The following is a 57,671-nucleotide window of genomic DNA, read 5'->3' on the forward strand; positions in this document are numbered from 1 at the left end:
GATCGCTGCATGGAGAGTTATGAAGCCGCGTTTCAAGGTTTTGCAGTTACAGCCGGACTACAACGTCAAGACCCATGACTTCGCCGACCTGGGTGAGCAAATCGTCAAATCCCTGCCGCCTGAACGTTTCGAGGTGACCTCCGGATTTCTAAGCGGTCGTCCGCTGCCCGGCCAGCCCCTGAGCGTGGCTGAGCATTCCCACTATTTCGAGCTGCCGGAGAAGTCTCTCAAGGGCATTCGTTTTGGCGCCATGTGGCAGATCTACAAGTATTGCCGCGAGCAGAAGTTCGATGTGGTCATTTGTAACCGCTTCAAATCGGTGAACATGATGCTGTCGCTCAATCGCTGGTTGAAAATCCCTCTGTGCATCGGTATCTCCCACGGTTTTGGCGAATATGCCCGTGGTTACCGTCGGCGTCAGACCCAGCGCTGGGTCAGCCCGGCCTGGCGTTTTGTCGGCGTGTCGGAAGCGGTGAAGGACTACCTGGTGGACCTCAACTGTGGGTTCACCCGTGAAAACACCAGCTACGTCACCAACGCCATCGACATTCCCCAGGCAGAAGCCTTGCAACTGTCCCGTGAGGACGCACGCAAGGCCCTGGGCCTGCCAATGGAAGCACGGATGATCGGCGCTCTGGGCCGCCTGGTGCCGATCAAGGGCCATACTCATCTGCTGCAGGCCTTCGCCACGCTCAAGGATAAATACCCTGAGGCGCAGGTGGGCATCATCGGTTCCGGGCGCGCCGAAGCCGATTTGCGTGCCGATATCGAACGCCTGGGCCTGAACGGTCGTGCGCACTTGCTGGGCTTTCGTGAAGACGGCATGAAGTATGTGCGCGGCTTCGACATCTGGACCATGCCGTCACTGTTCGAGGGCCTGGGCCTGGCGCTGCTGGAAGGCATGAGCGGCCATCTGCCGGTGATTGCCTCCAACGGACCGGCAATGCTGCCCCTGGTGCAGGGCGCGGGTGGGCTGTCCCATGACCCTGGCAACGTCGAGCAGTTGGCTGCAGCCCTGGATACTTATCTGGCACTGAGCGATGAACAGCTGCGCGAAAAGGGTGAAGAGGTGTTCCGCTATCTGGAGGCCAACCACACCCTTGACGAGTTCAAGCACAAGTACCTGACCCTGATTGAAACCGGTTTGCGTGAAGTAGGTAGAGCATGAATCAGCAACAGCCCCTGGTCTCGGTGATCATCGCCTCCTATAACCATGGCCAGTACATCGAACAGAGCATCCTCAGCGTGCTGGGGCAGACCTACCCCAATATCGAACTGTTGGTGGTGGATGACGGTTCCAAGGATGACAGCGTCGAACGCATCCAGCGCTTGCAGGCCGAGCACGGCTTTGATTTCCAGGTGCAGCAGAACCAAGGCCTCAGCGCCACCTTGAACGGTGCGATCGCTCGTGCCAAGGGTAGCCTGATCGCGCCGTTCGGTTCGGATGACATCATGTTGCCGGACCGTCTCGCCACTCAGGTTGCGTACATGGAGGGCAAGCCGAAGGTGGGCATGTGCGCCGGCAATATCGAGCTGATCGACGGTGACGGCAACCTGCACCCGGAGAAGAAGCAACGTCGCGACGTGCCGTTTCGCAGCCTCGACTTCGACGACATATTCCTGGACCGCAAGCCCTTTCCGCCGGCGCCGACCATGCTGATTCGTCGCGACGTACTGAAGGAGGTCGGCGGGTTCGACCCGCAGATTCCCCTGGAGGACTTGCTGATCCAGCTGAAGATCACGGCGGCGGGCTATACCATCGACGCTTTGGGTGTGGTGATGGCCAAATATCGCCAGCACGCTACCAACACGTACAAGAACCACCGTTACATGATCCAGAACATTCTCAAGACTTACGCATTGTTCAGCGATCACCCGGCCTATGATCAGGTGCGCTACAACTTCCTGAACTCAATGTTCCTCAAGACCGCCGACCGCGACCGCCCGTTGGCGCGCGAGATTCTCAAGCAGATCCCGTTGAAGTTCTGGGGGCGCAAGACCTTGCGTGGGTTGGTGAGGTTGTATCTGGCGCCGCTCAGGAACTGAAACGGCGCCATCCCTCCTGCTACAGGCCCTGTACCTGCTCGCGGATTTTCGCAGTGGCGGCCGGGCTTGCCACCGAGGCATACCCTTTGACCAGTTGTTCGAAATGCGTTTCGAACAGCCAGTTGTGGTCTTGTGGGTAGCGCTGCATGTGACGCAGGTTACGTTGGCGCAGCGCGTAACGAAGTGAAGAGGGGTAGATGCGCAGGTCAGCGATGTCGATCAGGCCGAACTCGCCATCGTCCATCAACAACACATTGCCCAGGTGCAACGAGCGAAAGTACACCCCTCGCTCGTGCAACTGCGCCATGAACCGGCCAAAACGCTCCACCAGTGATTCGCGCAGGCTGCTGTCCAGGCTTTGCAACGCCTGGCGTAAAGTCAGGCCGGGCAGGGGGGTGTAGGTGACGGCACTGCTGGCATCGGGCAAACGATACAGCCCGAGGATTTGCGGAGCGGGGATCCCCAGGGTACGCAGTTGCTCGCTGTTGCTGGCAAAGCGCTCGGAATAGGGGTTGAAACTGCCGGAGGTGTACCAGCGGCGGGGGCGGAACAGCTTGAGGAAATTACCGTCTTGCAGGCGCAGTACTTTGGGGCCCAGGCCATCGGCTTCAATGACATGGGCGTTGCTGCACAGCTGCTCGAAAGCCGGGGCCTTGATGTTCTGTACCGGCATGCGCAGCAGGCTGCGGTGGCGCTGGGCGAGGCTCAGACCTGTGATAATTGCCAACGGAATCCAGAGTACGAACCAATGTTCCTTGGGCCGCGACAGAATGCCGCCGCCTTCGGTCAGGCCAGCGCCGATGCCATAGGCCAGCAGCGACGATGCCAGGATGAACAACGGCTGCGCGCGCTCCTTCAGGCCCTTGTACAGGCCCCACCCGAGCATGAAGATCCACGGAATAAAGCCGATGATACCGACGTAGTAGAGCACCCCGAGCGCAAAGCTGTGGGGTTCGCGCAGTTGGTCGCCATCTGCCAGGGTCAGAAACAGTTCGGAGTCGTAACTGTGACCGATCCACGGGTGTTCCGCGATAAGCCGCAACGACATGCTCCACAGTTCAAGGCGGAATGAGCTGCCTCGTTCAGTGATCGATTCGGGGTAGAGCACCAGGAGCGCGACGGCACCCAGGACCATACCGCCGAGAAGCAATGCCGAGCGGCGGTTGCGGCTGACAAAGCTCATCCACAGGATCGCCAGCGTCAACGCCACCAGCGGCGTGCGTGAGCCGGTCGCCAGCACCGCCGCCGTCATGATCGCCAGGGCCGGTACGCTGAACCACAATACCTTCAAGCGCTGGGTGGTCATGCAGGCGTACAGCCAATACACAGTGAAAAAACCAAAAAGGTGCGAACTGAGCAACGGGTTGTCGAGGGCGCCAAGGCCGCCGATCATGCGCATGCCGGGCTGGAATGATTTGACGAACACCACCAGGTTGCACAGGCTTACCACCAGCGCAATGACGGCGGCACCAAAGAAGATCGGCTTGAACAGTTCATTACGGTAATGCAGCAGGAGCCCGCAGCCGCCAAACAGCATGAAGGTATTGAGCGGCCGCTTGAAAAGGTCGGTATCGGAACTGGGCTCAGGGCTCCAGAGCAGGCTGGCCAAGGCCCAGGCGGAAAAGGCTAGAAAGGCGATAGCCAGGGGCTCTCGTAGCAGATCCCTGAGCTCCCGGGGGCGCATGCACAGTAAAAACAAGGTCGGTACGCTGAACAGGATGTAGACGATCCGGTGCAGGACATTACGATTGCCGACGAAGAAAAGTGCACTCAGGAGCAGCAGCAAGCCAACAGGTAAAATCCAAAGGACCAGGAAGTCGAAAACGCGGTTTGAGCCATAGATAAGGCGCTTGGAGTGCATACAGTAGAGCCATTCCACAAATAGAAAGCCAACCATCTTAAGCTAGTGGCTATGTAATGTCGCCGGTCAGATCCAACCGGGCCGCGGGTATACCGGGTGCAAGTACAACAGAGAAGCTGTGCTAAAGTCAGCCTCCTTTTTCAAAACGCCGCGTGATATGACCGACTCCAGTCCGAGCGCAAGCCCTTCGAGCTTGAAAATATACTTCCGCCTGCTCAGTTACGTTAAGCCCTACATGGGCTTGTTCGCGTTGAGTATCCTTGGGTTTCTGATTTTCGCGTCGACCCAACCGATGCTGGGTTACATCCTCAAGTACTTTGTAGACGGCCTTTCCAATCCGGAAGCCGTGTTGTTCCCCACCGTACCCTTCCTGCGCGATCTGCAACTGCTGCAGGCGGTGCCGCTGCTGATCATCCTGATCGCGGCCTGGCAGGGCCTGGGTTCGTTCCTGGGCAACTATCTGTTGGCCAAGGTCTCCCTGGGGCTGGTCCATGACCTGCGGGTGCAGTTGTTCAACAACTTGCTGACGCTGCCCAACCGTTACTTCGATAACCACAACTCCGGGCACCTGATTTCCCGCATCACCTTCAACGTGACCATGGTCACGGGTGCGGCAACCGATGCCATCAAGGTGGTAATTCGCGAAGGCATGACGGTGATCTTCCTGTTCGCCTCCCTGCTGTACATGAACTGGCGCCTGACGCTGGTCATGATCGCGATCCTGCCGTTGATTGCGGTAATGGTCAGCACCGCCAGCAAGAAATTCCGCAAGCAGAGCAAGAAGATCCAGGTGGCCATGGGCGACGTGACCCACGTGGCCTCGGAAACCATCCAGGGCTACCGCGTAGTGCGAAGCTTTGGTGGCGAAGTCTACGAAGAGAAGCGCTTTTTCAAGGCCAGCCAGAGCAACACCAACAAGCAACTGCGCATGACTCGCACCGGGGCGATCTACACCCCGGCGCTGCAGTTGGTGATCTACTCCGCCATGGCTGTGCTGATGTTCCTGGTCCTGTATCTGCGTGGCGATGCCTCGGCGGGTGACATGGTGGCCTACATCACCCTGGCTGGCTTGTTGCCCAAGCCGATCCGTCAGCTCTCGGAGGTCAGTTCGACCATCCAGAAAGGTGTTGCGGGCGCCGAGAGCATCTTTGAACAGCTGGACGAAGACGTTGAGGTCGACCACGGCACCATCGAGCGCGACAAGGTCAATGGCCGCCTGGAAGTGCGCAATCTGAACTTCACCTACCCAGGCACCGAACGCCATGTGCTCAAGGACATCAGCTTCACCGCCGAGCCTGGGCAGATGATCGCTCTGGTGGGCCGTTCAGGCAGCGGCAAGTCGACCCTGGCCAGCCTGATCCCGCGTTTCTACCACCATGAAAGCGGTGAGATCCTGCTCGATGGCGTAGAGATCGAAGACTACAAGCTGCTCAACCTGCGCAAGCATATTGCTCAGGTCACCCAGCACGTGACCCTGTTCAGCGACACCGTAACCAACAACATCGCCTACGGCGACCTGGCCGGTGCGCCTCGCGCCGACGTTGAAGCGGCGGCGGCGGATGCCAATGCCAAGGACTTCATCGACCAGTTACCCAAAGGCTTCGATACCCAGGTCGGTGAGAACGGCGTGCTGTTGTCCGGCGGCCAGCGTCAGCGCCTGGCGATTGCGCGCGCCTTGCTCAAGAATGCGCCGCTGCTGATTCTCGACGAGGCCACTTCGGCCCTTGATACCGAGTCCGAGCGGCATATCCAGGCGGCACTGGACAAAGTCATGCAAGGCCGTACGACCTTGGTGATCGCGCACCGATTGTCGACTATCGAGAAAGCCGACCTGATTCTGGTGATGGATGACGGGCGGATTGTCGAGCGCGGCACCCACGGCGAGTTGCTGGCGCAGAACGGCTATTACGCTCGCCTGCATGCCATGGGGCTGGATGCGCCAGTAGCGGCTGACATCACCTGATCCAGCAGCGACACAGAGCTAATGTAGGGGGCTTGCCTCCGATAGCGGTGGATCAGCCGGCATTTGTGCAAGCTGATACACCGCCATCGGGGGCAAGCCCCCTTCCACATTTGGCCTGCAGTGCGCGCAAGCGACCGCAAACCCTGTGCTAATATCGCGCCCCTGTTCATTTTGTATGTGGGTTGCTCCATGAAGTTGTCCATGCCGCGATTCAATCAAGCCGCTGTCTTGGTGGTCGGCGATGTCATGCTCGACCGTTACTGGCATGGTGGTACCTCACGGATTTCCCCTGAGGCTCCGGTGCCGGTCGTCAAGGTCGAGCAAATCGAAGACCGCCCGGGTGGCGCAGCCAACGTCGCGCTCAATATTGCCGCCCTCGGCGCCCCGGCCTCCCTGGTGGGTGTGACCGGCGACGACGAAGCTGCCGAAAGCCTGGCCAACAGTCTGCAGGGGGCCGGTGTGCGTGCACTGTTCCAGCGCATCGCTCATCAGCCGACGATCGTCAAGCTGCGGGTCATGAGCCGTCACCAGCAATTGCTGCGTATCGATTTTGAAGAGCCCTTCGCCACCGACGCCCTGGCCCTCGGCGACCAGGTCGAGGCGCTGCTCGAAGGTATCAAGGTGCTGGTATTGTCCGACTACGGCAAAGGCGCCTTGCAGAATCACCAGGTGCTGATCCAGGCCGCCAAGGCTCGCAACATTCCGGTACTCGCCGATCCCAAGGGCAAGGATTTCTCGGTGTATCGAGGCGCCAGCCTGCTCACGCCTAACCTCAGTGAGTTCGAAACCATCGTCGGCGGTTGTGCCGATGAGCACGAACTGGTGAGCAAGGGCGCGGCGCTGATGGCCGAGCTTGATCTGGGCGCCTTGCTGGTGACCCGTGGCGAGCACGGCATGACCCTGCTGCGACCTGACCATCCGGCCATGCACCTGCCGGCGCGGGCCCGTGAAGTGTTCGACGTTACCGGTGCCGGTGACACCGTGATTTCCACCCTGGCGGCGTCTATCGCGGCCGGTGAGGAACTGCCCCACGCCGTGGCCCTGGCCAACCTGGCGGCGGGCATTGTGGTGGGCAAGCTGGGTACCGCGGCCATCAGCGCACCGGAGTTGCGCCGTGCGATTCAGCGCTCCGAAGGCTCGGAGCGCGGCGTGCTGGGCCTGGAGCAGTTGCTGCTGGCGATTGACGATGCACGTGCCCATAACGAAAGCATTGTGTTCACCAACGGTTGCTTTGACATCCTGCACGCCGGGCATGTGACGTACCTGGAGCAGGCGAGTGCCCAAGGCGATCGCTTGATTGTCGCGGTCAACGATGATGCTTCGGTTAGCCGCCTGAAGGGGCCGGGCCGTCCGATCAACAGTGTTGACCGGCGCATGGCGGTGCTGGCGGGCCTGGGCGCGGTGGACTGGGTGATCAGCTTCTCCGAGGATACTCCGCAAAATCTGCTGGCCCAGGTCAAGCCTGACGTGCTGGTAAAGGGTGGTGACTATACCGTCGACCAGGTCGTGGGGGCGGATATCGTCAGCGCCTACGGCGGTAAGGTCAAAGTGCTGGGCCTAGTTGAAAACAGCTCAACCACCGCTATCGTCGAGAAGATCCGTAATAATGATTGATACTAAAAAGTGGGTTCTGATCACTGGCGGCGCTGGCTTCATCGGCTCACATTTGGTTGATGCGCTGCTTGCTGGAGGCTATTGGGTCCGCGTGCTGGATAACCTGTCCACTGGCAAGCGAAGCAATTTGCCGCTCGATAACGAGCGAGTCGAACTGCTTGAAGGTGACGTCGCCAATGCCGAAGAGGTGGCGCGGGCCCTTGTTGGTGTGACGGCGGTGGTGCACTTGGCGGCTGTAGCTTCGGTGCAAGCATCGGTGGATGATCCCGTCAGCACCCATCAGAGCAATTTCGTCGGCACCTTGAATGTCTGCGAAGGTATGCGCAAGGCCGGTGTGAAGCGTGTGGTATTTGCCTCCAGCGCAGCTGTGTATGGCAACAATGGTGAAGGTGCTTCGATTGACGAGCAGACAGCTAAAGCCCCATTGACGCCCTATGCTTCGGACAAGTTGGCTGGCGAGTACTATTTTGATTTTTACCGCCGCCAGCATGGGCTGGAGCCGGTGATTTTTCGTTTCTTCAATATTTTCGGACCCCGCCAGGATCCGTCATCGCCGTACTCCGGCGTGATCAGCATCTTTAGCGAGCGTGCCCAGCGTGGCTTGCCTATCACCGTGTACGGCGATGGTGAGCAGACCCGCGATTTCATGTATGTGGAAGATCTAGTCAATGTGCTGGTGCAGGCCGTTGAAGTGCCAGACGCTCCCTTGGGGGCCATTAACGTCGGCTGGAGCCGCACCACCACCCTCAGGCAGGTTCTGCAGGCGCTGGAAGAGGCCTTGGGCTCGTTGCCTGCTGTGACATATGAAGCGGCGCGCTCGGGCGATATTCGGCATTCAAAGGCGAATAACCAACGGTTGTTGGCCAGTTTCACGCCGCCCGAGCCTACCCCGTTGAAAGTGGGGCTGGAGCGCCTGTTGAACAGCTGACGGTTTTACCTGCATGAGCCGAGGTGGACAGAACCGTCCTCCTCGCGCCTCAATTAAAGGTTAGCGCATCAGCTCCTGATGTTTTTCTTAGGTACGATCTTGCGCAGCATCTGCCGCGCCTTGCCGGTCAGGCGCTTGAGTTTCGAGTCCTTTTCCGGCTCTGCCAGGCCTTGCTGGCGCAGCCAATCCTTCCAGCGAATCCGCTCATCGCGCACCAGCCAGCCCTCTTGCTGGGCAAAGCTTTCTGCCAGGTACAAACCGCGTGTGCTGGCCGGGTACAGCTGATCTTTCTTGACGGTATACAGTTCGGCCAACGGCTCGCCGTCTTTCAATGGCATCAGGTACAGATCCGGACGCTGACGATCCAGGCGCGCCACCAGTTGGTCACCTTCCAGGCGTTCATCCACATGGAACAAGCTGAGGGACTTGGCTTCCTTTGGCACTTCCAGGCGCAGGTCATAAATCAATTGCAGCGATGCCGTCGGCAGGTGCACATAGGCCCGTGGGCGCTCGATCAGTTGCGTGGTGGCGCAGCGTACCGGGCGTGCGGCGCCGGACAGGGGGCTCAGGCGAAACGGTAGGGCTTCGCGGTAATGCAGGGCGGCGGAGTAGGGCGCCGGTAGCCAGGTGTCATTGAAGCGCCCGCCAAGCCAGCCTTCAGGCGTCTCCAGCAGGCACTCTTCGGCAATTTCCTGGATCGCGGTATGCAGCGGCAGGTTCAGTTCATGGGCCGGTACGTAGCCGGAGATCAGCTTGAGCACCACATCGCCGCGGTCCTGACGACGCTGGCGCACCAGCACCCAGTAATCCTTGTTTTGCCAGTGCAGTGTCAGGCGCACCGAGACGCCGAGGTTCGCCAGTTCCAGGGCGAAGCGTTCGGCATCCGGCACCTCCACCGGCTTGCGCCGTTGCAGGGTCTGGGCAAAGTTGAGCGGCATGCCGACGCTCTGGTAGCTCAGGCCTTCGGGGGTGGCCTCTACGTGCAGCGGCAGTGTCTTGAAGTTACTGGGGTTCTTTCTTATGAGCGTACGCGGCATGTCGGCTCCTTTGTGCGACGGGGTCGGCCGCGTGGGCGGCATCAGAGTTGACGGATGACTCGGGCAGCGGTTGCCACGTTATGGGCCAGGTGCAGCGGATTAATGGTCCCGACAATAGCACTGGCGACGCCCGTTTGCGCAAACAACAGCTGGAAACTGGCATGAATTGGATCCATTCCTGGCTCCAGGCACACGTGACCGCTGGCCAGGGCTTTTTTTACCAGGATGCCCTTGCCATGGGTGGTCGCGTAATCGATCACGGCTTTCTCGGCCTGTTCATTGAGGTTGTAGGTGACCATCGCGCAATCGCCCTGTTCCAGGGCCTTTATGCCGCCTTCGACGGTTTTGCCGGAGAAGCCGAAACCGCCGATCTTGCCGTCCTTCTTCAGTTGGGCCAGGGTCTGGTAAACCTCGCAGTCGTTGAGGATGTGCAAGTCGTTACCGTCGGAGTGCACCAGCACCAAATCGATAAAATCCGTTTCAAGGCGTTTCAGGCTGCGTTCGATCGACATTCGCGTATGGGCCGCGCTGAAGTCGTGACGGGACACGCCATCGGCAAACTCTTCGCCGACCTTGCTGACAATCACCCAGTCGTTGCGCTGGCCACGCAGCAACGGGCCCAGGCGTTCCTCACTCATGCCGTAGGCGGGGGCGGTGTCGATCAGGTTGATGCCCAGCTCGCGAGCCTGGCGCAGCAGCATTCGCGCCTCGTCGTCGCCGGGAATCTGAAAGCCGCTGGGGTATTTGACCCCCTGGTCGCGGCCCAGCTTGACGGTGCCCAGTCCCAATGGCGACACCAGCAGGCCGGTGCTGCCCAACGGGCGATGCAGGTCGTGCAGGGTTGGCAGGCTCATGGCAACAGTTGCTCCCAGGCGGGTTGGCCGATAGCCGGTTTTGGCAGTTCGGGCAGTGGGGTGCTGGCGCCGGGGCGAATGCCGTCTCGCTCCAGAGCGTGGAGGACGCGGTCGGCGAAGTCCGGTGCCAGGGCCAGTTTGGTCGGCCAACCGACCAGCAGGCGGCCGTCTTCGGCCAGAAAGGCGTTGTCGGGCCGGCTCAGCCCCGATTGCAGCGGCTCGGCGCGCTCCACCCGCAGGGTCGCCCACCGGGTCTGGCTCATGTCGATCCAGGGCAGCAGGTGCGCCAGCTCTTTCTGGGCGGTGGCAATTTGTTCGTCAGGCGTACGCGCCACGCCATCGGCCTCGGCGATATCCCCGCCCAGGTACCACACCCAGTTGCCATCGGCGGCCGGGTGGGTGGTTACGGTGATGCGTGGCTTGGTACCGCCGCCCAGGCAATGGGCATACAGCGGCTTCAGGCCCGGGCCTTTGGCGATGATCATATGCAACGGGCGTTTTTGCATGGCCGGCTGGCTCAGGCCCAGGGCCGCGAGCAGGTCAGCGGTACCGGCGCCGGCGCTCAGCACGATGCGCTGGGCACGGATCTCGCGGCCATCGACCTTCAAGCCCACCAGCGTATTACCGTCCAGCAACGGCTCGATGTGCTGGCCTGCGAGCAAGCCGTCACCCGCCAGTTGCGCCAGGCGTTCGATCAGGCTCGGTACGTCAACCACCAACTCCGCCAGACGATAGACCTTGCCCTTGAAGCGGCGGTCTTGCAGGGCAGCAGGCAGCTCTTCGCCCTTGACCTGATCAACGCGGCCGCGCACGGCCTTGCTGGCAAAAAAGCTGGTGAGGTTGCCGGCGAGGGTGCCCGGGGACCACAAATAATGCGCTTGGGACAACACGCGCACACCAGACAGATCCAGCTCACCGTCACCCGCAAGGGCTTCACGCCAGCGCCGCGGCATGTCGGCAATGGCTTCGGAGGCGCCGGTGAGGGCGCCATGCAGGGCGTATTTCGCACCGCCGTGAATGATCCCCTGGGACTTCACGCTTTGCCCGCCGCCCAGGCTGGCGCTTTCTACCAGTACCGTGGAAAACCCCTGGCGGCGCAGGCGCGCATTGAGCCAGAGCCCGGCAACCCCGGCGCCGACAATCAGAACGTCGGTGGAAATAACGGATGGCATCGGCGACCTCAGTGTTCAAGACAAGAGGCGCAGTATACAGGCTGTTGAGTGACGGTCAGTGCCCGGCGGTTTTCGAGAACAGCTGAATCACCACCACGCCCAGCACGATCAGGCCCATGCCCAGCATCGCCGGCACATCCAGCTTCTGCCCGTAGATGAACAGCGCCGCGACACTGACCATCACAATCCCCAGCCCTGCCCAGACCGCGTAAGCCACGCCCACGGGCACGGTGCGCACCACCAGGGTGAGCATCCAGAACGCTACGCCATAACCCGCGATCATCAGCAGCAGCGGGATCGGTGTGCTCAAGCCTTTGACCGCTTTCATGGAGACGGTGGCGATCACTTCCGAGCAAATGGCAATGGCCAGGTAGCAGTAGGCGGCGTTCATGGGGCAATCCTCAAGGTGAAGCTGGTTTGATAAGGTCGGCATTCTAGAGGTTCAACAGATGCGGTAAAGTCATTACCTATCCGAATTCAAGATAGGTTCAACCATGAGCGTGCAGTGGGATCTGGAACAGATGCGCCTGTTTGTCAGCGTTGCCGAGCAGCGTTCGTTCTCTGCCGTAGCGCGCGGGCAACGCAAGGCGCAATCGGCGGTCAGCAATGGCATCGCCCTGCTGGAGGCGGACCTGGGCGTCAGCCTGTTTGAACGTAGTAGCGGCCGCCAGCCACGCCTGACCGAAGCCGGCAGCGTGTTGCTGGAAGAAGCACGTGAAGTGCTGCGCCAATGCGAGCGGCTTAACGGCCGGGCGCTGTCCCTCACCCGCGGCGAGGAAGCCTGCCTGCGGCTGGCCCAGGATGAGGCGATGTTGTTTCAGCCGGTGCTCGACAGCCTGGAGGCGCTGGCGGTGCAATACCCGCTCCTGGAAGTGCAGCTGTCCAGCGCCGCCCAGGGCGATGTGGCGCGCAAGCTGGTGGAGCGCCAGGCGGACCTTGGATTGTTGTTCTATCACGACCAAATCCCGGAGGCCCTTGAGCGGCGGGTAGTGGGCAGTGTGGAAATGGTCACGGTATGCGGGGTGAATCATGCGCTGGCCAAGGAAACTTACGTGACTTGCCAGCATTTGGCCCAGCATCGGCAGTTGCTGATGTCGACCCAGACCAGCGTCTATCCCGGCAGCGAAGCGGCCAGCCCTCTGGTGTGGCGCGCCGACAGCTTCTACGTATTGGCCGAATGGCTGATGAGCGGCCTGGGCTGGGCCTGGCTGCCTCGGCACATCGTGCAATACCCGACCTACCAACAACAGATGGTCGAGTTAGCCAGCGAATGGACACCGCCGGCGCTGGTCGTGGAACTGGTATGGAGGCGCGATGAGCATCTGGGGCCCGCCGCTCGCTTCCTGGCCAAACGATTTGCCGAGTGCTTGCAGGCGATCGACTGAAAAAGCCGATAAACTCCGCCGCCATGAATAGAACTCTCTACAGCTGTCTGTTTTACCTGGCGCTGCCGTTGGTGGCCTTACGTTTATGGCTGCGCGCGCGCAAGGCACCGGCCTATGCCAAGCGTGTGGGCGAACGGTTTTCCTATGGCTTGCCGGTGATGCGCCCCGGCGGCATCTGGGTGCACGCCGTTTCGGTGGGCGAAAGCATTGCCGCCGCGCCGATGATTCGCGCTTTGCTGGCGCGGTATCCGCAACTGCCGATCACTGTCACCTGCATGACGCCTACCGGTTCCGAGCGTATCCAGGCGTTGTTCGCCAATGAGCCGCGCATCCAGCATTGCTACTTGCCCTACGACTTGCCTTGCGCCGCCAAGCGTTTTCTCGACCGTGTGCAGCCCAAGCTGGCGGTGATCATGGAAACCGAGCTATGGCCCAACCATATCCATGCCTGCGCTCAACGCGGTATCCCGGTCGCGCTGGCCAATGCACGGTTGTCGGCGCGTTCGGCCAAGGGCTACGCCCGGTTCGCCAAGCTGACGGCGCCGATGCTGGCGCAAATGAGCCTGTTCGCCGTGCAGACGCAAACCGAGGCGGAGCGCTTTCTCAGTCTGGGCGCACGGCCTGAAACGGTGGAGGTGACTGGCTCGATCAAATTCGACCTGACCATCGACCCCCAATTGACGGCCCGCGCCGCTGACCTGCGTGAACAGTGGGGCGCCAGCGACCGGCCAGTGTGGATCGCCGCCAGTACCCATGAAGGTGAAGACGAAGTGGTGTTGGCTGCCCATCGCCAATTGCTGGCGAGCTATCCCAGCGCGTTGCTGATTCTGGTGCCGCGTCACCAGGAGCGCTTCGACCCGATGTTCGAGCTGAGTGTGCAACAAGGGTTTGCCACGGTGCGTCGCTCCAGCGGTGAGCCGGTCACCGAGCAAACCTCGGTGCTGCTCGGCGATACCATGGGTGAGCTGCTGTTTCTCTACGCCCTGGCCGACAGTGCCTTTGTGGGCGGCAGCCTGGTGCCGACCGGCGGGCACAACCCGCTGGAGCCGGCGGCTTTGGGTAAGCCTGTGATCATGGGGCCGCACCTGTTCAACTTCCTCGAAATCAGCACGATGATGCGCGACGCCGGGGCGTTGCGAGAGGTGGATGATGCAGACGGTTTGGCCGAAGCGGTGCGCCAATTGTTCGAACTGCCGCAGGATGCGCGCAGGATGGCGCAGGCGGGGTTGAAAGTGATGCAGGCCAACCAGGGTGCGTTAAAACGCCTTTTGGACGGTTTGGAAAGATTGATCGCTCACTGACCCAGCGCCCATCAAATGTGGGAGGGGGTTTGCTCCCGATGGCAGTGGGTCAGCCAACCTATTGGGCGACTGACACAGCGCTATCGGGAGCAAGCCCCCTCCCACATTGGTTATGCGGTGAGCTTAATAGCCCGGGCGGGCCTTGAGCTGTTCGGCAGCAGCCTTGGCCAGGTCCGGCGGCAGGAAGTCCTTGTCCGGGTTGTAGTCGGCCTTGAGGTAGCGCGCCAGGTCTTGCAGGTCCCCTGGGTTCAGGGTGCCCGCCGCCTGTTTCAAGCGCAGGTTGTCGAGGATATAGTCGTAGCGGCTGTTGTTGTAGTTACGCACTGACGCATACAACTGGCGCTGTGAGTCCAGCACATCGACGATGTTGCGCGTGCCCACCTGATAACCGATTTCCGTGGCTTCTACCGCGCTCTGGTTGGAAATGATCGACTGGCGGCGTGCCTGCACCTGCTCCACGTCGGTGTTCACTGCACGGTGCAGGTTGCGGGTGTTTTCCACCACCTGGCGGCGCAGGCCCTCGCGTTGTTGCTCGGACTGGTCGAGGCGTGAATAGGACTCGCGCACTTGCGAACTGGTGAGGCCGCCGCTGTAGATCGGGATGTTCAAACGCAGGCCGATGGTGCGTTGCGACACATCGCCACCGTACGGGATAGGCAACTGATTCGGGTTGCTGAACCCCAGGGCGTCGTTGTCGCCTTTTTCGTATTGCGCGACCGCATCGAGTGTCGGCAGGTGGCCGGCCTTGCGCTGCCTGAGGGTTTCTTCGGCGGCGGTCACGGCGTAATTGCTGGCCAGCAGGTTGAGGTTCTGACGCCCGGCGGTTTCGACCCAGGCCTTGGCGTCGTTCGGCGCCGGCGGCAGCACCGGCAGGGTATGGACGATGCCCTGGATCGAGTTGTATTGGCGGTTGGTCAGGGTAATCAGCGCTTCGAAAGCGTCGTCTACCTGGCGCTGGGCCACGATGCGGTTGGCCCGGGCGGTGTCGTAGCTGGCCTGGGATTGCAGCACGTCGGTCTTGTCCGACAGGCCCACATCGAAGCGCTCATTGGACTGGTCGAGCTGACGCTTGAAGGCATTTTCTTCGGCCTTGGTCGATGCCAGGTTGTCCTGGGCGCGCAGCACGGCGAAGTAGCTCTCGGCACTTTGCAAAATCAGGTTCTGCTCACTGGCCGACAGTTGCAGCGAGGCTTGCTCGTTGACGGCTTCGGCAGCTTGCAGCTGGAACCAGCGATCGGCGCGGAACAGCGGCTGGCTCAGGGTAGCGCGCCAGGAGTGGGCGTCACGGTTGGCCGTGGCGGCGGGCTGGTCGATCTGGGTGCGCACATTGTTACTGTCGGCGCCGGCCGACAGGTTCGGCAGCAAGCCTGCGCGCGCCTGGGGCACCACCTCTTTTTGCGCGCCATATTGAGCGCGGGCAGCGGCCAGGTCGGCGTTGTTGCTCGCCGCTTCCTGATAGACGCTGACCAGATCGGTGTTGGTGGACAAGGGCGCTTCAGCTGCCCAGACCAGTCCGTTGGTCGCACAAGACACGGCAAGAGCCAGTGAAAGTTTGCGCAGCATGAGGCGATCCCTAATTTAAATATTACGGCAATAATTTAGCGCTCAAGGCTAAGGCTGGCCATTCCTGGCGTCAAGCCTTGAAGCAGTGCCCGAGTGTAGTTGCCGGACCTGCGCACAACAATCCCACGATCACGCCATTCATCACGCTGAATGCACCGCTATTGGCAATTTGCCCACGCCATGGTCTAGACTGGCCGCGTTCTTGTCGGGGTGCCTTGTTGGAAGGCTGAGATCGGTAAATACCGGATCCCGTTGAACCTGATCAGGTTAGCGCCTGCGTAGGGAACAAGATTTCTCGTCACCCGGCGAGTCCTCTTGTGCTTCGTCCGGGATGTTGTTCGACAATCGAACAGCCCTCGTGCGCCAAGCACAGCACTGATTCCAGTGCGTCCGTCACAGGTTCGCTCCGACAAAAATCCACCGCCTGGATCAGTTGGAGAGCCCGTGATGAGCACTGAGATAAAAAGTACAAAACCAAAAAATACTGTGCACCTGAGTGAATCGGCCAAGGTCGACTCCGGCTCCGTGCAGCCGTTTACCCGCTCGCAGAAAATCTACGTGCAGGGCTCGCGCCCCGACATCCGCGTACCGATGCGGGAAATCAGCCTGGATGTGACCCCCACCGAGTTTGGCGGCGAAATCAATGCCCCTGTGGTGGTTTACGACACCTCCGGCCCCTATACCGACCCCAACGTCATCATCGATGTGCGCAAAGGCCTGGCTGATGTGCGCTCGCCGTGGATCGAAGAGCGGGGCGATACCGAGCGGTTGTCCTGCCTGAGCTCCAAATACGGCCAGGAACGCCTGGATAACCCGGACCTGGCCTACCTGCGCTTTGCCCACCTGCAAAACCCGCGTCGGGCGAAGGCCGGTGCCAACGTCAGCCAGATGCACTACGCACGAAAAGGCATCATTACGCCCGAGATGGAATACGTGGCCATCCGCGAAAACATGAAACTCGAAGAAGCCCGTGCAGCCGGCCTGCTCAAGCAACAACATGCCGGGCACAGCTTTGGTGCCAGCATTCCGAAAATCATCACGCCTGAATTCGTGCGCGAAGAAATCGCCCGCGGCCGCGCAATTATCCCGGCCAACATCAACCACACCGAGCTGGAACCGATGATCATCGGCCGTAACTTCCTGGTGAAGATCAACGGCAATATCGGCAACAGCGCCTTGGGTTCGTCCATTGAAGAAGAAGTGGCGAAAATGACCTGGGGGATCCGCTGGGGTTCGGACAACATCATGGACTTGTCCACCGGCAAACATATTCACGAAACCCGCGAATGGATCATCCGTAACTCGCCCGTACCAATTGGCACCGTGCCGATCTACCAGGCCCTGGAAAAAGTCGACGGCGTGGCCGAGGATCTGACCTGGGAGTTGTTCCGCGACACCCTGATCGAGCAAGCCGAGCAGGGTGTGGACTATTTCACCATCCACGCCGGCGTGTTGCTGCGTTACGTACCGCTGACTGCCAACCGCGTGACCGGCATTGTCAGCCGTGGCGGCGCGATCATGGCCAAGTGGTGCCTGGCCCACCACAAGGAAAACTTCGCCTACACGCATTTCGAAGAAATCTGCGAAATCATGAAGGCCTATGACGTCAGCTTCTCCCTGGGGGACGGCCTGCGCCCGGGTTCGGTGGCCGATGCCAACGACGCTGCGCAATTCGGCGAGCTGGAAACCCTGGGCGAGTTGACCAAGATCGCCTGGAAGCACGACGTGCAAACCATGATCGAAGGCCCCGGCCATGTGCCGATGCAGTTGATCAAGGAGAACATGGACAAGCAACTGGAGTGCTGCGACGAGGCGCCGTTCTACACCCTCGGCCCGCTGACCACCGACATCGCGCCGGGCTACGATCACATCACTTCAGGTATCGGCGCGGCGATGATCGGCTGGTTCGGATGCGCCATGCTCTGCTACGTCACGCCCAAGGAACACCTGGGTTTGCCGAACAAGGATGATGTGAAGACCGGGATCATCACCTACAAGATCGCCGCACACGCCGCAGACCTTGCCAAGGGCCATCCGGGTGCGCAGATTCGCGATAACGCCTTGAGCAAGGCACGCTTCGAATTCCGTTGGGAAGACCAGTTCAATCTCGGCCTGGACCCAGACACCGCACGGGCGTTTCACGACGAAACGCTGCCGAAGGAGTCGGCCAAGGTGGCGCATTTCTGCTCCATGTGCGGGCCGAAATTCTGTTCGATGAAGGTGACTCACGAAGTGCGTGAGTATGCGGCCAACCAGCGTATTGAAGCGGTGGATGTGGACGTGGCCAAGGGGTTGGCCGAGCAGGCGGAGCGGTTCAAGCGCGAAGGCAGTCAGCTCTACAAGAAGGTCTGATCCCGAGTCGGCGGTGCCTGCACGGCCGTCATCGCGGGCAAGCCCGGCTCCCACAGTTGATCGAGTTGTAGACAATTTTTGTGTCCACAGCCGGTCCCCTGTGGGAGCGGGCTTGCCCGCGATAGCGATCTCCCAAACAACAAGTGCCCCTTAGAGATCACACCCTTGGGCGGTCAGTGGCCCGCTGACGTTTGTACGGCAAATCCTGCGCAAATGGGGGATTTGGCTGCTGGCACTGGCGGGCGTCGGGCTCGGCATTCCGCTGCTGTTGATTCTGCTCGATGAGTCGGAAAACGCCTTTGCCGATATTCACTCGGCGGCGGTGTCCAGTGGGATGCTGTTGCGTATGAAAGTCGAGCACCTGGCGTTGGCCATTGGCCTGATCTGTACCTTGATCGCCTGTTTTGCATCCTTGGCGCAGTACCAGAACGTCCTGCTGCTGATCGGCTCAGTGTTTGCGCCGCTGTTCGGCGTGGTCGGTGCGACCCTGCCGGCATTGCTGCTGGCAGGGCTGTTGCAGTTGATTCTGGGCCGGGTTAGTGGCGTGCAGGCATCAGTTCAGGCTTGATCACACCCGTGAGGCGCGTATAGGGGATGGTAATTTCGATCAGCCCCTGTGCGTAAGGGGCGATGGTGGCGACGTTGTACTTGAGTACTACGCCACCACTGGTCAGGGCTACGTTCGGGGTTTTCTGGAAAGGCCAGCTCTTCAGGAACTCCGGATCGCGGTCCATCTTGGTGTTGATCAACCAACTGTTATGCGCAACTTTCGCGGTGTTCCAGAATGCCTGCTCCTGGCCCGGCAGCAACATGTCAGCCAGGCTCAGCTCCTTGTGCAGCAGGCGCGAATAGTTGATGAAACCACGGCCCGGCTCACCATGAGCGACGCCGGTGTCGAGGTAGCTGGACACTTCAACGATCACCAGGGCGTCATGTTGCTCACGTACCTTGGCTTGCAGATACATGCTGTGGCGGTCCGCGGATTCGCGCAGGAACTTGTCTCGATAGGCATTGAGCGTGGCAGGCACACTGGCGCCAGGCGTAGTGCGGGTCATCTGCAGCAGGCGCTGTTCCACCAGGCTGTCGAGTTGCGGGTCGGTAGGGAAGTGCACGGTATCGATGTTCACCAGTGGGCAGTCCGGGCTATCACAGCCAGGCTTGATCTGTTCCGACTTGTCGGTCGTGACGTCCAGCGGCTTGAGCTGGCCGGGTTGGAACAGGCTCTGGCAAGCACCCAGGGTCAAGGCAATACAGGCCATGGAGGCGATTTTTAAAAGCGACATGTGTGTCCTTCGTAAATCGATGGAAAGCGAAAAGAGTAGCGCTTGGACTGCCAACAAGGCAGTCAGTTCGCCACTAGACTGATGGGGGAGAGTTTGACGTCCGCCGCCGGTCCCGGCAACCGCAAAGGGGCTGCATCAACGGGCATCGGCGCGTTAGGATGGCGCCAATAGCACAAGCACACTCCGTGTCAAAGAGAGGAAGCACATGACGGACACCGCGAAGTCCACGCCGAACAAGATCGAGATCGTTCAGCGCGACAATAGCTACCAGGGCTTCTACAAGCTCGATCGCGTGCAGCTGCGCCACGAGAAATTCGACGGGGGCATGAGCCGCGTGATCAGCCGCGAAGTCTTCGTCCGCCATGACGCCGTTTGCGTACTGCCCTACGACCCGCAACGTGACGAGGTGGTGCTGATCGAACAGTTCCGCGTCGGCGCCATGGGCCGCGCCGACAATCCGTGGTTGGTGGAGATGGTCGCCGGCCTGATTGACAAGGATGAGCAACCGGAGGAGGTTGCACACCGCGAGGCCGAGGAGGAAGCTGGGTTGACGTTCTCCGCGCTGTGGCCGATCACCAAGTACTTCCCGTCGCCCGGCGGCAGTACCGAATTTGTCCACCTGTACCTGGGCCGTTGCGACAGCGCGGGCGCTGGCGGCATCCATGGATTGGAAGAAGAGGCAGAAGATATTCGCGTCACCGTCTGGGCATTCGAAGACGCCCTGCAAGCGGTGCGCGACGGCAAAATTTCCAATGCAGCCAGCATCATCGCCCTGCAATGGCTTGCGCTTAACCGCGCGGAAGTGAGGGGGCTATGGCAGTAAAGGCACGGGAACGTTATCGAGTTGACCTGATCGGGCTGCAAGCCGCCTGCGAGGCCAATTATGCGCGGCTGATGCGCCTGCTTCCCGACATGCGCCACACTCCTGAGGCGCGGCGTATCGCCGTGACCCATGGCGACCAGATGCTTGGTGTGCTGACCCTGGAAGTCATCGTCAATTGCCCGTACACCACCACCCTGCGCGTACGCCAGGAACACAGCCTGCCCTGGCTGCCGGTGCCGCAACTTGAAGTGCAGGTGTACCACGACGCGCGTATGGCCGAAGTGATCAGCGCCGAACATGCGCGACGCTTTCGCAGCATCTATCCTTACCCGAATGTGTTCATGCACCAACCCGATGAGAAAGCACAGCTCAATGTGTTCCTCGGTGAATGGCTGAGCCACTGCCTGGCCCTGGGCCATGAGTTCGAAGTGGTGCGCTAGATGTGAATTGAGCCTGTTTCTCAGGTTTCCTCTTTGAGTCCTGCCCTAGCATAATCGTCAAATTATCCATGCCTGTGATTGCCAGGGAGAGCGCCTTGCCTCGCGTACCGACCATGAACCCTGATGCTGCGTTGTTGGTGCAATTGTCCGACAGCCATCTGTTTGCCGAAGCGGGCGGTACGCTGCTGGGCATGAACACCCGTGCAAGCTTGCAAAGCGTGATCGACTTGGTGCACGAGCAACAGCCGCGTATTGACCTGGTGCTGGCGACGGGCGACTTGTCCCAGGACGGCACACTGGCGTCGTACCAGCTATTTCGGAACATGACCGCGCCCATCGGTGCGCCGGCGCGCTGGATCCCGGGTAATCATGACGAGCCGCAGGTCATGGCCGAGGTCGCTGTGCAAAGCGATTTGCTCGAGCCCGTGGTGGACGTGGGCAACTGGCGCATAACCCTGCTGGACTCCGCAGTACCCGGTTCGGTGCCCGGTTACCTGCAGGATTCGCAACTGCAATTGCTCGCCCAGGCCCTGAGCGAGGCGCCCAGCCGCCATCATCTTGTGTGCTTGCACCATCATCCAGTGTCCATCGGCTGTGCGTGGATGGAGCCGATCGGCCTGCGCAATCCCGAGGCGCTGTTTGCCGTGCTTGACCGCTTCCCGCAGGTCAAGGCGCTGCTCTGGGGGCATGTGCATCAGGAAATCGACCGCGAGCGCAACGGCGTGCGGTTGCTGGCCTCACCGTCTACCTGCATCCAGTTCGCGCCGGGCAGCGAGGATTTCCAGGTCAGCGAGCAAGCGCCGGGGTATCGCTGGCTGCGCCTGTATGCCGACGGGCGGTTGGAGACGGGGGTAGAGCGGCTTCGGGACTTCGCGTTTACCGTCGACTACGGCAGCAACGGCTATTAAGACCTGCAAACACTGATCAAATGTGGGAGGGAGCAAGCCCCCTCCCACATGGGTTCTGCGGTGTCTGGAAGATCGGGTGCTCACACCTCACTCCGATCCCTGTAAACTGCGCCTCTTTGGCCCAAGCACGGAGAGCCCGGCATGTCCGCTTCGATCCTGTATATCCACGGCTTCAACAGTGCGCCAGCCTCCAACAAGGCCAGCCAGTTGATCACCGTAATGGGCAAGCTTGGCCTGTCCGACCGTTTGCGGGTGCCGGCCCTGCATCACCACCCGCGTCAGGCGATTCTGCAATTGGAGCAGGCCATTGACCAACTGGGGCGGCCGCTGCTGGTCGGCAGCTCACTCGGCGGCTACTATGCAACCCATCTTGCCGAACGCCATGGCCTGAAGGCGCTGCTGGTCAACCCGGCGGTCAGCCCCCATCGGATGTTCGACGGTTACCTGGGTACCCAGAAGAACCTCTACACCGATGAGACCTGGGAGTTGACCCATGATCACGTCGCAGCGCTGGCCGAGCTGGAAGTACCGGCGCCGCAGGATGCGGGGCGGTATCAGGTGTGGTTGCAGACCGGGGACGAAACCCTGGATTATCGCCTCGCCCAAGCGTATTACCGAGCCTGTGCCTTGCGCATCCAGGCCGGTGGCGATCATGGTTACCAAGGGTTCGCCGAGCAACTGCCGGCCTTGTTGAGTTTTGCCGGCATTGGCGCAGATCAGTATCAATCCTTCGATTTTTCGTCACTGTAAAAAATCGCAGGTCACTTTTTAATCGAACGACTCACGACGAGACCCCATGGCCACTCCCAGCGCTAGCTCTTATAACGCCGACGCCATCGAAGTCCTCTCGGGCCTCGACCCGGTGCGCAAACGCCCCGGCATGTACACCGACACCAGCCGGCCGAACCACCTTGCCCAGGAAGTCATCGACAACAGCGTCGACGAAGCCTTGGCCGGGCACGCGAAGTCGGTACAAGTCATCCTCCATGCCGATCACTCCCTTGAAGTGTCCGACGATGGTCGCGGCATGCCGGTGGACATTCACCCGGAAGAGGGCGTGTCGGGCGTCGAGCTGATCCTCACCAAACTGCACGCCGGCGGCAAGTTCTCCAACAAGAACTACCAGTTCTCCGGTGGTTTGCACGGCGTGGGTATTTCGGTGGTCAACGCCCTGTCGACGCAAGTGCGGGTCAAGGTCAAGCGCGACGGCAACGAGTACCAGATGACCTTCGCCGATGGCTATAAAGCCACCGACCTGGAAGTGGTTGGCACCGTTGGCAAGCGCAACACCGGTACCAGCGTGTACTTCGCCCCGGACCCGAAATACTTCGATTCGCCGAAATTCTCCATCAGCCGGCTCAAGCATGTGCTCAAGGCCAAGGCCGTATTGTGCCCCGGCCTGCTGGTCAGCTTTGAAGACAAAGGCACCGGCGAGAAGGTCGAATGGCATTACGAAGATGGCCTGCGCTCCTACCTGGAAGACTCCGTCAGCGACTTCGAACGCCTGCCCAACGAGCCGTTCTGCGGCAGCCTGGCCGGTAATAAGGAAGCCGTCGACTGGGCGTTGCTGTGGTTGCCCGAAGGTGGCGACAGTGTGCAGGAAAGCTACGTCAACCTGATCCCCACCGCCCAGGGCGGCACCCATGTCAACGGTTTGCGCCAGGGCTTGCTGGATGCCATGCGCGAATTCTGCGAATACCGCAGCCTGTTGCCGCGCGGCGTGAAGCTGGCGCCGGAAGACGTGTGGGAGCGCATCGCGTTCGTGCTGTCGATGAAGATGCAGGAGCCGCAATTCTCCGGCCAGACCAAAGAGCGCCTGTCGTCCCGTGAGGCGGCGGCATTTGTCTCCGGTGTGGTCAAGGATGCCTTCAGCCTGTGGCTCAACGAGCACCCGGAACTGGGCCTGGCCCTGGCGGAGCTGGCGATCAACAACGCCGGTCGTCGCCTGAAGGCCAGCAAGAAAGTCGAGCGCAAGCGCATCACCCAGGGCCCGGCATTGCCCGGCAAACTGGCCGACTGCGCCGGGCAGGACCCGATGCGTTCCGAGCTGTTCCTGGTGGAAGGTGACTCTGCCGGCGGTTCCGCCAAACAAGCGCGGGACAAAGAGTTCCAGGCGATCCTGCCGTTGCGCGGCAAGATCCTCAACACCTGGGAAGTCGACGGCAGTGAAGTGCTCGCCAGCCAGGAAGTGCACAATATCGCTGTCGCTATCGGTGTCGACCCTGGCGCGGCGGACATGAGCCAGCTGCGCTACGGCAAGATCTGCATCCTCGCCGACGCCGACTCCGACGGCCTGCACATTGCTACGTTGTTGTGCGCGTTGTTCGTGCAGCATTTCCGCCCATTGGTGGATGCCGGTCACGTCTACGTCGCCATGCCGCCGCTGTACCGCATCGATTTGGGCAAGGAGATTTTCTACGCCCTGGACGAAGCCGAGCGCGATGGCATCCTCGATCGCCTGGTGGCCGAGAAAAAACGCGGCAAGCCACAGGTCACGCGATTCAAGGGCCTGGGTGAAATGAACCCACCGCAGTTGCGCGAAACCACTATGGACCCCAATACCCGGCGCCTGGTGCAACTGACCCTGGAAGACTTCGCCGGCACCTCGGAAATGATGGACATGCTGCTGGCGAAGAAGCGTGCGCCGGATCGCAAAGCCTGGCTGGAATCCAAGGGCAACCTGGCCGAGGTTCTGGGCTGATGCGCACAGGCTTCGCCCTGGCGATGCTGATGTTGAGCGCACTGGCAACTCCCCACGTGTTTGCCGCCGGCGTGGCAGAGCTGCAGCTGGTATCCGAGCACCCGGTGGACGGCATCCGCGGCGGTAACCTGTCGGGCCTGGCGTTGTGTGGCGCAGAACTGTGGACGGTTTCCGACCGCGATGATGATCAGATCTACCGCCTGGATACCCGCGCACCGACCTGGAACGCCGAAGCTCTGAAGATTGACGTGCCGCCCGTGCCCGAGTCGGGTTTGCCCTGGGGACTGCGTTCACGCACCAAGGCCGCGTCGTTCATTCGCGGTGGTGACCTGGATTTCGAGGGCATCAGCTGTGATGCCGCAGGTGACCGCTACATTGTCAGCGAAGCCCATGCTGCAGTGCTGCAGGTACCTGCGACGGGCGCGCCCGAGTGGTTGAAAATCGCCCCGGGCATGGTGCGTGAGGCGCGGGCCAGTGGCATGTTGCTGCACTTCAATGCCTTGTTCGAGGGCCTGGCGGTGAACCCCGAAGGCAACCAGATCTGGCTGGCCGCCGAGCGTGAGCGTCGCGGCCTGATCTCGATCAAGCGCGGGCAGAGCGTATGGGATTGCGATGGCCGGTGCGTGTTGTTGAGCGAGGCCGGGCAGGAAGTGCAACCGGCGCAGTTTACCAACGCCAAGGCAGTGTCCAATGACTTTGCCGACCTGGCGCTGTTCAATGGCAAGCTGTTTACCCTGGAGCGCAATGCGTTCCAGATTTGCCGACGCGACACAGTCACGGCCAAGGTTGAGCTGTGTTGGTCGTTTGCTGAAGAGACCCTGACGCCGCAGCGGCGTTATCCACAGCCTTACGGCCTGGCCGAAGCCCTGCTGTTGGACGCCGACGGTGCATGGATCGGTATAGACAACAATTTCGGCCCCCGCGCCGATGGTGAAAAACGCCCCGTGGTCTATCGTTTCGCCGCCCCTGCAGGTGGCTGGAGCGCCCAGCGATGAGCCAGCCGTTTTTTCAATTGACCCGGCGCAGCGGCAGTTCCGCTGCGCGTTACCCAACAATGATGAGGCCCGCATGAGTGACATCCTCGCAGACAGCTTAGATGGCGTAGAGCGCCGGTCGCTGGCTGACTTCACCGAAAATGCCTACCTCAACTACTCCATGTACGTGATCATGGACCGTGCCCTGCCGCATATCGGCGACGGCCTCAAGCCCGTGCAACGGCGCATCATCTACGCCATGAGTGAGCTGGGCCTGGACGCTGATTCCAAGCACAAGAAGTCGGCGCGTACCGTCGGTGACGTACTCGGTAAGTTCCATCCCCACGGCGATTCGGCGTGTTATGAAGCCATGGTGCTGATGGCCCAGCCATTCAGCTATCGCTATACGCTGGTGGACGGGCAGGGCAACTGGGGTGCGCCGGATGATCCCAAGTCCTTCGCCGCCATGCGTTACACCGAAGCGCGGCTGTCGCGTTATTCCGAAGTGCTGCTCAGCGAGCTGGGCCAGGGCACGGCGAACTGGGGGCCGAACTTTGACGGCACCCTCGACGAACCCCTGGTATTGCCAGCGCGTTTGCCGAATATCCTGCTCAATGGCACCACCGGTATCGCCGTTGGCATGGCCACCGACGTGCCGCCGCATAACCTGCGCGAAGTCGCCACTGCCTGCGTGCGTCTGCTGGACGAGCCCAAGGCCACGGTCGAGCAGTTGTGTGAACATATCCAGGGACCGGATTACCCGACCGAAGCGGAAATCATCACGCCGCGCGCCGACCTGCTGAAGATGTACGAAACCGGCAAGGGCTCGGTGCGTATGCGCGCCGTTTACCATATCGAAGACGGCGACATTATTGTCACCGCGCTGCCGCACCAGGTGTCCGGTGCCAAGGTGCTGGAGCAGATTGCCGCGTTGATGCAGGCCAAACCGTCGAAACTGCCACAGGTTGCCGACCTGCGTGACGAGTCCGACCACGAGAACCCGTGCCGTATCGTGATCATCCCGACCAACAGCCGGGTCGATCATGAAGTGCTGATGCAGCATCTGTTCGCCAGCACCGACCTGGAGTCCAGCTACCGGGTCAACGTCAATATCATCGGCCTGGATGGCAAGCCGCAGTTGAAAAACCTGCGCAACCTGCTGGTGGAGTGGCTGGAATTTCGCGTACAGACCGTGCGCCGCCGCCTGCAGTTTCGCCTCGACAAGGTCGAGCGCCGCCTGCACCTGTTGGACGGCTTGCTGATTGCCTACCTCAACCTGGATGAAGTGATCCATATCATCCGTACCGCCGAGCACCCGAAAGCCGAGTTGATCGCGCGTTTCGAGCTGAGCGAAATCCAGGCTGACTACATCCTCGACACGCGCTTGCGCCAATTGGCACGCCTGGAAGAAATGAAGCTGCGTGACGAGCAAGACGCGTTGCTCAAGGAACAAGCCAAGCTGCAAGCGCTGCTGGGCAGCGAAGCCAAGCTCAAGAAGCTGGTACGCAGTGAGCTGATCAAAGACGCCGAAACCTATGGCGACGACCGTCGTTCGCCGATCGTCGAGCGTGCTGAAGCCAAGGCTCTGACAGAAACCGAGTTGTTGCCTAACGAGAAAATTACCGTCGTTTTGTCGGAAAAGGGTTGGGTTCGTTCCGCCAAAGGGCATGATATTGACGCCACCGGCCTTTCGTACAAAGCCGGTGATGGCTTCAAGACCGCCGCCGCCGGGCGCTCCAATCAGTTTGCGGTGTTTATCGACTCGACCGGGCGCAGTTATTCGGTGCCGGCCCATACCCTGCCGTCCGCACGGGGGCAGGGCGAGCCGTTGACCGGACGCCTCACGCCGCCACCTGGGGCGAATTTCGAGTGCGTGCTGCTGCCGGACGATGATTCGCTGTACGTCATCGCCTCCGACGCCGGTTACGGTTTCGTGGTCAAGGGTGAAGACCTGCAAGCCAAGAACAAGGCGGGCAAGGCCCTGCTGAGCCTGCCAAACAACGCCAAGGTGATCCTGCCAAGGCCGGTGGATGATCGTGAAAGCAACTGGTTGGCTTCGGTGACCACCGAAGGGCGTCTGCTGGTATTCAAAATCAGCGATTTGCCGCAACTGGGCAAAGGCAAGGGCAACAAGATTATCGGGATTCCCGGTGATCGGGTGGCCAGTCGCGAAGAGTACGTGACAGACATCGCCGTGGTCCCGGAAGGCTCTACCCTGGTGCTCCAGGCCGGCAAGCGCACGTTGTCATTGCGCCCAGACGACCTTGAACACTACAAGGGCGAGCGTGGTCGACGCGGTAACAAACTGCCTAGAGGTTTCCAGCGAGTGGATGCCTTGTTGGTAGAAACGCCGGTTTAAGGCGTACTAGAGCACTCGATCTACGATTTAACCTGTAGATCGATGCTTTCGCGCTGGAGTCATGGCGCATATTCACGGATGATATGGCCTTTCCAGCGCCGGCGTGGCCGAGCGTGTTCAGGTTATTTTTAGTATTACATTGTGGTTCGCCTTGTGGCAGCCACTTGGATGGGATGATGACTGCTCCACGCCTTCCTCTATTTTTGATGCTCGCTGGCCTTTTGGGGCTGGCGGGTTGCAGCACGCACCAACCGGTGTCGCTGTACCAGCTGGACAGCGGTAGCCCGGCTCAGCCAGCCCAAACGGCTGGCATGGCGGTATTGCTCGGTCCGGTAGTCGTTGCCGATTACCTGCAACGCGAAACCCTGCTGCAACGTCAGAACGACGGCAGCCTGCAAGGTTCCACTGATGGTCGTTGGGCGGGCAGCTTGTCGTCCGATATCAATCAACTGATGTTGCGTCAGGTTGCAGGGCAGTTGGATAGCCAGCGTGTGGTCCTGGCACCAGGGCCATCGGGATTCACTCCGGATGTGCAGGTGCTGCTGACGATTACGCGGCTCGACTCCGGCAAATCGCAACCGGCGATTCTAGATGCACAGTGGCGCCTGATCGACCGTCGCGGGCAAGTACGGGATAACCGCATCGTGCACCTGCAGGAAGAACATACCGGCACCACCGCTTCTCAGGTCCAGGCCCAGGGTGTGCTGTTGCAGCACTTGGCGCAGCAGTTGTCGGTGGCGCTCAAGCCATTGGCGAACCAGCCGCCGATTGCCGAGGTGCAGCCGCGTAAACAGGCCCCAGCCCAGGCCAAACCGGCAACCCCGGAAAAGCCGAAGATGCCGATGGCTACGCCGATTCGTACCGATCTGGAAGTGTTCAGGTTCTGATCTGAATCGCAGCCAAACAAAAGGCCCGCTGAATAAGCGGGCCTTTTGTTTGCGCAGGATTTGAGTCATGTTGAAAATCAACTGTGGGAGCGGGACCCACTCCACAGTAGGTATTTCAGGGCTTGCGGGTCTCATGCATCCGCGCCAGCTGGCGTTCGAGCATCGAGGGGTACGGTTCCATCAACCGCTCTACGCAACTGGCCCCTTCAGGGCTGGCAATCGGACGGATACGTGCGCGTTGGCGGATCAGCGTGTCTTCACTGATCTTGCGTTCCACCAGCAGCAGGTTGCGGCTGTGTTGGGACAGGGCCAGGGCATCCTGGGCGATTTCGGTGAGCAGCAGGTCGATCTGGCTCATGCCGAACAGGTCATCACCCACGGTCAAGCCAAGCTGCAATTGCAGGGTAATGCCGCTGTCGGCCACTTCGATCTGCAGGGCATGGCCCAGAGCGCGCAGCAATTCGCCGCAGCAAATTGCATTGGTCAGGTAGTCTTCGCCGCTGTCTTCGCTGTGGAAAAGCATCAGGGTGCTGCCATCGTTCAACGTGTGCAGCTCGCTCTGGTACAGCGAGGCGGCCTGGTCGAGACAATCACGGTAGCGTTCGAGCAGTTCGGTCAGCCGGGCACGAGGCAGGCGGCGCAGCTGCTCCTGGGAGCCCAGTTGCACGGCGAGTACTGCACTGTGCTGCGGCTCGGTGTTTCTGACCACCGCAACGGGTTTTGTCGCAGCGGCCGGGGCCACGGCCGAGGTATCGCGCAGGTCGGCGAAGGGGTCTTCCTCGTCGAGTTCGTCTTCATCGGCCTTGACCACATGGCGCGGTGCAGGCTTGAGGCCGGCCACCGGAGCGCTTTCGTCAAAGCCCGGGTCGCGCAGGTCGCGTACTTCAAACTCAGGCTCATCGCTGTAGTCGTCGGTATCGTCGTATTCGGGTTCCGGTTCGATTTCAGGCGCTTTCGGCTCCGGAGCGAAGCTGGTATGGAGCTGGCGCGCGAGGTCGCCGATTTCATCCTGGCGATCAGTGGCCGGGGTGTGTTCGTCGATATCCCGCAGCCAGATACGCAGTTGCATCAGCGGTGTGGAGATATGCCGCCCCAGACGCAGGCTCAAGGCCAGGGCCAGAGCCAGCAGGATCGCGCTCAAGATACCCATGCTTTGCAGGCTGATGGTCATCGGCTGCTGGAACTGCTGCATGTCGAGGCTGATACGCAGTTGGCCGGCTTTCACATCCTGAAAGGTGATATTGCTCTGGTAGAGGCCCTCGGCTTCACCCAGCAAGCCGTTCTTCGGGCGCTGCCCGGCTTCGGCCATGATCCGGTTGTCCACGCTATAAATGGCGGCGTGAGCCACCAGCGGGTTCTTGGTCAGGTTGTTGAGCAGCACGTTGAGGCTGAGGATGTCGTTGGACACCAGCAACTCAGTCGCCGAGGTGGCCGTCTGGGTCGTCAGGCTCGCACCCAGGGCGTCGGCTTGCTCATGCATGGCCTGCTTGAACTGCAAACCCATCACGCAGGCGTAGATCACCAAGGCCAAGGCGACCAGGATCACGTTATGGCTGGCGATGCGTAATGCGATCGGTACACGGCGGTGGCGCAGTGCCCGGAAGATCAGCAGGAAGAAGTTATCGGTTTTTACTGGCGTGGGCCGGTTCACTTGCGCTCGGCTCTTGGTCCGTGAAGTTGACGCGCAGTATAGCGACAGGCCCATGACCGGCAAAGCACTGGCTGTGCCCGATGGTCACTGAAAGTGGGTAGAATGCGGTTTTTTTCCAGCCTGGGGGTGCGCTTTGCGCGAAATTGTCCTGATCAACATCACGGGTGAAGACCGACCGGGTCTCACCGCGGCCATTACCGGCGTCCTGGCCCAGGGTGGTGTGAACATCCTCGACATCGGTCAGGCGGTGATCCACGACACCCTGTCGTTCGGCATTCTGGTGGAGATCCCCAGCACCGAACAGGCTTCGTCGGTACTCAAGGACATCCTGTTTACGGCCTATAAGCTGGATCAACAGGTGCGTTTCACCCCCGTGTCCGAAGCCGATTACCAGCACTGGGTGGAAGGCCAGGGCAAAAAACGCCATATCGTGACGTTGCTTACTCGTAAGGTAACGGCTGAACAATTGCAGCGTGTCAGCTCGATCACGGCCCACTACGGGTTGAATATCGACCATATCGACCGTCTGTCGGGTCGTATGCCCTTGGACACACCGGCCGACAAAGGCAAGGGCTGCATCGAGTTTTCTGTACGCGGTGAACCGGCTGACGCGCAAGCGCTGCGGGCCGAATTCCTGAGCGTGGCCCAGGAGTTGAATGTCGATATCGCCTTCCAGGAAGATTCGCTGTTCCGTCGCAACCGTCGTTTGGCGGTGTTCGACATGGACTCCACCCTGATCGAAGCCGAAGTCATCGACGAACTGGCCAAGGCAGCGGGAGTCGGCGAGCAAGTCAGCGAGATTACCGAGCGGGCGATGGCCGGTGAGCTGGATTTCCGTGCCAGCTTCAAGGAGCGCCTGGCGTTGCTCAAGGGCCTGGACGTGAGCGTGCTGGACTCCATCGGCGCATCCCTGCGCCTGACGGAAGGCGCCGAAACCCTGTTCGCCGAACTCAAGCGCCTGGGCTACAAGACCGCCATCCTGTCGGGCGGCTTCACCTACTTCGCCAAGCAGTTGCAGGCGAAGTTGGGCATTGACTATGTATTTGCCAACGAGCTGGAAGTAGTGGATGGCAAGGTGACCGGCGTGGCCGTCGAGCCGATTGTCGATGCGCAGCGCAAGGCCGACCTGCTCAAGGAATTGGCGCACAAGGAAGGCTTGCGCCTGGAGCAGACCATTGCGGTCGGCGACGGCGCCAATGACTTGCCGATGCTGGCGATTGCAGGATTGGGTGTGGCGTTTCGCGCCAAGCCGTTGGTCAAGCAGTCGGCCAAACAGGCGATTTCAACGCTGGGGCTCGATGGCGTGTTGTATCTGCTGGGCTTGCGCGACCGCGACGGTCAGTTATAAGCCGATCTCACTGTAGAAATACAGTCAAAAATGTGGGAGCCGGGCTTGCCCGCGATAGCGGCAGTTCAGTCAATGATGTGTTGACTGACACTCCGCTATCGCGGGCAAGCCCGGCTCCCACATAGGATGTCACCAGCAATATCAGGCTTTCGGCAATGCGATACCCTGGCCCATCTGCACTGGCGTACCCGCTGCCAGTTCTTCAGCCCACTTCACCTGATCCGGCCCGAACAGCACGATGGCGGTCGAGCCCAGCTTGAAACGGCCCAGCTCCGCACCTTTTTCCAAATGAATCGGCGCACGTGCGGCTTCGTCGTAGCGGAAGGTTTTCAGCTCGCGCTTGGGCGGCGTTACCAGCCCGGCCCACACCGTCTCAATCGACGCGACGATCATCGCACCCACCAACACCACGGCCATCGGGCCGCGCTCGGTGTCAAACAGGCATACAACCCGCTCGTTGCGCGCAAACAGCTCCGGCACGTTTTCGGCGGTGGTCTGGTTGACCGAGAAAATCCGACCTGGCACATAGACCATCTCACGCAAGGTGCCGGCCAGTGGCATGTGCACCCGGTGGTAGTCTTTGGGTGACAGGTAAATAGTCGCAAAATCGCCTCCCATGAACGGTGCAGCCAGCGCCGCGTCGCCACCGAGCAATTCCAGCACGCTGAAGCTGTGGCCCTTGGCCTGGAACACACGGCCATGTTCGATAGGGCCTAGCTGGCTGACGGCGCCATCGGCCGGGCTCAGCACGGCACCGGGAGTCTGGTCGAGCGGGCGGGCGCCGTCTTTCAAGGCGCGGGTGAAGAACGCGTTGAAATGCTCATAGGCGCTCAGGTCTTCAACCAGGGCCTGGGACATGTCCACTTGATAGCGCTTGGCGAACCAGGCGGTGAAGGCGTTCTTGAACCAGCGCACGCGGCACTCGGCAATGCAACCGGCCAGGCGCGAGAGCAAGTGGTGTGGCAGCAAGTACTGGCTGAGGATAAACAACTGCTTTTTCATAACTGTCCTTAAACCTTACATCTCAACGGGGGTGTCGGGGTGGTTGCCCCATTCGCCCCAGGAACCGGCATAGCCTTTGACTCGTGGATAACCGAGCGCCTTGGCCACCAGGTAGGTGAAGCCAGAGCGGTGGTGAGTCTGGCAGTGGGTAATGATTTCTTTATCGCGGGTCAGCCCGAGCTCTTCGAGGACCTGTGGCATGTCGCGACGGATGCGCAGGTTGCGCGCCTTGTCCATGCCGGCGGTCCATTCGAAGTTCACCGCGCCGGGAATATGGCCCCCCTTGGCGGCGAGCACTTTTTCGCCGGAATATTCCAGCGGGCCGCGGGCATCCCAGATGCCCAGGTCGGCCGCGCCGAGACGGCTTTGCAGGTACTCACGGGTAGCCGTGGGGCCATCGTGCAACGTGAGGCTGACGGGGCCGCCTGCCGGCGCGGGCACTTCGATGGAGAGTGGGTACTTTTCCTCCAGCCATGCCAGCAGGCCGCCGTCGAGGTAGTGATATTTCTGGTGACCGATCACGTCGAGCATCCAGATAAAGCGTCCGGCCCAGCCGCCGCCTTCGTCGTCATAGACCACGTAGGTCGCGTCCGGGGTGTGGCCCAGTTCGCCGAACAGTTTTTCCAGGTCGGCCTTGCTCGGCAGCAAGCCGGGTGCCGGTGGCTGGCCCAGTTGGGTGCGCTTGGGGTCAACAAAATGCGCGCCGGGGATATGCCCTTCGGCGTAGCGGGCGGCACTGGTGAGGTCCACCAGAATCAAGTGCTCGGCATCCAGTTGAGCGAGCAGGTCACTGGATTCGATCACCAGCGGCAAGCCAGAGAAGTCAGGCATGTGAGGTCTCCTGGGCACAAATGTTGGTGATAAAGGCCGCTGATTGTAGCGCAAGCATCAGGCGCTGCGGTTGGTAAAGCTGTGCAGGGCTTTTTCGATGCATTGGGCGGTTTTGCCGAACGCCTGCACGGTGGTTTCCGAGAATGGTCCGCCGCCTTGGTCCGCCACTACCAGCATCACCACGCGGCCATTGCAGCTCAGCGAACGCAGCAGCAAGTGCTCGCCCGTAAACAGGCGACGCAGGATAGGCGGCAGCAGGGCGGAAAACTGCGCATGGTTGTCGGGGGTCAGACGCACCTGAGCGGACTTTTCCAGCAGGCGTTGCAGCAATGTGCTGTTGACCACATCCAGGCTCAGGTGCGCGGCGTCCCTGGGCAAACCGTCGGCCTGATGCACGCGCAAGGTGCTCAGGGCGCGATCGGCCATGAACAACAACACCCGCTGCATGCCACTGGCAACCAAGGCGTGCTTGGCGCAGGTGGTCAGGTGCATGGCGTTGGCAAAGCGGCTCGGCTCGACCAGCAACTCGGTGCAATGAGTGCGCCATACGGCCAGGGCTTCAGCCGTGGGCGGCGGCGCGGGCAACAAGCCGCGATGGACTTTTTGCACATGCCACGGCCAGATCAGCGACAGCGCCGGGTGCCAGAGGTCGGGCATCAAGGTGGTGCGGGCGCTCGTGACTGCCTGCTGGTGCGCCTGTTGTTGCACATCACTCAAGGGCACTTGCAGGTATAGCGCGGTGAGGTATTGCCAGCGTTCGGTGTGCGGGCAGGTCCAGGATTCCTGGGCGGACATCGCCAGGCCGTTGGCCAGCAACACGGTATTGGCTGGCTGGTTCAGCCAGCGGCGCAGGTTGGGGTCGGCGTCGAGCAATTGCTGGTGGCGCAAGGCGTCGTCTTCGCGGGCAATGTGCAGCGCCTTGACCAGCAGGCGTTGCTCGGCCAGCAGCAGCTTGTAGCCCTGCGAAACCCAGATCGGCAGGTGCCAGGCTTCGGTCAGGCCCAGGCACAGGTCCAGCAAGCGCACACCGAACAGTTCCTGCTCGACCTGGCGCGCCGACTGGCCCTTGTGAATCACCCGCAGCTCCCATTCCTCCAAAAGCTTGGGGTAGGCGACGGCCATCGGCCACAGTGGCGACAGAAACAGCAGGCTGCCCCAGTGGATGTCCTGCCATAGCCGCGCCAAGCGACTGCCGAACAAGCCGTTGGCTTGCTGGGACGCGTGCTGGCTGACCAGCAGCAGTTGGCGCAATGCGGCTGGGATTTCTCCAGCCGGCACCGAAGGTAGGCGTGCCAGCAACTCCTCGGCACGTTTGAGGCCGAGACGGTTAAGCGCTACTTCGAGGTTTTCGGCGGGCTCGGCCAGGCTCCCATGGGCCTGGCTGTTGGCCTCGCGCATCGCGCTCAGCACCAGGGCCGGGCTGTTTTGCATCAGCTCGGCAATATCTCGCAATGAACTGCGACTGTCGCGGATGGCTTTGCACACGCGCTCATGGTTGGCCTGGGGAACGGGCAGCAGCACGTCGTCCAGGCGCTTGATCCAAGCGGCGAGGGTGGTGGGGCGGTTCGTTGGGACTGTCGTTTCGATTGCCATGATTGGGGCGCGATCATCACTTGTGTTCAACACACCCGGAACGGGCCGAATTGGCTTTTCGCCTTAACGGGCTATAGTCTGGCGCAGTTTTGCCGATAAGTAGAACAAGAGTTTTCTGCTGCACCCACTATGTCCATGAACCCGACGGCGCAAGTACCCATCTCCTATGGCTAAAATTATCGGCATCATTGTCGTCATCGCAAGTGTGCTCGGAGGGTACGTCCTCTCCCACGGTAAAATCGCCGCATTGATCCAACCTTTCGAAGTGCTGATCATCGGCGGCGCCGCGTTTGGCGCATTCTTGCAGGCCAACCCCGGCTACATGACCATGCACGTGATCAAGAAATCGCTGGGCATGTTCAGTTCGCGTTTTTCCCACACCTTCTATCTGGAAGTGCTGGGGCTGATCTACGAGATCCTCAACAAGAGCCGCCGCGAAGGCATGATGGCGATCGAAGGCGACATCGAAGACGCCGCCGCCAGCCCGATTTTCGCCAAGTACCCGGCCGTGCTCAAAGATGAGCGCATGACCGCGTATATCTGTGACTACCTGCGCATCATGTCCTCCGGCAACATGGCTCCCCATGAGCTGGAAGGCCTGTTCGACATGGAGTTGTTCAGCCTCAAGGAAGAGCTGGAGCATCCTTCCCATGCCGTGACCGGCATCGCCGACGGCATGCCCGGTTTCGGTATTGTCGCGGCGGTGCTGGGTATCGTGGTGACCATGGCGTCCTTGGGCGAGGGCGATCAAGCGGCCATCGGCATGCACGTGGGTGCGGCGCTGGTGGGTACCTTCTTCGGTATTCTCGCGGCCTATGGCTTCTTCGGCCCGCTCGCTACTTCCCTGGCCCACGATGCCAAGGAAGAGGTCAACCTCTACGAAGCGATCAAGGCGTGCCTGGTGGCTTCGGCATCGGGGATGCCGCCATCGCTGGCCGTGGAGTTCGGGCGCAAGGTGCTGTACCCCAAGCATCGCCCAAGTTTCTCCGAGCTGGAACAAGCGGTTCGCGGTCGCTAAGCCATGGAAAACAACCAGCCGATCATCATCAAGCGCGTCAAGCGCTTCGCTGCGGGGCACCATGGTGGTGCCTGGAAAATCGCGTTTGCCGACTTTGCCACGGCGATGATGGCGTTCTTCCTGGTGCTGTGGCTGATGTCCACCGCCACACCGGAACAGAAGATCGCCATCGCCGGTTACTTCAAAGACCCGATTGGCTTTTCGGAAAGCGGTACGCCATTTGTCATCGATCTGGGCGGTTCACCGCAACTGGCGCCAGAGCGCACCATCAACCCGGAAGTGCAAACTGAGTCGCCCCAGGAAAAAATCCCGATTGAGCGCGATACCGTCGAAACCATGGCCGAGCAGGTCGAGCAGGAACGCCTGGAACTGTTGCTGCAGGAGTTGCAGACCAAGGTTGAGGAAAACCCGCAACTGCTGAAGTTCAAGGACCAGATTTCGTTCGAGATCACGCCCGAAGGGCTGCGCATCCAGATCACGGACGCCGCCAACCGGCCGATGTTCGATTCCGGCAGTGCGCGCTTGAAGCCGTACTTTGAAGACATCCTGCTGGCCATGGCCGACACCATCAAGGCGGTACCGAACAAGATCAGCATCAGCGGCCATACCGACGCCAAGCCCTACGCGGGCCAGGGCGACTTCGGCAACTGGGAACTCTCGGCCAACCGCGCCAACGCCGCCCGCCGTGCGCTGGTGGCCGGCAGCTATCCGGACCCACAAGTGGCACGGGTGGTGGGCTTTGCCTCATCGCAGTTATTTGATCCCAAAGACCCGTTCAACCCGGTCAACCGCCGTATCGATATCGTGGTGCTGACCAAAAAAGCCCAGCGTGCGATTGAAGGCGATCAACCACCGCCACCGGTACCGACTCAGGGCGATGGTGCCCCTGGCGAAGTGCCGGCCGACCCCAACGCACTGCCGCCTGAGCAGGAACCACTGCCGGCCCATGAGTTGCGGCAGAAGCTGAACCTGTTTGATGACGGTGGGATGAAGGATCCTACGGTGCCTGCGCCGGCCTCGTAACTTATCTCTCTACAGCAGAAACCAAAACGCCCCGAATCATTCGGGGCGTTTTCATTGGCGGTCAGAGTGGCAGGTAGGCTTTGACACCATTAACTACGCCTCGCATGTCGTCGGCGCGCAGGCGTGGGACAAAGTACTCTCGGCCTTTTGTGCGAGTCTTTCTATGCAGCTTGTCGAGGCGCTCGAAGCTGACGGTATAAATCATGTCGCACTTCACCCAAAGCTCTTTATAGCCATCGGACTGAAGTGGATTGGTGCGTAGCAAGTGGTGCCAGTCGTGCTGGGTTTCTGGCGCAGTAGAGGATATGGGCACCACGGTGCAGAGCTTGCGATTGTGGGTCGCGGTAGGCGATATCACGACAACCTTGCGGATTTTCAGCATTTCCGGTGCAACAAAACCTCGTGTGAAGTCACACAGCAGCACGTCGCCTTGTTTGGGGTGATAGTAGAGAGCCAATGTTAATTCCCCACAAAAAGCAAAGCCGCCCGAAGGCGGCTTCATTCGACACGCAGCGGAGCTTGCTTCGCCCCTTCTGCGCCGCTGGATCAACCCCGAAAAGGATCCAGACTCCTGCCAGCTTTCGCTGGTGACGGAGCAATTATGGGCATCAGGAAATCTGAATACAAGCTGGCTTGTGTGTATGAGCCACCCAGTTGATCCGGATTCTTGATTCCCGCTCCTGTTAAATCAATGGGCTAGGGCGTTCAGCGCCGTGGTTTATGTGTATCAAGAAATTGACCGTCAATAACTGCTCTCAGGCAAGCTCGCAATAATCGACCGATAGCTGTTCATCCGCTGCTGTTGCACGCGGCCATCTTCCAGGGCCTTGAGCAATGCACAGCCCGGCTCGCGGTCGTGTTTGCAGTCGCGGAAGCGGCAGGTGCCGATCAGGTCGTTGAACTCGATAAAGCCCGCTTCCACATCGCTGCGGCTGACGTGGCCCAAGCCGAATTCACGAATACCCGGGGAGTCGATCAGCTCGCCGCCACCGGGGAAGTGGAACAGCCTCGCAGTGGTGGTGGTGTGAGTGCCCTGGCCGGACAGTTCCGACAGTGGCCCCACGCGGGTGTCGACTTCCGGCAACAGGCTGTTGACCAGCGATGACTTGCCCACGCCAGACTGGCCGACAAACACGCTGATGCGCCCGTCCAGCTGCTGTTGCAGCTGTTCCATGCCGTTGCCGTGGTGGGCCGACACTTCCAGCACCGGGTAGCCCAGGGTGCGATAGACCGCCAGCAACGCATTGAGCGCCGGGGCGTTCTGCTCGTCGATCAGGTCGAATTTGTTCAACAGCAACAGCGGGCGGATGCCGGCGTGTTCGGCCGCGACCAGGTAGCGGTCGATCAGGTTGGCATGGGGCTCGGGCAACGGTGCGAACACGATCACAATCATGTCGACGTTGGCTGCCACCGGCTTGAGCTGGCCACGGCTGTCGGGGCGACGCAGTTCGGTGCTTCGCGGCAACTGGGCGACGATCACGCCGATGCCCTGGTTGCCGGCGCGCCACACGACTTTGTCGCCGGTCACCAGCGCAGGCAGGTTGGCGCGCAGGTGGCAACGGGACACCGAGCCTGCGAGTTCGCCTTCCAGCGCCTCGACTTCGACTTGCACACCAAAGTGCGCGATCACCAGGCCCGTTTGTTCGGGGCCCAAGTCGCCGCCCTCGAGCGCTTCCACGGCGGAGGATTCACGTTTGGCGGCACGCGCTGCGCGTTCACCTTGAATCTTTTCGATGCGCCAGTTTTGGCGACGGTTGAGCTGGCGTTTGGCCATTGGTGTTCCGTGTCGATAATGCAAAAGTTGGGTAAAACGGTCGCGAGTCTAGCACGGCCCCGCCTGCTAAACTGCGCAGCTACGCCAAGGTGCCAAGAGAATCAAGCCATGCAAAACCCACAGAACCTGATTTGGATCGATCTGGAAATGACCGGTCTGAACCCCGACAGCGACGTCATCATCGAGATGGCGACGATTGTCACCGACAGCAACCTCAACACCTTGGCCGAAGGTCCGGTGATCGCCATCCACCACAGCGACGCCGTGCTCGCCACCATGGATGAGTGGAACACCCGCACCCACGGTAACTCCGGGCTGACCCAGCGTGTGCGCGACAGCCGCATCAGCATGGCCGAAGCCGAAGCCGAAACCATCGCATTCCTGGAAAAATGGGTGCCCAAGGGCAAGTCGCCGATCTGCGGCAACAGCATCTGCCAGGACCGTCGCTTCCTTTATACGCATATGAAGGCGCTGGAGAGCTACTTCCACTATCGCAACCTGGACGTATCGACGCTTAAAGAGCTGGCTGCGCGTTGGGCGCCGGAAGTCAAAGACAGCTTCCATAAAGGCAGCACGCACCTGGCGTTGGATGATATTCGTGAGTCGATCGCCGAGTTGCAGCATTACCGCAAGCATTTCATCAAGGCTTGAAACGGGGCGACTGCTGAACATGTGGGAGGGGGCTTGCTCCCGATGGCGTTGTGTCAGCCCCAGATGCATTGACTGACACTCCCTCATCGGGAGCAAGCCCCCTCCCACACTTGAATGGGTTTGCAAATCCAAGTGTTGGAGAGCGTTTGCCCCCTTTTGGTGCCATCAGCAAATGATTAGACTGCCGGCCTCCCTGCAAGGATCGCCATCATGCTGTTGATGCTCTACCTCATCGCCATCACCGCCGAAGCCATGACCGGCGCCTTGTCCGCCGGTCGGCGCGGCATGGACTGGTTTGGCGTGGTGCTCATCGCCTGCGTAACGGCCCTGGGCGGTGGTTCGGTGCGCGATGTGCTGCTCGGCCACTACCCGCTGACCTGGGTCAAGCACCCGGAGTACCTGGTGCTGACCTCCGTCGCGGCGCTGGTGACGATCTTTATCGCGCCGCTGATGCGCCGCCTGCGCTCACTGTTTTTGGCGCTGGACGCCTTGGGGTTGGTGGCATTCACCCTGATCGGCTGCATGACCGCCCTGGAAATGGGTCACGGCATGTTGGTAGCGTCCGTCAGCGGGGTCATCACCGGCGTATTCGGGGGCATCCTGCGGGATATCTTCTGTAACGACATTCCGCTGATCTTCCGCCGCGAGTTGTACGCCAGCGTGTCGTTCCTGGCCGCCTGGTTCTACTTGCTGTGCCTGTATCTGGAACTGCCCAGCGAACAGGCGATTCTGCTGACGCTGTTCAGCGGCTTTCTATTGCGCCTGCTGGCGATCCGTTTTCACTGGGAAATGCCCAAGTTCGTCTACAACGACGACGTACACTAGCGGGCCGCGTGCTGGTTCAGCGCCCACTCCACATGCTCGCGAACCAGCTCTGAGGGGTAGTCCCGCCGCGCCTTCAAGGCTTCCAATACCGGAATGCTTGACGGCGCATTGCCCAGGCCCACCGCCAGATTGCGTAACCAGCGCTCGTAACCGGCGCGGCGCAGGGGGGAGCCCTCGGTGCTGCTGAGGAATTTATCCTCGTCCCACATAAACAGTTCGGCTAACTCGGCGTTATCCAGGTTGTGCCTGGGCTTGAAATCGCTTTCGGCAGTGGGTCGAGCGAAACGATTCCATGGACAAACGATCTGACAGTCATCGCAGCCAAAGACGCGGTTGCCGATCAGTGGGCGCAGGTCCTCGGGAATGGCGCTTTTGAGTTCGATGGTCAGGTAGGAGATGCAGCGCCGGGCGTCCAGCACGTAAGGACCGACGAAGGCGTTGGTGGGGCAGATGTCCAGGCACGCCGTGCAACGGCCGCAGTGCTCGGTAGTGTGGGGTGGGTCCACCGGCAACGGTAAATCGACAAACAGTTCGCTCAAGAAGAAATAACTGCCGGCCTTGCGGTTGAGCACAAGGGTGTTTTTACCGATCCAGCCCAATCCGGCTTGTTCGGCGATGGCTTTTTCCAGGACCGGCGCGCTGTCGACAAAGGCGCGAAAGCCGAACGGCCCGATCTGCGCCTGGATGCGGTCGGCCAGTTGCTGCACGCGCTTGCGGATCAGCTTGTGGTAGTCGCGGCCCAGGGCGTAGCGCGAGATATAGGCTTTTTCCGGCTGGCCCAGCAGTTGCGCCATCTGGGTGTCGCCGGGCAGGTAGTCCATGCGCAGTGACACCACGCGCAAGGTGCCGGGTACCAGTTCATCGGGATGGGAGCGTTTGCTGCCGTGGGCGCCCATGTAGTCCATCTCGCCGTGGTAGCCCGCGTCGAGCCAGCGTTGAAGGTGCTGTTCATGCTCAGCCAGGTCCAGGCCACTGATGCCGACTTGTTGAAAGCCCAGCTCGCGGCCCCAGTCTTTGATCGATTGGGCGAGGGCGGGCAGATCGGAGGTAATAGCAGGCATGAGACACGGGAAACCACAGGTTAGATGCGTATAATTCTGCCAGACATCGGAGCTTGAAGACGCATGCCTCAGACAAAACACCCAATTACCGACGTTCAGCTGTTGTTGCCCGGCCATTTGCCGCAACTGGCTGCGCGTTCTCCGGACGCCCATAAGGGCCAGTTCGGCCACCTGCTGGTCATCGGTGGTGACCGTGGCTTTGGCGGTGCGGCGCTGCTGAGCACCGAAAGTGCCCTGCGCGGTGGCGCCGGCATGGTCTCGCTGGCAACTCGACCGGAACATGTGCCAGCCGCTCTGGCCCGGCTGCCGGAAGTCATGGCTGTCGGCGTGAGCTCGGCCAACCAGTTGATGGGCCTGCTGGAAAAAATCTCGGTGATCGTCATTGGCCCAGGCCTGGGCGATGCCGCTTGGGGCAAAAGCCTGTTGTCGGTCGCGGCCAATGCCCGCCAGCCGCAGGTGTGGGACGCCGACGCGCTCAATCAACTGGCCACTGGCAGCGTCGAGCTGCCGGCCAACTGTGTGATTACTCCTCATCCGGGCGAAGCTGCGCGTTTGTTGGGGCTATCGACAGCCGAGGTTCAGGCTGATCGCCTTAATGTGGCGCGCGCGTTGAGCCAAAAATTCAATGCAGTGGCTATCCTCAAGGGTGCTGGCAGTTTGATTGCCAGCCCGGATGGACGGCTTGCCCGTTGTGATCAAGGCCACCCGGCGATGGCGACGGCGGGGCTTGGGGATGTCTTGGCTGGTCTGGTCGGCGCGCTATTGGCTCAGGGTATGCCCGCGTACGAGGCAAGCTGCCTGGCCGTGTGGTTGCACGCTACCGCTGGCGACCGCCAGGGCAGTTTTGGTCGGGGGCTGGCTGCCAGCGAACTGATCCCTGCCATTCGTCAATTGCTGGAGGAGCAGTCGCCGTGCCTGAAGTAATTCTTTTCCTGGCAGATGAAGAGGCCATGGTCGCGTTGGGGCAGCGTCTTTCGCAGGTCACGCAAGGGGCAGGGTTGATCTTTCTCGAAGGCGATCTCGGCGCAGGCAAAACCACATTGTCCCGGGGGATTATTCGCGGCCTGGGCCATACCGGCGCGGTAAAAAGCCCGACCTTTACGTTGGTCGAGCCCTACGAGATCGGCGACGTGTGTGCTTTCCACTTCGATCTTTATCGCCTGGTAGATCCAGAGGAACTGGAGTACATGGGCATCCGTGATTACTTCGATGAAGATGCGCTGTGCCTGATCGAATGGCCAGATAAAGGCACAGGCTTTTTGCCAAAGCCAGACATGACCATTACCATTACGCCGCATGAGCACGGACGTCAGCTGAAGTTGTTGCCCCAGAGCGTGCGCGCTGAAGCGTGGTGCACCGCTCTGGCATTGGAATTCAAATAAAATTGGTGGGGTTAGGTATGCGCTTTCGCGCGTTGGTTGCTGTCGTGGGGGTGTTGCTTGCGGCAATGACTGTCAATGCTCTGGCTGCTTCACAGGTAAAGAGCGTTCGCCTGTGGCGAGCGCCGGATAACACGCGACTGGTGTTCGACCTGTCTGGCCCGGTCCAGCACAGCGTCTTTACCCTGACGGCGCCTGATCGCCTGGTGATCGACATCAACGGTGCGAGCCTGGCCGCGCCGCTGAAGGTGCCTACCGCCAATACCCCGATTGCCGCCATGCGCTCGGCCCAGCGTACGCCGACCGACCTGCGCGTGGTCATCGACCTGAAAAAGGCCGTGACGCCTAAGAGCTTCTCCCTGGCGCCCAACGCCCAATACGGTAACCGACTGGTGGTCGACCTGTTCGACAACCCCGCCGACGCGGCACCACCGCCTGCGCCGACGCCAAGCGTGGCTACCGTGCCTGCGGTGCCGGTCAACCCGTCGCAACCCCAGGTCAAATTGCCACCGCCGCCGCCCGCGCCGGCAGGCAAGCGCGACATTATCGTGGTGATCGACGCCGGCCACGGTGGCGAAGATCCGGGGGCTTCCGGCTCACGCGGCCAGCATGAGAAAGACGTGGTACTGGCCATCGCTCGCGAGCTGCAACGCCAGGTCAACGGCATGAAAGGCTACCGCGCCGAGCTGACCCGCACCGGTGACTACTTCATTCCGTTGCGTGGCCGTACCGAAATTGCGCGCAAGAAGGGCGCTGACCTGTTCGTGTCCATTCACGCCGACGCCGCGCCTTCAACTGCTGCATTTGGTGCCTCGGTATTTGCCCTGTCGGATCGCGGTGCCACGTCCGAGACCGCCCGCTGGCTGGCCGACAGTGAAAACCGCTCCGACTTGATCGGCGGGGCCGGCAACGTGTCCCTCGATGACAAGGACAAGATGCTCGCCGGTGTGCTGCTCGACCTGTCGATGACCGCCTCGCTGACCTCCAGCCTTAACGTTGGCCAGAAAGTCCTGAGCAATATCGGTCGTGTGACGTCGCTGCATAAACAGCGGGTGGAACAAGCCGGGTTCATGGTGTTGAAGTCGCCGGACATCCCGTCGATCCTGGTGGAAACCGGGTTTATCTCCAACGCCAACGAGGCCTCCAAGCTGGCCAGCGCCAGCCACCAGCAAGCGCTGGCGCGTTCCATCAGTGCGGGCGTGCGCCAGTTCTTCCAGCAGAACCCACCACCGGGCACTTATATCGCCTGGCTACGTGATTCCGGCAAAATCGCCCAGGGCCCGCGTGACCATCGTGTGCAGCCCGGCGACACCGTTGCCATGCTGGCGGTACGTTTCCAGGTCACGCCTGCGGCCTTGCGCAGCGCCAATAACCTGAAAACCGATGAGTTGAAGATCGGCCAGGTGTTGACCATTCCCGGCACTGAATTGGCGGCACAGTAATGAGCGAATCCTTGTTGAACAGCGGCTCGCGCATCGAATTGCTCAGCCCGCGCCTGGCTAACCAGATTGCTGCGGGTGAGGTGGTCGAGCGCCCTGCGTCGGTGATCAAGGAGCTGCTGGAAAACAGCATCGACTCTGGTGCCAGGCGCATCGATGTCGACGTGGAGCAGGGCGGCGTCAAGTTGCTGCGGGTACGTGATGACGGCAGCGGCATCTCCTCCGATGATCTGCCGCTGGCTCTGGCCCGTCACGCCACCAGCAAGATCCGTGATCTGGAAGACCTTGAGCGGGTCATGAGCCTGGGTTTTCGCGGTGAAGCCCTGGCCTCCATCAGTTCCGTGGCGCGCCTGACCCTGACCTCCCGCACCCGCGACGCCGAGCAAGCCTGGCAAGTGGAAACCGAAGGTCGCGACATGGCGCCTCGGGTCCAGCCGGCTGCACACCCGGTGGGCACTTCGGTGGAGGTGCGCGACCTGTTCTTCAACACCCCGGCGCGGCGCAAATTCCTCAAGGCCGAGAAAACCGAATTCGATCACCTGCAAGAAGTCATCAAGCGCCTGGCCCTGGCCCGTTTCGATGTGGCGTTTCACCTGCGCCACAACGGCAAGACCATCCTCAGTCTGCACGAAGCCAACGACGACGCCGCCCGCGCACGACGTGTGGCAGCCGTGTGCGGCAGCGGTTTCCTGGAGCAGGCGCTGCCGATTGAAATCGAGCGCAATGGCCTGAGGTTGTGGGGTTGGGTGGGGTTGCCGACGTTCTCCCGTAGCCAGGCCGACTTGCAGTACTTCTTTGTGAATGGCCGTGCGGTTCGCGACAAGCTGGTAGCCCACGCGGTGCGCCAGGCTTATCGCGACGTGCTGTTCAACGGCCGGCACCCCACGTTTGTGCTGTTCTTCGAGGTCGACCCGTCGGTGGTCGACGTCAACGTGCACCCGACCAAGCACGAAGTACGCTTCCGGGACGGGCGCATGGTGCATGACTTCCTGTATGGCACGCTGCACCGCGCCTTGGGCGATGTGCGCCCGGATGATCAACTGTCAGCGCCGATTGTCACGGCGGTGGTGCGCCCGAGCGGTCCTGAGGCCGGTGAGTTCGGTCCGCAAGGTGAAATGAGCCTGGCGGCCAACCTGCTGCAATCGACGCCGTCGCAGCCAGCCTACACGGCGCCAAACTCGGGTGCCGGTGCGGGTTACCAGTACCAATACACACCGCGTCCGCAGTCGACGGTGCCGGTGGCTGAGGCCCAGGCGGCTTACCGGGAGTTTTTCGCGCCGCTGCCGGGTGCCGAGCCGGGTGCTGCTCCCTCGTTGCCGGAAGGCGGCGGTGATATCCCGCCGCTGGGCTATGCCCTGGCGCAGCTCAAGGGCATCTACATCCTTGCGGAAAACGCCCATGGCCTGGTGCTGGTGGACATGCATGCCGCCCATGAGCGGATCATGTACGAACGCCTGAAGATCGCCATGGCCAGCGAAGGCCTCAGCGGTCAACCGCTGCTGGTGCCGGAGTCCCTGGCCGTGAGCCAGCGCGAGGCCGATTGCGCCGAAGAACACCACAGCGTGTTCCAGAAGCTGGGTTTTGAGCTACAACGCCTGGGCCCGGAAACCCTGGCGATCCGTCAAATTCCCGCGCTGCTCAAGCAGGCCGAAGCCAACCGCCTGGTGGCCGATGTGCTGGCCGACCTGATGGAGTACGGCACCAGCGACCGTATCCAGGCGCATATCAACGAATTGCTCGGCACCATGGCCTGCCACGGCGCCATCCGCGCCAATCGCCGCCTGGCCCTGCCGGAAATGAACGGCCTGCTGCGTGACATGGAAAACACCGAGCGCAGCGGCCAATGCAACCATGGCCGACCGACCTGGACCCAAATGGGCCTGGACGATCTGGACAAACTGTTCTTGCGCGGCCGTTGATGAGCGCCTTGCCCCCCGCGATCTTCCTGATGGGCCCCACGGCCGCCGGCAAGACGGACCTGGCCATCGAGCTGACCAAGGTGCTGCCCTGCGAGTTGATCAGTGTCGACTCTGCCCTGGTTTACCGGGACATGGATATCGGCACGGCCAAGCCGTCCAAAGCGCTATTGGCCCAATATCCGCATAAATTGATCGACATCATCGACCCGGCGCAGAGCTATTCGGCTGCGGATTTTCGCACCGACGCCCTAGCGGCCATGGCCGAGATCACCGCGCGCGGCAATATCCCGCTGCTGGTGGGTGGCACCATGCTCTACTACAAGGCATTGCAGGAAGGGCTGGCCGATATGCCGCCTGCCGATGCCCAGGTGCGCGCCGAACTCGAAGAAGAGGCTGCACGCCTCGGCTGGCAAGCCCTGCACGACCAATTGGCGGCGGTGGACCCGGTGTCCGCGGCGCGCATTCACCCCAATGACCCCCAGCGCCTCACCCGTGCCCTGGAAGTCTGGCGTGTGAGTGGCCGGACCATGACTGAACACAGGCTGAAACAAAGTGCGCAAAGTGCTGATGCAGGCGCATCTGGACAGTCACAATTGCCCTATACTGTGGCGAATCTGGCCATCGCTCCGGCAAATCGCCAGGTGCTGCATGAACGAATTGCACAAAGATTCACAATTATGTTGGAACAGGGGTTTGTGGACGAGGTCGTAGCACTGCGTTCAAGAGGTGACCTGCATGCCGGGCTGCCTTCGATACGTGCTGTAGGCTACCGCCAAGTCTGGGATCATCTGGATGGCAAGCTGACGTCAGCCGAAATGCAGGAGCGCGGCATCATCGCCACGCGCCAATTGGCGAAGCGCCAGTTCACCTGGCTGCGCAGCTGGAGCGATTTGCACTGGTTGGACAGCCTGGACAGCGACAATCTGTCACGCGCCTTGAAATACTTGGGAACGGTCTCCATATTGAGCTGAGTCCTTGCAATTGCCGTCTATCCTTGGGGGTGTGACGGCCATAAGCTATCTATTTTCCGATTTTTTATTATTGATCCTTAAAGGAGTGCGGCACATGTCAAAAGGGCATTCGCTACAAGACCCTTACTTGAATACTTTACGTAAAGAGAAAGTTGGGGTTTCCATCTATCTGGTCAACGGTATCAAGTTGCAAGGCACGATCGAGTCGTTCGACCAGTTCGTGATCCTGCTGAAAAACACCGTCAGCCAGATGGTCTACAAACACGCTATCTCGACAGTCGTTCCAGTTCGTCCAATCCGTCTGCCTAGCGCAGCAGGTGATGAACAGGGTGACGCTGAGCCAGGTAACGCCTGATAGGAGTCTCCTTTGTTCTTTGAGCGCCACGGTGGTGGTGAGCGAGTAATCCTCGTTCACTTGGATGGACAGGACCCTGAGGCGCGCGAAGATCCGCAGGAGTTTCAGGAGTTGGCAAATTCGGCCGGCGCCGAGACCGTTGCGTTTTTTAACGTGCCGCGTCATCGGCCAACCGCCAAATACCTGATCGGCAGCGGCAAGGTCGAGGAACTGCGCGACCTGGTTCACGCTGAAGAAGCCGATCTGGTGATCTTCAATCACACCCTCACGCCCAGTCAGGAACGTAACCTCGAACGTGTTTTCGAGTGTCGCGTGATCGACCGTACCGGCCTGATTCTCGATATTTTCGCCCAGCGCGCCCGTACCCATGAAGGCAAGCTCCAGGTCGAACTGGCTCAGCTTGATCACATGAGCACCCGCCTGGTTCGCGGCTGGACTCACCTTGAGCGTCAAGGTGGCGGCATCGGTATGCGCGGTCCGGGTGAAACCCAGCTGGAAACCGACCGGCGTCTGCTGCGGGTTCGCCTGCGCCAGATCAAGGGCCGCCTGGAAAAAGTCCGCAGCCAGCGCGAACAATCGCGCCGTGGCCGTTCCCGTGCGGATATCCCTACCGTGTCCCTGGTGGGTTATACCAACGCCGGCAAGTCCACGCTGTTCAACAACGTGACGAAATCGGACGTGTACGCGGCCGACCAACTGTTCGCCACCCTCGACCCGACCTTGCGCCGTCTGGACATAGACGACCTGGGGCCGATTGTCCTGGCCGATACCGTGGGTTTCATTCGTCACTTGCCGCACAAGCTGGTCGAGGCATTTCGGTCTACGCTCGAAGAGTCGAGCAATTCCGACCTGCTGCTGCACGTGATCGATGCGGCCGAACCGGATCGCATGTTGCAGATTGAACAGGTCATGGTGGTGCTGGGCGAGATTGGTGCCCAGGACTTGCCGATCCTCGAGGTCTATAACAAACTCGATTTGCTTGAAGGTGTTGAGCCACAAATCCAGCGTGACGAAAACGGCAAGCCCCAGCGGGTCTGGCTGTCGGCGCGTGATGGCAGTGGTTTGGACCTGCTTGAGCAAGCAATTGCCGAACTGCTGGGCAGCGATTTGTTTGTCGGCACCTTGCGCTTGCCGCAGCGTTTTGCTCGACTGCGGGCACAGTTTTTCGAACTGGGTGCGGTACAGAAAGAAGAACACGACGAAGAAGGTGTCAGCTTGCTGGCCGTTCGATTGCCACGCTCGGAGCTCAATCGACTGGTCAGTCGCGAGGGTGTTGTGCCGGCGGAGTTCATTGAACAACACACTTTGCAATAAAAGCCTGAGAAAGCGGTTGTGCCGCAGTAGCAGGCATTCTGTAGCATTGGTCGGCGCGCCGTGGGTGCGTCTTTGCTTTATCAGATGGAGAGCGCTATGGCTTGGAATGAGCCGGGTGGCAACTCGAATAATCAGGATCCTTGGGGTGGTAAGCGCCGCAATAATGGCGACCGCAAGGGGCCACCGGATCTCGACGAGGCCTTCCGAAAGCTGCAGGAAAGCCTGAATGGGTTGTTCGGTGGTGGAAAAAAACGTGGCGGTGACGACGGCGGTCGCACCAGCAAGGGCGGCGGCTACGGCCTGCTGGGCCTGGGTCTTGTCGTGCTCGCGGCCGTATGGCTGTACAGCGCGGTCTACGTGGTGGACGAGCAGGAGCAAGCCGTGGTGCTGCGCTTCGGCAAGTACTACGAGACTGTCGGGCCGGGCCTGAACATCTATTTCCCGCCGATCGACAAGAAGTACATGGAAAACGTCACGCGTGAGCGTGCGTACACCAAGCAGGGCCAGATGCTGACCGAAGACGAGAACATCGTCGAAGTGCCGCTGACCGTGCAGTACAAGATCAGCAACCTGCAGGACTACGTGCTGAACGTTGACCAGCCGGAAATCAGCCTGCAACACGCAACTGAAAGCGCCCTGCGCCACGTGGTGGGTTCTACCGCCATGGACCAGGTGCTGACCGAAGGTCGTGAGTTGATGGCCAGCGAAATCAAGGAGCGCCTGCAACGGTTCCTCGATACCTATCGCACCGGTATTACTGTCACCCAGGTCAACGTACAGAACGCAGCCGCGCCGCGCGAAGTGCAGGAAGCCTTTGATGATGTGATCCGTGCCCGTGAAGACGAGCAGCGTTCGCGCAACCAGGCTGAAACCTATGCCAACGGCGTTGTGCCGGAAGCCCGTGGTCAGGCCCAGCGCATCCTTGAAGATGCCAACGGTTATCGCGACGAAGTGGTCTCGCGCGCCAAGGGTGAGGCAGATCGCTTTACCAAGCTGGTTGCCGAGTACCGCAAGGCGCCGGAAGTCACGCGTGAGCGTCTGTACCTGGACACCATGCAGGAAGTTTTCAGCAACACCAGCAAGGTTCTCGTGACCGGCAACAAGGGTGGGCAGAACAACCTGCTGTACCTGCCGCTGGACAAGATGATCGAAAGTGGTCGTAGCGGCACCAGCGCACCGTCCACCGGTTCGAATGCCGCTGCCAACGAAGCGAGCGCCCGTGCGGCCGCTGACTTGCTGCAACAGCAAACACGTACCAGGGAGAGTCGTTGATGAGCAATAAATCGCTGACCGCCCTGATTGTGGGCGTCGTCGTGGTCATCGCTGCCTGGAACTGCTTCTACATCGTGGCTCAGACCGAGCGTGCGGTGCTGCTGCAATTCGGTCGCGTGGTCCAGGCGGATGTCCAGCCAGGCCTGCATGTGAAAGTCCCCTACGTCAACCAGGTGCGCAAGTTCGACGCCCGCCTGATGACCCTGGATGCACCGACACAGCGCTTCCTGACCCTGGAAAAGAAAGCCGTGATGGTTGACGCCTACGCCAAGTGGCGCGTCAAGGATGCCGAGCGCTTCTACACCGCGACCTCCGGCCTCAAGCAGATTGCCGACGAGCGTTTGTCCCGTCGTCTGGAATCGGGCCTGCGTGACCAGTTTGGTAAGCGCACCCTGCATGAGGTGGTTTCTGGTGAACGTGATGCGCTGATGGCGGATATCACCCGTTCGCTGAACACCATGGCGGAAAAAGAGCTGGGTATCGAAGTCGTCGATGTCCGGGTCAAGGCCATTGACCTGCCCAAGGAAGTGAACCGCAGCGTGTTCGAACGTATGAGCACCGAGCGTGAGCGTGAAGCTCGTGAGCACCGTGCCAAGGGTAACGAGCTGGCTGAAGGTATCCGCGCCGATGCTGACCGTCAGCGCCGAGTCCTGCTGGCAGAAGCCTATCGTGAGTCTGAAGAGGCCCGCGGTGATGGTGATGCTCAAGCGGCGGCGATCTACGCCAAGGCTTACGGCCAGGACCAGGAGTTCTACGCGTTCTACCGTAGCCTGCGTGCCTACCGTGAAAGCTTCGCGAACAAAACCGACGTACTGGTGCTGGACCCAAGCAGCGACTTCTTCCGCTACCTGGAAAAGTCCAAGTAACAGGCCTGTGATTCTGTAGGGGGCACTCCGTCGGGCGGCTAAAATGCCTGGCGGGGTGATCCTTTCAGAAAACGGGTGTATGATGCGGCAGCCGGGAAATTCCCGGCTTTTTTGCGTCTGCATGTTTGATTCGGCAGGCGTGACAGGTTTTTCGAGGAAAGTGCCCGACGAGGCCGTTTGCAGGCCGTTCGTCACGTCGCTCTTGCGCGTGGTTTATGCAGGAGGCGGGTATTTTCTGCTTCACTCAAGGCTCGGCCGAGGGCTGGCCGCCCGGATCAAAGGGGAATGGCGTAATGGCAACGGTAGACCGCTGGCTGCTGCCAGATGGCATCGAAGAAGTACTGCCACCAGAAGCTGCGCGCATTGAAGTAGCGCGTCGCCAGGTGTTGGATCTGTTCCAGAGCTGGGGTTACGAGTTTGTCGTGACTCCCCATATCGAGTACCTGGAATCCCTGCTGACCGGCGCGGGCCAGGACCTGGATCTGCGCACCTTCAAGGTGATCGACCCGCAATCGGGCCGGCAAATGGGGTTCCGTGCCGACATCACGCCGCAAGTGGCGCGCATCGACGCGCACACCCTGCGCCGCGAAGGTCCGAGCCGCCTGTGCTACGCCGGCAGCGTGTTGCATGCCCAGCCGCGAGCCTTGTCGTCTTCGCGCAGCCCGATCCAGTTGGGTGCCGAGTTGTACGGCGATGCCAGCCCGAGCAGCGACGTTGAAGTGATCAGCCTGATGCTGGCCATGCTGCAACTGGCTGACGTGCCCGATGTCCACATGGACCTGGGCCACGTCGGTATCTATCGTGGTCTGGCCCGTGCGGCTGGCTTGTCCGGTGAAGTGGAGCAACAGTTGTTCGATGCCCTGCAGCGCAAGGCGATCGACGAAGTGATCGCCCTGACCGAGGGTGTGCCGGCTGAACTGGCCGGTATGCTGCGTGCGCTGGTGGACCTGTGCGGTGGTCGTGAAGTGCTGGTGGCTGCGCGTGAGCGCCTGGCCAATGCGCCGGCGCCGGTATTGGCGGCACTGGATGACGTGCTGGCGATTGCCGAACGCTTGTCGGCGCGGTTCCCGCAGCTGCCGCTGTATTTTGATCTGGGCGAGTTGCGCGGCTACCACTACCACACCGGTGTGGTGTTCGCGGTATTTGTCCCGGGTGTTGGCCAGGCCATCGCCCAAGGTGGTCGTTACGACGATATCGGCGCCGACTTCGGTCGCGCGCGTCCGGCCACTGGTTTTTCCACCGATTTGAAAACCCTGGTGACCCTGGGGCGTGCTGAGGTCGAGCTGCCGTCTGGTGGCATCTGGATGCCCGACAGTACGGACGCGGCGCTCTGGCAGCAGGTTTGCCAGTTACGCAGTGAGGGTCAGCGTGTGGTCCAGGCCTTGCCTGGGCAGCCATTGGCCGCCGCCCGTGAAGCGGACTGCGACCGGCAATTGATTCAGCAGAACGGGCTTTGGCAAGTATCGCCACTGGCTTCTTGAGTTTTCCTGCCGGCCATCGCCGGCACCAAGTTTGCGCGAATGAGGACAAGTGTTATGGGTAAGAATGTCGTAGTCCTGGGCACCCAATGGGGTGATGAGGGCAAAGGCAAGATCGTTGATCTGCTGACCGAACATGCTGCCGCCGTAGTGCGCTACCAGGGTGGCCACAACGCTGGCCACACCCTGGTCATCGATGGCGAAAAAACCGTCTTGCACCTGATTCCGTCGGGCGTACTGCGCGAAGGCGTGCAGTGCCTGATCGGCAACGGCGTGGTAGTTGCACCTGACGCCCTGCTGCGCGAGATCACCAAGCTGGAAGAGAAAGGCGTACCGGTGCGCGAGCGCCTGCGCATCAGCCCGTCCTGCCCGCTGATCCTGTCCTTCCACGTTGCACTGGACCAGGCCCGTGAAAAGGCCCGTGGCGAGCTGAAGATCGGCACTACCGGTCGCGGCATCGGTCCGGCCTATGAAGACAAGGTTGCGCGTCGTGGCCTGCGTGTGGGCGACCTGCTCAACATGCCGCGCTTTGAAGACAAGCTGCGTGAACTGGTGGATTACCACAACTTCATGCTGGTCGGTTACTACAAAGAGCCTGCCATCGAGTTCGACAAGACCCTGGCTGAGTGCAAGGAATACGCAGAGCTGCTCAAGCCGCTGATGCTGGACGTGACCGCCGAGCTGCACGACCTGCGTCGCGCCGGCAAAGACATCATGTTCGAAGGCGCCCAGGGCTCGTTGCTGGACATCGACCACGGCACCTACCCGTACGTGACCAGCTCCAACACCACTGCTGGCGGCGTTGCCACAGGTTCAGGCGTTGGTCCGATGTTCCTGGACTACATCCTGGGCATCACCAAGGCTTACACCACCCGTGTAGGCTCGGGTCCGTTCCCGACTGAACTGTTCGACGACGTTGGTGCGCACCTGGCCAAGCAAGGTCACGAATTCGGCGCCACCACTGGCCGTGCTCGTCGTTGCGGTTGGTTCGACGCCGTTATCCTGCGCCGCGCTATCGATGTGAACAGCATTTCGGGCATTTGCCTGACCAAGCTGGACGTACTTGACGGCCTGGAAGCCATCAACATCTGCGTCGGCTACAAAGACGCGCAAGGCAACGACGTTGCCCCGACCGACGCTGACAGCTACGTGGGCCTGCAGCCTGTGTACGAAGAAGTGCCAGGTTGGACCGAATCGACCGTGGGCGCCAAGACCCTGGAAGAACTGCCAGCCAACGCCCGCGCTTACATCAAGCGTGTGGAAGAGCTGATCGGTGCACCGATCGACATTATTTCGACCGGCCCGGACCGCAACGAGACCATCGTTCTGCGTCACCCGTTCGCTTAATAAAGTGTTGATGTAAAAAGCAAAGGGCTCCTTCGGGAGCCCTTTGTCGTTTCTGCCTGGCAAACGGCACGACCCTTGCTGTGTTTCCCTCTTTCGAGGTGCTATCAAATTAGTGGCACCCGTGGTGGAGGGGTTTCCAGTGTCTGCCGTTCTCTCGTTGTTACAAAGCCGTCTGTTGCGGCCGGTGTTCGTTACCCTTGGTATCGCCCTTTTGGTGCAAGTGCTGGTTGCCGTCGCGCTGACGCGGAGCACCGTGACCGCGCTGGAAGCTGATTTGGGTAATCGTCTGGGCATCGATAGTCAGAAACTGTCTGGCGAATTGGCCCAGGCCGGCAAGGAGGTCACGTCCAGCCTCGACAGCTTGTCCTCCAGCACGCGCCAGCGCCTGACAGCCGGGCTTTCCACGCGTCTGCAGGAAGAGCAGAAGCAACTGCGTGCGACCCTGGAAAAAGACCTGAAGGACTCCGCCAATGACATGGCGCAGTTGCTGGCCTCGGTCGCGCCCCGCGCCATGTGGGACAGCGATGTGCCAACACTCTCGGAATTTGCCCGGCGTGCCCAACGCAATCCCAACGTGTTGTTCGTCGTGTATGACGACGCCGCGGGTGAGCACCTGACGCGTTATCTGAACCGTGATAACCCGATCAACCAGGCGTTGCTGGCAAAGGGCGCGGGTGAGCGTGCCCTCGATAAAGTGCTGAGCGCGGCCAAGACAGACCCGTCGGTGTACTACGTCGAAGCCTCCATCAGCCCAAATGGTGTGGAAATCGGCAAGGTGCGCATGGGCGTGTCGACCGTCGCGGTTGAGGCCGACCTGCAAGCATTGGATAAGCGCTTTGCCGCGCTGATCGCCAGCGGTGATCAACTGGTGGGCGATAGCCTCCAGGGGGCGGCGGCTGATAGTGCCAGCGCCATGGGCGCCAGGCTGCAGTCGGCACAGGCAACTGCCACCCAAATGACTGCAAACACCTCCAGCGCCGTGCAAGAAGCGGCGGGCGCCCTGCGTTGGCGTATCGGCATGGGCCTGGCATTGGTGGGGCTTGGCGTATTGCTGTTGCTCGCTGTTGTGTTGGGCCGGCGCGTGGTCAATCGCCTGAAGCTGCTTATTGCCGCCATGGACGACCTGGCGGCAGGCGAGGGCGACCTCACCAAGCGTGTGCAGATCAACAGCAAGGACGAAATCGGTGATATGGCTTCGGCGGTCAATCGCTTTGTGGATAAGTTGCAGCCCATCGTGCGTGAGGCTGGCGATGTGGCCCAGCGTACAGGTGTGGAAATCGGCGCCATGACATTGCGTAACGCGGGCGCCGACGCGGCAGCGGGTTTGCAGCGCGACGAGGTTGCAGAGAGCTTGCGCGCACTTTCGCAAATGGCTGACGAGGCCCAGGCCGAAAGTCACGCCATGCAAGCGGCCTTGCAGCAGGTGGTGGATATTCGCCAGGCCACGGATGAGAACTCGCGCACCTCGGCTGAGGTCGGCAGCTTGATCGAGGCGTTGGCGGGGCAGGTGCAGGCTGGCTCCCAGGTGATTGAGCGGCTGGCGCAGCAAAGCGAGCAGATCGAAGTCGTGCTAACCGTGATCCACGGTATCGCCGAGCAAACCAATTTGCTTGCCCTGAATGCGGCTATCGAAGCGGCGCGGGCGGGCGAGACTGGACGTGGCTTTGCGGTGGTGGCGGACGAAGTGCGTGCGCTGGCCAGCAAGACCCAAAGCTCTACCGGCGACATCCAGGCGCATATCGTGGCGTTGCAACAGGGCGCGCGTGAGGCGGTGGAAACAATCGGCAAGGCTGGCCGCCAGGCCAATGAGGGCTTGCTGGTGTTGCGCGACAGTGTGCGTTTGCAGCAGACAGTACAAGCGTCGGTGGAGCAGGTGCACGCCGCGATTGGTCTGGCGACGCGTGCGGCTGAGCACCAGGCTCAGGGCGCCCATGCGGTGCGTGGGCGGGTGGAAGTGATCCATGCCCAGGCCGAGCGTGCGGCGCAGGCGGTGGTGGAGACGACAGCCAGTGGCAAGGTGCTGGATGGGTTGGCGGCGCAGTTGAAGGCGAGCCTGGGGCAGTTCCGGGCTTAGTGGTGTCCATGCCGGCCTCATCGGGAGCAAGCCCCCTCCCACACTTGATTTGCGAACACATTCAAATGTGGGAGGGGGCTTGCCCCCGATAGCGGTCTCAGCGACTCAGATACATCCGAGTCGTAAGTAGATACACCGGCAACCCCGACACCAATATCAACAACGCTGCATACGGTGCCGCCGCCGCAAACTCCACATTCGAAGTATGCGCCCACACGGCCGTCGCCAAGGTATTCAACCCGGTCGGGCTCAGAAGCAAAGTCGCCGTCAATTCCTTCATCGCATCCAGAAACACCAGCGCAAATGCCGCCCCTAACGCCGGGAAGATAATCGGCAACGTCACTCGGCAAAACGCACTGAACGACGAAGCGCCCAACGTGCGCGCCGCCTCCTCCAGTTGTGGTGCCGCTTTGTTCAAGGCCGTACGAATCGGCGCCTGGGCCAATGGCAAAAACAGCAACGCATAAGCGATCAGCAACAACGCCGAGGTCTGGTACAGCGCGGGCACGTAATGCAGCGCGAAATACACCAGTGTCAGTGCAATCACCAGGCCGGGCAGGGCGTGTAGCAGGTAAGGCAGGCGTTCGGCCCACAGTGCCAACTGGCCTTTGTAGCGCACCACCAGCAAACCTACGGGCACCGCCAGTACCAGGCACAACGCCGCGCCTCCCAGCGACAAGGCAAGTGAGGAGAGCAACGCCTCGCCAATTTCAGCCAGTGGAAACGCGGCGGAAGATCCGACGGCCAACCAATAACCGAGCATCCCCAGTGGAATGCCGCTGCCAATGATCGCCAGCGCCAGGCAATACACCTGCCCCAATGGTGCCCACTTGCCCAGCCGGACCTGCTCGGCATGTCGCGCCGCGCCCTGGCCAATGCGCACGTGTCGGCCTTTGCCACGCACGCGCAACTCCAGCCACAGCAAGGTCAGGCACATCACCAGCAACACCGCCGAGAGCATCGCAGCATTGGCGTTGCTGAATTCCAGTTCGAATTGCTGGTAGATCGCGGTGGTAAAGGTTTGCAGTCCGATGATCGACAAGGCCCCGAACTCCACCAGCATGTGCAGGGCTATCAGGAGTGCCCCGGCCAATAGCGACGGCCACAGCAGCGGTAAGGTGACGCGAAAGAACACGCCCCAGCGATTCAGTCCCAGGGTGCGCGCGGACTCTTCCAGGGATGGGTCAAGGTTGCGCAAGGTTGCTGCCACCGTTAGAAACACCAGCGGGTACTTGGACAGACTCATCACCAGAATCGCGCCACCGAGCCCTTCGAAGCTCGCGCTCAGGGACACCCAGGTAAAGCTGCTGACAAACGCAGGTACCGCAAACGGCAGGCACAGGATTACGCCCCAGATCTTTCGTCCCGGCAGGTTGCTGCGTTCCAGCAGCCAAGCCAGGGACAGGCCGATCACACCACAGGTCACGGTCACGCCGACCATCAGCGCGAGGGTGTTGCGCAGCAGGCCAAACACATAAGGCCGCCACAGCAGATGCACCGCCTCTGCCCAGCCCGCTTGCCAGGCCTTGAGCCCGACATACGCCAGCGGCAGCAGGCTCAGGCCCACTAGCAGCAGTACCGGCAGCAACAGCCAGATCGACGGGCGTTTGCGCCGTGGGCTGAATGCCCCGGCCGTTAGCGAGGCGGTCATCAGTTCAAGCCAACATCACGTTCCAGTTCCAGCGCTTCTTCGGCGTTGCCAAGGTCGGCTGGGGTGACTTTCGGCGGCTGTAGCTCGCTGAAGGGCTTGAGGCCACGGTTGGATTGCATGCCCTTGCGCAGCGGGTACTCGGCCGAGGTGTTGGTGATCACGCGCTGGCCTTCTTCACTGGCCATGAATGCCAGCAGTTGCTGAGCTTCTTTGGGGTGTTTGCTGGATTTCAGTGCGGCAGCGGAGGATACGGTGATCAGGCCGCCAGCATCGCCATCGGTGAAGTAGTGCAGTTGGGAGTCCAGGTTGGTTTTTTCCTTTTTCAGGGCAAACCAGTAATAGTTGTTCACCAGCACGGTGGCCACTTCGCCATTTTCA

At 60.9% G+C, this 57,671-nt stretch carries 49 protein-coding genes, 1 pseudogene and 1 riboswitch (1 of these 51 only partly in view); of the genes and pseudogenes, 34 read left to right on the forward strand and 16 right to left on the reverse strand.

What is annotated here, in order from left to right; all coding sequences use genetic code 11:
- Positions 1–19 precede the first annotated feature (19 nt).
- Positions 20–1,168: a glycosyltransferase family 4 protein gene (locus FW800_RS03175; protein WP_032878257.1), complete on the forward strand. Its 1,149-nt coding sequence runs from the start codon at positions 20–22 to the stop codon at positions 1,166–1,168.
- Complete coding sequence (locus FW800_RS03180) at positions 1,165–2,046, forward strand: glycosyltransferase (protein ID WP_446436952.1); 882 nt, start codon at positions 1,165–1,167, stop codon at positions 2,044–2,046. The genes FW800_RS03175 and FW800_RS03180 overlap by 4 nt, the downstream gene beginning before the upstream one ends.
- A gap of 19 nt (positions 2,047–2,065) precedes the next feature.
- Here FW800_RS03180 and FW800_RS03185 read toward each other — a convergent pair whose 3' ends face one another.
- The gene (locus FW800_RS03185) at positions 2,066–3,907 is read right to left on the reverse strand and encodes an O-antigen ligase family protein (protein WP_446436953.1); all 1,842 of its coding nucleotides are present in this window, start codon (positions 3,905–3,907) and stop codon (positions 2,066–2,068) included.
- A gap of 157 nt (positions 3,908–4,064) precedes the next feature.
- Between FW800_RS03185 and msbA the strand changes: the two genes are divergently transcribed.
- The 3 genes from msbA (at position 4,065) to FW800_RS03200 (ending at position 8,412) form a co-directional block, all read left to right on the forward strand.
- Positions 4,065–5,870 carry a lipid A export permease/ATP-binding protein MsbA gene (gene msbA / locus FW800_RS03190; protein ID WP_032878254.1) on the forward strand — a complete coding sequence of 602 codons (1,806 nt, stop codon included), beginning with the start codon at positions 4,065–4,067 and terminating at the stop codon, positions 5,868–5,870.
- A gap of 189 nt (positions 5,871–6,059) precedes the next feature.
- Positions 6,060–7,484 (forward strand): bifunctional D-glycero-beta-D-manno-heptose-7-phosphate kinase/D-glycero-beta-D-manno-heptose 1-phosphate adenylyltransferase HldE, encoded by a 1,425-nt coding sequence (gene hldE / locus FW800_RS03195; RefSeq protein WP_005784159.1) that lies wholly within the window; start codon positions 6,060–6,062, stop codon positions 7,482–7,484.
- Positions 7,477–8,412 carry an NAD-dependent epimerase/dehydratase family protein gene (locus FW800_RS03200; protein ID WP_446436954.1) on the forward strand — a complete coding sequence of 312 codons (936 nt, stop codon included), beginning with the start codon at positions 7,477–7,479 and terminating at the stop codon, positions 8,410–8,412. The genes hldE and FW800_RS03200 overlap by 8 nt, the downstream gene beginning before the upstream one ends.
- 68 nt (positions 8,413–8,480) lie before the next feature.
- Here FW800_RS03200 and FW800_RS03205 read toward each other — a convergent pair whose 3' ends face one another.
- From FW800_RS03205 to FW800_RS03220, 4 genes are read right to left on the reverse strand one after another with little or no spacing between them, the layout of a single operon-like run.
- On the reverse strand, positions 8,481–9,449 hold the full coding sequence (locus FW800_RS03205; protein ID WP_005784162.1) for a hypothetical protein: 969 nt from the start codon (positions 9,447–9,449) through the stop codon (positions 8,481–8,483).
- 41 nt (positions 9,450–9,490) lie between these two features.
- Positions 9,491–10,303, reverse strand: a complete 813-nt coding sequence (locus FW800_RS03210) for an aldo/keto reductase (RefSeq protein ID WP_446436955.1) — start codon at positions 10,301–10,303, stop codon at positions 9,491–9,493.
- Positions 10,300–11,475: an NAD(P)/FAD-dependent oxidoreductase gene (locus FW800_RS03215; RefSeq protein WP_032878248.1), complete on the reverse strand. Its 1,176-nt coding sequence runs from the start codon at positions 11,473–11,475 to the stop codon at positions 10,300–10,302. The genes FW800_RS03210 and FW800_RS03215 overlap by 4 nt, the downstream gene beginning before the upstream one ends.
- Positions 11,476–11,530: 55 nt before the next feature.
- Positions 11,531–11,866: a DMT family transporter gene (locus FW800_RS03220; RefSeq protein WP_005784167.1), complete on the reverse strand. Its 336-nt coding sequence runs from the start codon at positions 11,864–11,866 to the stop codon at positions 11,531–11,533.
- Positions 11,867–11,969: 103 nt separating this feature from the next.
- Here FW800_RS03220 and FW800_RS03225 point away from each other — a divergent pair, with 103 nt between their 5' ends.
- Positions 11,970–12,860 carry a LysR family transcriptional regulator gene (locus tag FW800_RS03225; protein WP_032878246.1) on the forward strand — a complete coding sequence of 297 codons (891 nt, stop codon included), beginning with the start codon at positions 11,970–11,972 and terminating at the stop codon, positions 12,858–12,860.
- A 23-nt stretch (positions 12,861–12,883) separates the two neighbouring features.
- The gene (gene waaA, locus FW800_RS03230; RefSeq protein WP_446436956.1) at positions 12,884–14,161 is read left to right on the forward strand and encodes a lipid IV(A) 3-deoxy-D-manno-octulosonic acid transferase; all 1,278 of its coding nucleotides are present in this window, start codon (positions 12,884–12,886) and stop codon (positions 14,159–14,161) included.
- A gap of 123 nt (positions 14,162–14,284) precedes the next feature.
- Here the strand turns inward: waaA and FW800_RS03235 are convergent, their stop codons facing one another.
- The gene (locus FW800_RS03235) at positions 14,285–15,724 is read right to left on the reverse strand and encodes a TolC family outer membrane protein (RefSeq protein ID WP_005784173.1); all 1,440 of its coding nucleotides are present in this window, start codon (positions 15,722–15,724) and stop codon (positions 14,285–14,287) included.
- A gap of 196 nt (positions 15,725–15,920) precedes the next feature.
- Positions 15,921–16,026: riboswitch (TPP riboswitch) on the forward strand.
- A 145-nt stretch (positions 16,027–16,171) separates the two neighbouring features.
- Here FW800_RS03235 and thiC point away from each other — a divergent pair.
- Both thiC and FW800_RS03245 read left to right on the forward strand, forming a co-directional pair.
- Complete coding sequence (gene thiC, locus FW800_RS03240) at positions 16,172–18,076, forward strand: phosphomethylpyrimidine synthase ThiC (protein ID WP_032878242.1); 1,905 nt, start codon at positions 16,172–16,174, stop codon at positions 18,074–18,076.
- 226 nt (positions 18,077–18,302) lie between these two features.
- Positions 18,303–18,644, forward strand: a pseudogene (locus tag FW800_RS03245) (putative hydroxymethylpyrimidine transporter CytX); the annotation flags it as partial.
- Here FW800_RS03245 and FW800_RS03250 read toward each other — a convergent pair.
- The gene (locus FW800_RS03250; RefSeq protein ID WP_122732408.1) at positions 18,613–19,359 is read right to left on the reverse strand and encodes an RsiV family protein; all 747 of its coding nucleotides are present in this window, start codon (positions 19,357–19,359) and stop codon (positions 18,613–18,615) included. The pseudogene FW800_RS03245 and the gene FW800_RS03250 sit on opposite strands and share 32 nt — an antisense overlap.
- Positions 19,360–19,564: 205 nt before the next feature.
- Here FW800_RS03250 and FW800_RS03255 point away from each other — a divergent pair, with 205 nt between their 5' ends.
- The 8 genes from FW800_RS03255 (at position 19,565) to FW800_RS03290 (ending at position 28,451) form a co-directional block, all read left to right on the forward strand.
- Entirely contained in the window at positions 19,565–20,182 is a 618-nt protein-coding gene (locus FW800_RS03255) for an NUDIX domain-containing protein (protein WP_005784181.1), read from the forward strand.
- Entirely contained in the window at positions 20,173–20,622 is a 450-nt protein-coding gene (locus tag FW800_RS03260) for a DUF1249 domain-containing protein (RefSeq protein WP_003209507.1), read from the forward strand. Before FW800_RS03255 ends, FW800_RS03260 begins: the two co-directional genes overlap by 10 nt.
- A gap of 113 nt (positions 20,623–20,735) precedes the next feature.
- Positions 20,736–21,530, forward strand: coding sequence for a 3',5'-cyclic-AMP phosphodiesterase (cpdA, locus tag FW800_RS03265; RefSeq protein WP_446437011.1), 795 nt, complete (start codon positions 20,736–20,738; stop codon positions 21,528–21,530).
- 141 nt (positions 21,531–21,671) lie between these two features.
- Positions 21,672–22,280, forward strand: coding sequence for a YqiA/YcfP family alpha/beta fold hydrolase (locus FW800_RS03270; RefSeq protein WP_078820136.1), 609 nt, complete (start codon positions 21,672–21,674; stop codon positions 22,278–22,280).
- Between the two features lie 46 nt (positions 22,281–22,326).
- Positions 22,327–24,231 carry a DNA topoisomerase IV subunit B gene (gene parE / locus FW800_RS03275; RefSeq protein ID WP_005784190.1) on the forward strand — a complete coding sequence of 635 codons (1,905 nt, stop codon included), beginning with the start codon at positions 22,327–22,329 and terminating at the stop codon, positions 24,229–24,231.
- Complete coding sequence (locus FW800_RS03280; protein ID WP_446436957.1) at positions 24,231–25,226, forward strand: esterase-like activity of phytase family protein; 996 nt, start codon at positions 24,231–24,233, stop codon at positions 25,224–25,226. Before parE ends, FW800_RS03280 begins: the two co-directional genes overlap by 1 nt.
- A 73-nt stretch (positions 25,227–25,299) precedes the next feature.
- On the forward strand, positions 25,300–27,564 hold the full coding sequence (gene parC, locus FW800_RS03285) for a DNA topoisomerase IV subunit A (RefSeq protein ID WP_032878231.1): 2,265 nt from the start codon (positions 25,300–25,302) through the stop codon (positions 27,562–27,564).
- 173 nt (positions 27,565–27,737) lie between these two features.
- Positions 27,738–28,451: a PqiC family protein gene (locus FW800_RS03290; protein WP_032878229.1), complete on the forward strand. Its 714-nt coding sequence runs from the start codon at positions 27,738–27,740 to the stop codon at positions 28,449–28,451.
- Between the two features lie 115 nt (positions 28,452–28,566).
- Here the strand turns inward: FW800_RS03290 and FW800_RS03295 are convergent, their stop codons facing one another.
- Positions 28,567–30,102 (reverse strand): histidine kinase, encoded by a 1,536-nt coding sequence (locus FW800_RS03295; protein ID WP_446436958.1) that lies wholly within the window; start codon positions 30,100–30,102, stop codon positions 28,567–28,569.
- A 133-nt stretch (positions 30,103–30,235) separates the two neighbouring features.
- On the opposite strand from FW800_RS03295, the gene serB reads away from it, so the two are divergent.
- Positions 30,236–31,450, forward strand: a complete 1,215-nt coding sequence (serB, locus tag FW800_RS03300) for a phosphoserine phosphatase SerB (protein ID WP_057702577.1) — start codon at positions 30,236–30,238, stop codon at positions 31,448–31,450.
- 141 nt (positions 31,451–31,591) lie between these two features.
- Here serB and asd read toward each other — a convergent pair whose 3' ends face one another.
- The 3 genes from asd to FW800_RS03315 are packed head-to-tail and all read right to left on the reverse strand — an operon-like array spanning position 31,592 to position 34,876.
- Positions 31,592–32,452 (reverse strand): archaetidylserine decarboxylase, encoded by an 861-nt coding sequence (gene asd / locus FW800_RS03305; RefSeq protein WP_032878223.1) that lies wholly within the window; start codon positions 32,450–32,452, stop codon positions 31,592–31,594.
- Between the two features lie 15 nt (positions 32,453–32,467).
- Complete coding sequence (locus tag FW800_RS03310) at positions 32,468–33,283, reverse strand: rhodanese-like domain-containing protein (protein WP_446436959.1); 816 nt, start codon at positions 33,281–33,283, stop codon at positions 32,468–32,470.
- A 57-nt stretch (positions 33,284–33,340) separates the two neighbouring features.
- Positions 33,341–34,876 carry an HDOD domain-containing protein gene (locus FW800_RS03315; RefSeq protein WP_446436960.1) on the reverse strand — a complete coding sequence of 512 codons (1,536 nt, stop codon included), beginning with the start codon at positions 34,874–34,876 and terminating at the stop codon, positions 33,341–33,343.
- Between the two features lie 166 nt (positions 34,877–35,042).
- On the opposite strand from FW800_RS03315, the gene motA reads away from it, so the two are divergent.
- On the forward strand, positions 35,043–35,894 hold the full coding sequence (gene motA, locus FW800_RS03320; protein ID WP_005784209.1) for a flagellar motor stator protein MotA: 852 nt from the start codon (positions 35,043–35,045) through the stop codon (positions 35,892–35,894).
- 3 nt (positions 35,895–35,897) lie between these two features.
- Positions 35,898–36,917, forward strand: a complete 1,020-nt coding sequence (motB, locus tag FW800_RS03325; RefSeq protein ID WP_032878216.1) for a flagellar motor protein MotB — start codon at positions 35,898–35,900, stop codon at positions 36,915–36,917.
- Between the two features lie 61 nt (positions 36,918–36,978).
- Here motB and FW800_RS03330 read toward each other — a convergent pair whose 3' ends face one another.
- Positions 36,979–37,419, reverse strand: coding sequence for a type II toxin-antitoxin system PemK/MazF family toxin (locus FW800_RS03330; protein ID WP_446436961.1), 441 nt, complete (start codon positions 37,417–37,419; stop codon positions 36,979–36,981).
- A gap of 240 nt (positions 37,420–37,659) precedes the next feature.
- A complete protein-coding gene (gene rsgA / locus FW800_RS03335) occupies positions 37,660–38,691 on the reverse strand; it encodes a small ribosomal subunit biogenesis GTPase RsgA (protein ID WP_005784215.1) in 1,032 nt (343 codons plus the stop codon).
- A 108-nt stretch (positions 38,692–38,799) separates the two neighbouring features.
- Between rsgA and orn the strand changes: the two genes are divergently transcribed.
- Positions 38,800–39,342: an oligoribonuclease gene (orn, locus tag FW800_RS03340; protein WP_005784217.1), complete on the forward strand. Its 543-nt coding sequence runs from the start codon at positions 38,800–38,802 to the stop codon at positions 39,340–39,342.
- Between the two features lie 207 nt (positions 39,343–39,549).
- A complete protein-coding gene (locus tag FW800_RS03345; RefSeq protein WP_172833454.1) occupies positions 39,550–40,167 on the forward strand; it encodes a trimeric intracellular cation channel family protein in 618 nt (205 codons plus the stop codon).
- On the opposite strand, the gene queG is transcribed toward FW800_RS03345, so the two are convergent.
- Positions 40,164–41,228 carry a tRNA epoxyqueuosine(34) reductase QueG gene (gene queG / locus FW800_RS03350; RefSeq protein WP_005784221.1) on the reverse strand — a complete coding sequence of 355 codons (1,065 nt, stop codon included), beginning with the start codon at positions 41,226–41,228 and terminating at the stop codon, positions 40,164–40,166. The genes FW800_RS03345 and queG overlap by 4 nt on opposite strands.
- A gap of 63 nt (positions 41,229–41,291) precedes the next feature.
- Here queG and FW800_RS03355 point away from each other — a divergent pair, with 63 nt between their 5' ends.
- The 12 genes from FW800_RS03355 to FW800_RS03410 all read left to right on the forward strand — a co-directional run bounded on the left by FW800_RS03355 (position 41,292) and on the right by FW800_RS03410 (position 55,642).
- The gene (locus FW800_RS03355) at positions 41,292–42,152 is read left to right on the forward strand and encodes an NAD(P)H-hydrate dehydratase (protein WP_446436962.1); all 861 of its coding nucleotides are present in this window, start codon (positions 41,292–41,294) and stop codon (positions 42,150–42,152) included.
- Positions 42,140–42,610, forward strand: coding sequence for a tRNA (adenosine(37)-N6)-threonylcarbamoyltransferase complex ATPase subunit type 1 TsaE (tsaE, locus tag FW800_RS03360; protein ID WP_446436963.1), 471 nt, complete (start codon positions 42,140–42,142; stop codon positions 42,608–42,610). The genes FW800_RS03355 and tsaE overlap by 13 nt, the downstream gene beginning before the upstream one ends.
- Positions 42,611–42,627: 17 nt before the next feature.
- Positions 42,628–44,049, forward strand: coding sequence for an N-acetylmuramoyl-L-alanine amidase (locus FW800_RS03365; protein ID WP_446436964.1), 1,422 nt, complete (start codon positions 42,628–42,630; stop codon positions 44,047–44,049).
- Positions 44,049–45,965, forward strand: a complete 1,917-nt coding sequence (gene mutL, locus FW800_RS03370; protein WP_032878206.1) for a DNA mismatch repair endonuclease MutL — start codon at positions 44,049–44,051, stop codon at positions 45,963–45,965. The genes FW800_RS03365 and mutL overlap by 1 nt, the downstream gene beginning before the upstream one ends.
- The gene (gene miaA / locus FW800_RS03375) at positions 45,965–46,936 is read left to right on the forward strand and encodes a tRNA (adenosine(37)-N6)-dimethylallyltransferase MiaA (protein ID WP_446436965.1); all 972 of its coding nucleotides are present in this window, start codon (positions 45,965–45,967) and stop codon (positions 46,934–46,936) included. The genes mutL and miaA overlap by 1 nt, the downstream gene beginning before the upstream one ends.
- A gap of 94 nt (positions 46,937–47,030) precedes the next feature.
- Entirely contained in the window at positions 47,031–47,291 is a 261-nt protein-coding gene (gene hfq / locus FW800_RS03380; RefSeq protein WP_003188059.1) for an RNA chaperone Hfq, read from the forward strand.
- Between the two features lie 12 nt (positions 47,292–47,303).
- The gene (hflX, locus tag FW800_RS03385) at positions 47,304–48,605 is read left to right on the forward strand and encodes a ribosome rescue GTPase HflX (protein WP_032878202.1); all 1,302 of its coding nucleotides are present in this window, start codon (positions 47,304–47,306) and stop codon (positions 48,603–48,605) included.
- 96 nt (positions 48,606–48,701) lie between these two features.
- Positions 48,702–49,877, forward strand: a complete 1,176-nt coding sequence (gene hflK / locus FW800_RS03390; protein WP_446436966.1) for an FtsH protease activity modulator HflK — start codon at positions 48,702–48,704, stop codon at positions 49,875–49,877.
- Positions 49,877–50,743, forward strand: a complete 867-nt coding sequence (gene hflC / locus FW800_RS03395; RefSeq protein ID WP_003188064.1) for a protease modulator HflC — start codon at positions 49,877–49,879, stop codon at positions 50,741–50,743. Before hflK ends, hflC begins: the two co-directional genes overlap by 1 nt.
- A 293-nt stretch (positions 50,744–51,036) precedes the next feature.
- On the forward strand, positions 51,037–52,224 hold the full coding sequence (locus tag FW800_RS03400; RefSeq protein ID WP_032878199.1) for an ATP phosphoribosyltransferase regulatory subunit: 1,188 nt from the start codon (positions 51,037–51,039) through the stop codon (positions 52,222–52,224).
- A 54-nt stretch (positions 52,225–52,278) separates the two neighbouring features.
- A complete protein-coding gene (locus FW800_RS03405) occupies positions 52,279–53,568 on the forward strand; it encodes an adenylosuccinate synthase (RefSeq protein WP_005784238.1) in 1,290 nt (429 codons plus the stop codon).
- 139 nt (positions 53,569–53,707) lie between these two features.
- Positions 53,708–55,642 carry a methyl-accepting chemotaxis protein gene (locus FW800_RS03410; protein ID WP_446436967.1) on the forward strand — a complete coding sequence of 645 codons (1,935 nt, stop codon included), beginning with the start codon at positions 53,708–53,710 and terminating at the stop codon, positions 55,640–55,642.
- A 97-nt stretch (positions 55,643–55,739) separates the two neighbouring features.
- On the opposite strand, the gene FW800_RS03415 is transcribed toward FW800_RS03410, so the two are convergent.
- Positions 55,740–57,293 (reverse strand): ABC transporter permease, encoded by a 1,554-nt coding sequence (locus FW800_RS03415; RefSeq protein ID WP_446436968.1) that lies wholly within the window; start codon positions 57,291–57,293, stop codon positions 55,740–55,742.
- On the reverse strand, positions 57,293–57,671 hold the final stretch of the coding sequence (locus FW800_RS03420) for an iron ABC transporter substrate-binding protein (protein WP_032878194.1). 647 nt of this gene lie beyond the right edge of the window; 379 of the gene's 1,026 nt are visible here — the last part of the coding sequence; its start codon lies off the right edge, out of view; its stop codon occupies positions 57,293–57,295. The genes FW800_RS03415 and FW800_RS03420 overlap by 1 nt, the downstream gene beginning before the upstream one ends.

The organism is Pseudomonas sp. 910_23 (assembly GCF_052850795.1).

Excerpts from the sequence above, each read along its gene's own strand:
- hldE (WP_005784159.1), top strand. The coding sequence starts at position 6,060 with ATGAAGTTGTCCATGCCGCGATTCAATCAAGCCGCTGTCTTGGTGGTC.
- hflC (WP_003188064.1), top strand. The coding sequence starts at position 49,877 with ATGAGCAATAAATCGCTGACCGCCCTGATTGTGGGCGTCGTCGTGGTC.
- FW800_RS03270 (WP_078820136.1), top strand. The coding sequence starts at position 21,672 with ATGTCCGCTTCGATCCTGTATATCCACGGCTTCAACAGTGCGCCAGCC.
- FW800_RS03415 (WP_446436968.1), bottom strand. The coding sequence starts at position 57,293 with ATGACCGCCTCGCTAACGGCCGGGGCATTCAGCCCACGGCGCAAACGC.
- FW800_RS03315 (WP_446436960.1), bottom strand. The coding sequence starts at position 34,876 with ATGGCAATCGAAACGACAGTCCCAACGAACCGCCCCACCACCCTCGCC.
- FW800_RS03225 (WP_032878246.1), top strand. The coding sequence starts at position 11,970 with ATGAGCGTGCAGTGGGATCTGGAACAGATGCGCCTGTTTGTCAGCGTT.
- FW800_RS03330 (WP_446436961.1), bottom strand. The coding sequence starts at position 37,419 with ATGAAGCCGCCTTCGGGCGGCTTTGCTTTTTGTGGGGAATTAACATTG.
- FW800_RS03215 (WP_032878248.1), bottom strand. The coding sequence starts at position 11,475 with ATGCCATCCGTTATTTCCACCGACGTTCTGATTGTCGGCGCCGGGGTT.
- FW800_RS03210 (WP_446436955.1), bottom strand. The coding sequence starts at position 10,303 with ATGAGCCTGCCAACCCTGCACGACCTGCATCGCCCGTTGGGCAGCACC.
- waaA (WP_446436956.1), top strand. The coding sequence starts at position 12,884 with ATGAATAGAACTCTCTACAGCTGTCTGTTTTACCTGGCGCTGCCGTTG.
- FW800_RS03180 (WP_446436952.1), top strand. The coding sequence starts at position 1,165 with ATGAATCAGCAACAGCCCCTGGTCTCGGTGATCATCGCCTCCTATAAC.
- FW800_RS03280 (WP_446436957.1), top strand. The coding sequence starts at position 24,231 with ATGCGCACAGGCTTCGCCCTGGCGATGCTGATGTTGAGCGCACTGGCA.
- msbA (WP_032878254.1), top strand. The coding sequence starts at position 4,065 with ATGACCGACTCCAGTCCGAGCGCAAGCCCTTCGAGCTTGAAAATATAC.
- FW800_RS03290 (WP_032878229.1), top strand. The coding sequence starts at position 27,738 with ATGATGACTGCTCCACGCCTTCCTCTATTTTTGATGCTCGCTGGCCTT.
- FW800_RS03175 (WP_032878257.1), top strand. The coding sequence starts at position 20 with ATGAAGCCGCGTTTCAAGGTTTTGCAGTTACAGCCGGACTACAACGTC.
- FW800_RS03355 (WP_446436962.1), top strand. The coding sequence starts at position 41,292 with ATGCCTCAGACAAAACACCCAATTACCGACGTTCAGCTGTTGTTGCCC.
- FW800_RS03250 (WP_122732408.1), bottom strand. The coding sequence starts at position 19,359 with ATGTCGCTTTTAAAAATCGCCTCCATGGCCTGTATTGCCTTGACCCTG.
- hflK (WP_446436966.1), top strand. The coding sequence starts at position 48,702 with ATGGCTTGGAATGAGCCGGGTGGCAACTCGAATAATCAGGATCCTTGG.
- mutL (WP_032878206.1), top strand. The coding sequence starts at position 44,049 with ATGAGCGAATCCTTGTTGAACAGCGGCTCGCGCATCGAATTGCTCAGC.
- FW800_RS03220 (WP_005784167.1), bottom strand. The coding sequence starts at position 11,866 with ATGAACGCCGCCTACTGCTACCTGGCCATTGCCATTTGCTCGGAAGTG.
- parC (WP_032878231.1), top strand. The coding sequence starts at position 25,300 with ATGAGTGACATCCTCGCAGACAGCTTAGATGGCGTAGAGCGCCGGTCG.
- FW800_RS03200 (WP_446436954.1), top strand. The coding sequence starts at position 7,477 with ATGATTGATACTAAAAAGTGGGTTCTGATCACTGGCGGCGCTGGCTTC.
- FW800_RS03310 (WP_446436959.1), bottom strand. The coding sequence starts at position 33,283 with ATGCCTGACTTCTCTGGCTTGCCGCTGGTGATCGAATCCAGTGACCTG.
- rsgA (WP_005784215.1), bottom strand. The coding sequence starts at position 38,691 with ATGGCCAAACGCCAGCTCAACCGTCGCCAAAACTGGCGCATCGAAAAG.
- FW800_RS03255 (WP_005784181.1), top strand. The coding sequence starts at position 19,565 with ATGACGGACACCGCGAAGTCCACGCCGAACAAGATCGAGATCGTTCAG.
- asd (WP_032878223.1), bottom strand. The coding sequence starts at position 32,452 with ATGAAAAAGCAGTTGTTTATCCTCAGCCAGTACTTGCTGCCACACCAC.
- FW800_RS03205 (WP_005784162.1), bottom strand. The coding sequence starts at position 9,449 with ATGCCGCGTACGCTCATAAGAAAGAACCCCAGTAACTTCAAGACACTG.
- motB (WP_032878216.1), top strand. The coding sequence starts at position 35,898 with ATGGAAAACAACCAGCCGATCATCATCAAGCGCGTCAAGCGCTTCGCT.
- thiC (WP_032878242.1), top strand. The coding sequence starts at position 16,172 with ATGAGCACTGAGATAAAAAGTACAAAACCAAAAAATACTGTGCACCTG.
- FW800_RS03185 (WP_446436953.1), bottom strand. The coding sequence starts at position 3,907 with ATGCACTCCAAGCGCCTTATCTATGGCTCAAACCGCGTTTTCGACTTC.
- cpdA (WP_446437011.1), top strand. The coding sequence starts at position 20,736 with ATGAACCCTGATGCTGCGTTGTTGGTGCAATTGTCCGACAGCCATCTG.
- hfq (WP_003188059.1), top strand. The coding sequence starts at position 47,031 with ATGTCAAAAGGGCATTCGCTACAAGACCCTTACTTGAATACTTTACGT.
- motA (WP_005784209.1), top strand. The coding sequence starts at position 35,043 with ATGGCTAAAATTATCGGCATCATTGTCGTCATCGCAAGTGTGCTCGGA.
- FW800_RS03260 (WP_003209507.1), top strand. The coding sequence starts at position 20,173 with ATGGCAGTAAAGGCACGGGAACGTTATCGAGTTGACCTGATCGGGCTG.
- FW800_RS03365 (WP_446436964.1), top strand. The coding sequence starts at position 42,628 with ATGCGCTTTCGCGCGTTGGTTGCTGTCGTGGGGGTGTTGCTTGCGGCA.
- FW800_RS03235 (WP_005784173.1), bottom strand. The coding sequence starts at position 15,724 with ATGCTGCGCAAACTTTCACTGGCTCTTGCCGTGTCTTGTGCGACCAAC.
- FW800_RS03405 (WP_005784238.1), top strand. The coding sequence starts at position 52,279 with ATGGGTAAGAATGTCGTAGTCCTGGGCACCCAATGGGGTGATGAGGGC.
- orn (WP_005784217.1), top strand. The coding sequence starts at position 38,800 with ATGCAAAACCCACAGAACCTGATTTGGATCGATCTGGAAATGACCGGT.
- queG (WP_005784221.1), bottom strand. The coding sequence starts at position 41,228 with ATGCCTGCTATTACCTCCGATCTGCCCGCCCTCGCCCAATCGATCAAA.
- miaA (WP_446436965.1), top strand. The coding sequence starts at position 45,965 with ATGAGCGCCTTGCCCCCCGCGATCTTCCTGATGGGCCCCACGGCCGCC.
- FW800_RS03400 (WP_032878199.1), top strand. The coding sequence starts at position 51,037 with ATGGCAACGGTAGACCGCTGGCTGCTGCCAGATGGCATCGAAGAAGTA.
- parE (WP_005784190.1), top strand. The coding sequence starts at position 22,327 with ATGGCCACTCCCAGCGCTAGCTCTTATAACGCCGACGCCATCGAAGTC.